The sequence below is a fragment of the Pedobacter sp. KBW06 genome (assembly GCF_003852525.1).
In the GTDB taxonomy this organism is placed as follows: domain Bacteria; phylum Bacteroidota; class Bacteroidia; order Sphingobacteriales; family Sphingobacteriaceae; genus Pedobacter.
On the sequence record NZ_QAJL01000001.1, the window covers coordinates 2,402,207 to 2,459,877 of the forward strand.

52 protein-coding genes and 1 tRNA gene (2 of these 53 running past the window's edge) are annotated in these 57,671 nt (G+C 40.3%); 24 read left to right on the forward strand and 29 right to left on the reverse strand.

Annotation, left to right across the window (positions count from 1 at the left end; all coding sequences use genetic code 11):
• The 7 genes from DBR43_RS09860 to DBR43_RS09890 all read left to right on the forward strand — a co-directional run.
• A protein-coding gene (locus DBR43_RS09860) for a LytR/AlgR family response regulator transcription factor (RefSeq protein ID WP_124580216.1) crosses the window boundary here: on the forward strand, positions 1 to 192 show its 3' end. 567 nt of this gene lie to the left of the window's left edge; only the last 192 of its 759 coding nucleotides appear in the window; its start codon lies off the left edge, out of view; its stop codon occupies positions 190 to 192.
• Between the two features lie 38 nt (positions 193 to 230).
• Positions 231 to 836 (forward strand): GNAT family N-acetyltransferase, encoded by a 606-nt coding sequence (locus tag DBR43_RS09865; RefSeq protein WP_124580218.1) that lies wholly within the window; start codon positions 231 to 233, stop codon positions 834 to 836.
• 205 nt (positions 837 to 1,041) lie between these two features.
• Complete coding sequence (locus tag DBR43_RS09870) at positions 1,042 to 1,581, forward strand: class IV adenylate cyclase (protein WP_124580220.1); 540 nt, start codon at positions 1,042 to 1,044, stop codon at positions 1,579 to 1,581.
• Positions 1,562 to 2,818, forward strand: a complete 1,257-nt coding sequence (locus DBR43_RS09875; protein ID WP_124580222.1) for a DUF418 domain-containing protein — start codon at positions 1,562 to 1,564, stop codon at positions 2,816 to 2,818. The genes DBR43_RS09870 and DBR43_RS09875 overlap by 20 nt, the downstream gene beginning before the upstream one ends.
• A gap of 594 nt (positions 2,819 to 3,412) precedes the next feature.
• Positions 3,413 to 6,226 carry a M16 family metallopeptidase gene (locus DBR43_RS09880; protein ID WP_124580224.1) on the forward strand — a complete coding sequence of 938 codons (2,814 nt, stop codon included), beginning with the start codon at positions 3,413 to 3,415 and terminating at the stop codon, positions 6,224 to 6,226.
• Between the two features lie 228 nt (positions 6,227 to 6,454).
• Positions 6,455 to 6,955: a CHRD domain-containing protein gene (locus tag DBR43_RS09885; RefSeq protein WP_124580226.1), complete on the forward strand. Its 501-nt coding sequence runs from the start codon at positions 6,455 to 6,457 to the stop codon at positions 6,953 to 6,955.
• A 339-nt stretch (positions 6,956 to 7,294) separates the two neighbouring features.
• On the forward strand, positions 7,295 to 7,522 hold the full coding sequence (locus DBR43_RS09890) for a hypothetical protein (RefSeq protein WP_124580228.1): 228 nt from the start codon (positions 7,295 to 7,297) through the stop codon (positions 7,520 to 7,522).
• Between the two features lie 165 nt (positions 7,523 to 7,687).
• Here the strand turns inward: DBR43_RS09890 and mobC (DBR43_RS09895) are convergent, their stop codons facing one another.
• Genes mobC (DBR43_RS09895) through mobC (DBR43_RS09905) form a run of 3 tightly spaced genes read right to left on the reverse strand, consistent with a single transcriptional unit; the run spans position 7,688 to position 11,436 of the window.
• Positions 7,688 to 9,757, reverse strand: coding sequence for a conjugal transfer protein MobC (gene mobC, locus DBR43_RS09895; protein WP_124580229.1), 2,070 nt, complete (start codon positions 9,755 to 9,757; stop codon positions 7,688 to 7,690).
• Positions 9,758 to 9,766: 9 nt separating this feature from the next.
• Positions 9,767 to 11,044 (reverse strand): relaxase/mobilization nuclease domain-containing protein, encoded by a 1,278-nt coding sequence (locus DBR43_RS09900; protein WP_124580231.1) that lies wholly within the window; start codon positions 11,042 to 11,044, stop codon positions 9,767 to 9,769.
• On the reverse strand, positions 11,029 to 11,436 hold the full coding sequence (gene mobC, locus DBR43_RS09905) for a plasmid mobilization relaxosome protein MobC (RefSeq protein ID WP_124580233.1): 408 nt from the start codon (positions 11,434 to 11,436) through the stop codon (positions 11,029 to 11,031). Before mobC (DBR43_RS09905) ends, DBR43_RS09900 begins: the two co-directional genes overlap by 16 nt.
• A 508-nt stretch (positions 11,437 to 11,944) precedes the next feature.
• Here mobC (DBR43_RS09905) and DBR43_RS09910 point away from each other — a divergent pair.
• On the forward strand, positions 11,945 to 12,160 hold the full coding sequence (locus DBR43_RS09910) for a hypothetical protein (protein WP_124580235.1): 216 nt from the start codon (positions 11,945 to 11,947) through the stop codon (positions 12,158 to 12,160).
• A 46-nt stretch (positions 12,161 to 12,206) separates the two neighbouring features.
• Positions 12,207 to 13,751, forward strand: coding sequence for a recombinase family protein (locus DBR43_RS09915; RefSeq protein ID WP_124580238.1), 1,545 nt, complete (start codon positions 12,207 to 12,209; stop codon positions 13,749 to 13,751).
• Here DBR43_RS09915 and DBR43_RS09920 read toward each other — a convergent pair.
• The 3 genes from DBR43_RS09920 to DBR43_RS09930 all read right to left on the reverse strand — a co-directional run bounded on the left by DBR43_RS09920 (position 13,741) and on the right by DBR43_RS09930 (position 15,304).
• Positions 13,741 to 13,814, reverse strand: a tRNA-Arg gene (locus DBR43_RS09920). The genes DBR43_RS09915 and DBR43_RS09920 overlap by 11 nt on opposite strands.
• A 108-nt stretch (positions 13,815 to 13,922) precedes the next feature.
• Positions 13,923 to 14,387, reverse strand: a complete 465-nt coding sequence (locus DBR43_RS09925; protein ID WP_124580240.1) for a redoxin domain-containing protein — start codon at positions 14,385 to 14,387, stop codon at positions 13,923 to 13,925.
• An 11-nt stretch (positions 14,388 to 14,398) separates the two neighbouring features.
• Entirely contained in the window at positions 14,399 to 15,304 is a 906-nt protein-coding gene (locus tag DBR43_RS09930; protein ID WP_124580242.1) for an SDR family oxidoreductase, read from the reverse strand.
• 239 nt (positions 15,305 to 15,543) lie between these two features.
• Between DBR43_RS09930 and atpD the strand changes: the two genes are divergently transcribed.
• Together atpD and atpC are read left to right on the forward strand one after the other, a co-directional pair.
• Positions 15,544 to 17,049 (forward strand): F0F1 ATP synthase subunit beta, encoded by a 1,506-nt coding sequence (gene atpD, locus DBR43_RS09935; protein ID WP_124580244.1) that lies wholly within the window; start codon positions 15,544 to 15,546, stop codon positions 17,047 to 17,049.
• 22 nt (positions 17,050 to 17,071) lie between these two features.
• Positions 17,072 to 17,314: an ATP synthase F1 subunit epsilon gene (atpC, locus tag DBR43_RS09940; RefSeq protein WP_124580246.1), complete on the forward strand. Its 243-nt coding sequence runs from the start codon at positions 17,072 to 17,074 to the stop codon at positions 17,312 to 17,314.
• A gap of 63 nt (positions 17,315 to 17,377) precedes the next feature.
• Here the strand turns inward: atpC and DBR43_RS09945 are convergent, their stop codons facing one another.
• Positions 17,378 to 17,992, reverse strand: coding sequence for a hypothetical protein (locus DBR43_RS09945; RefSeq protein WP_124580248.1), 615 nt, complete (start codon positions 17,990 to 17,992; stop codon positions 17,378 to 17,380).
• Between the two features lie 68 nt (positions 17,993 to 18,060).
• Complete coding sequence (locus DBR43_RS09950) at positions 18,061 to 18,765, reverse strand: LytR/AlgR family response regulator transcription factor (protein ID WP_124580249.1); 705 nt, start codon at positions 18,763 to 18,765, stop codon at positions 18,061 to 18,063.
• 790 nt (positions 18,766 to 19,555) lie between these two features.
• On the opposite strand from DBR43_RS09950, the gene DBR43_RS09955 reads away from it, so the two are divergent.
• The 11 genes from DBR43_RS09955 to ilvA all read left to right on the forward strand — a co-directional run bounded on the left by DBR43_RS09955 (position 19,556) and on the right by ilvA (position 33,509).
• On the forward strand, positions 19,556 to 20,446 hold the full coding sequence (locus DBR43_RS09955) for a branched-chain amino acid transaminase (RefSeq protein ID WP_124580251.1): 891 nt from the start codon (positions 19,556 to 19,558) through the stop codon (positions 20,444 to 20,446).
• 1 nt (position 20,447) lies between these two features.
• Positions 20,448 to 22,145: a dihydroxy-acid dehydratase gene (gene ilvD, locus DBR43_RS09960; protein ID WP_124580253.1), complete on the forward strand. Its 1,698-nt coding sequence runs from the start codon at positions 20,448 to 20,450 to the stop codon at positions 22,143 to 22,145.
• A gap of 33 nt (positions 22,146 to 22,178) precedes the next feature.
• Positions 22,179 to 23,918 (forward strand): biosynthetic-type acetolactate synthase large subunit, encoded by a 1,740-nt coding sequence (gene ilvB / locus DBR43_RS09965; RefSeq protein ID WP_124580255.1) that lies wholly within the window; start codon positions 22,179 to 22,181, stop codon positions 23,916 to 23,918.
• Between the two features lie 10 nt (positions 23,919 to 23,928).
• Positions 23,929 to 24,540: an acetolactate synthase small subunit gene (gene ilvN, locus DBR43_RS09970; protein ID WP_124580257.1), complete on the forward strand. Its 612-nt coding sequence runs from the start codon at positions 23,929 to 23,931 to the stop codon at positions 24,538 to 24,540.
• A gap of 80 nt (positions 24,541 to 24,620) precedes the next feature.
• The gene (gene ilvC / locus DBR43_RS09975) at positions 24,621 to 26,102 is read left to right on the forward strand and encodes a ketol-acid reductoisomerase (RefSeq protein WP_124580259.1); all 1,482 of its coding nucleotides are present in this window, start codon (positions 24,621 to 24,623) and stop codon (positions 26,100 to 26,102) included.
• A 59-nt stretch (positions 26,103 to 26,161) separates the two neighbouring features.
• Positions 26,162 to 27,577, forward strand: a complete 1,416-nt coding sequence (gene leuC, locus DBR43_RS09980) for a 3-isopropylmalate dehydratase large subunit (RefSeq protein WP_124580261.1) — start codon at positions 26,162 to 26,164, stop codon at positions 27,575 to 27,577.
• Positions 27,578 to 27,589: 12 nt separating this feature from the next.
• Positions 27,590 to 28,174 carry a 3-isopropylmalate dehydratase small subunit gene (leuD, locus tag DBR43_RS09985; RefSeq protein ID WP_124580263.1) on the forward strand — a complete coding sequence of 195 codons (585 nt, stop codon included), beginning with the start codon at positions 27,590 to 27,592 and terminating at the stop codon, positions 28,172 to 28,174.
• Positions 28,174 to 29,643, forward strand: a complete 1,470-nt coding sequence (locus DBR43_RS09990) for an ATP-binding cassette domain-containing protein (protein ID WP_199756994.1) — start codon at positions 28,174 to 28,176, stop codon at positions 29,641 to 29,643. Before leuD ends, DBR43_RS09990 begins: the two co-directional genes overlap by 1 nt.
• Positions 29,644 to 29,647: 4 nt before the next feature.
• Positions 29,648 to 30,736, forward strand: coding sequence for a 3-isopropylmalate dehydrogenase (gene leuB / locus DBR43_RS09995; protein ID WP_124580266.1), 1,089 nt, complete (start codon positions 29,648 to 29,650; stop codon positions 30,734 to 30,736).
• A gap of 12 nt (positions 30,737 to 30,748) precedes the next feature.
• Positions 30,749 to 32,257 (forward strand): 2-isopropylmalate synthase, encoded by a 1,509-nt coding sequence (locus tag DBR43_RS10000; protein WP_124580268.1) that lies wholly within the window; start codon positions 30,749 to 30,751, stop codon positions 32,255 to 32,257.
• Between the two features lies 1 nt (position 32,258).
• Complete coding sequence (gene ilvA / locus DBR43_RS10005) at positions 32,259 to 33,509, forward strand: threonine ammonia-lyase IlvA (RefSeq protein WP_124580270.1); 1,251 nt, start codon at positions 32,259 to 32,261, stop codon at positions 33,507 to 33,509.
• 77 nt (positions 33,510 to 33,586) lie between these two features.
• Here the strand turns inward: ilvA and DBR43_RS10010 are convergent, their stop codons facing one another.
• Both DBR43_RS10010 and DBR43_RS10015 read right to left on the reverse strand, forming a co-directional pair.
• Positions 33,587 to 34,249: a porin family protein gene (locus DBR43_RS10010; RefSeq protein WP_124580272.1), complete on the reverse strand. Its 663-nt coding sequence runs from the start codon at positions 34,247 to 34,249 to the stop codon at positions 33,587 to 33,589.
• A 410-nt stretch (positions 34,250 to 34,659) separates the two neighbouring features.
• Complete coding sequence (locus DBR43_RS10015; protein WP_124580273.1) at positions 34,660 to 35,823, reverse strand: DUF4848 domain-containing protein; 1,164 nt, start codon at positions 35,821 to 35,823, stop codon at positions 34,660 to 34,662.
• 334 nt (positions 35,824 to 36,157) lie between these two features.
• On the opposite strand from DBR43_RS10015, the gene DBR43_RS10020 reads away from it, so the two are divergent.
• The gene (locus DBR43_RS10020) at positions 36,158 to 36,649 is read left to right on the forward strand and encodes a YdeI/OmpD-associated family protein (protein WP_124580275.1); all 492 of its coding nucleotides are present in this window, start codon (positions 36,158 to 36,160) and stop codon (positions 36,647 to 36,649) included.
• A gap of 229 nt (positions 36,650 to 36,878) precedes the next feature.
• Complete coding sequence (locus DBR43_RS10025; RefSeq protein ID WP_124580277.1) at positions 36,879 to 37,295, forward strand: hypothetical protein; 417 nt, start codon at positions 36,879 to 36,881, stop codon at positions 37,293 to 37,295.
• Between the two features lie 16 nt (positions 37,296 to 37,311).
• On the opposite strand, the gene DBR43_RS10030 is transcribed toward DBR43_RS10025, so the two are convergent.
• From DBR43_RS10030 to hemC, 19 genes are all read right to left on the reverse strand, one after another.
• The gene (locus tag DBR43_RS10030; protein WP_124580279.1) at positions 37,312 to 38,304 is read right to left on the reverse strand and encodes an ABC transporter ATP-binding protein; all 993 of its coding nucleotides are present in this window, start codon (positions 38,302 to 38,304) and stop codon (positions 37,312 to 37,314) included.
• Positions 38,305 to 38,347: 43 nt separating this feature from the next.
• On the reverse strand, positions 38,348 to 39,520 hold the full coding sequence (locus DBR43_RS10035; protein ID WP_158622473.1) for a TlpA family protein disulfide reductase: 1,173 nt from the start codon (positions 39,518 to 39,520) through the stop codon (positions 38,348 to 38,350).
• A gap of 1 nt (position 39,521) precedes the next feature.
• Positions 39,522 to 40,928, reverse strand: a complete 1,407-nt coding sequence (locus DBR43_RS10040; protein ID WP_124580283.1) for a PKD-like family lipoprotein — start codon at positions 40,926 to 40,928, stop codon at positions 39,522 to 39,524.
• Positions 40,929 to 40,942: 14 nt separating this feature from the next.
• A complete protein-coding gene (locus DBR43_RS10045) occupies positions 40,943 to 41,674 on the reverse strand; it encodes a DUF4843 domain-containing protein (protein WP_158622474.1) in 732 nt (243 codons plus the stop codon).
• Positions 41,655 to 43,088, reverse strand: a complete 1,434-nt coding sequence (locus tag DBR43_RS10050; RefSeq protein WP_124580286.1) for a RagB/SusD family nutrient uptake outer membrane protein — start codon at positions 43,086 to 43,088, stop codon at positions 41,655 to 41,657. Before DBR43_RS10050 ends, DBR43_RS10045 begins: the two co-directional genes overlap by 20 nt.
• 12 nt (positions 43,089 to 43,100) lie before the next feature.
• On the reverse strand, positions 43,101 to 46,400 hold the full coding sequence (locus tag DBR43_RS10055) for a SusC/RagA family TonB-linked outer membrane protein (RefSeq protein ID WP_158622475.1): 3,300 nt from the start codon (positions 46,398 to 46,400) through the stop codon (positions 43,101 to 43,103).
• A gap of 273 nt (positions 46,401 to 46,673) precedes the next feature.
• Entirely contained in the window at positions 46,674 to 47,840 is a 1,167-nt protein-coding gene (locus DBR43_RS10060) for a FecR family protein (protein WP_124580290.1), read from the reverse strand.
• Between the two features lie 76 nt (positions 47,841 to 47,916).
• Positions 47,917 to 48,513: an RNA polymerase sigma-70 factor gene (locus DBR43_RS10065; protein WP_124580292.1), complete on the reverse strand. Its 597-nt coding sequence runs from the start codon at positions 48,511 to 48,513 to the stop codon at positions 47,917 to 47,919.
• A 103-nt stretch (positions 48,514 to 48,616) separates the two neighbouring features.
• The gene (locus DBR43_RS10070) at positions 48,617 to 49,423 is read right to left on the reverse strand and encodes an outer membrane beta-barrel protein (protein ID WP_124580294.1); all 807 of its coding nucleotides are present in this window, start codon (positions 49,421 to 49,423) and stop codon (positions 48,617 to 48,619) included.
• Positions 49,424 to 49,447: 24 nt separating this feature from the next.
• Positions 49,448 to 50,176: a hypothetical protein gene (locus DBR43_RS10075; RefSeq protein WP_124580296.1), complete on the reverse strand. Its 729-nt coding sequence runs from the start codon at positions 50,174 to 50,176 to the stop codon at positions 49,448 to 49,450.
• Complete coding sequence (locus tag DBR43_RS10080) at positions 50,157 to 50,723, reverse strand: RNA polymerase sigma factor (protein WP_199756995.1); 567 nt, start codon at positions 50,721 to 50,723, stop codon at positions 50,157 to 50,159. The genes DBR43_RS10075 and DBR43_RS10080 overlap by 20 nt, the downstream gene beginning before the upstream one ends.
• 84 nt (positions 50,724 to 50,807) lie before the next feature.
• Positions 50,808 to 51,353: a CopD family protein gene (locus tag DBR43_RS10085; RefSeq protein ID WP_124580298.1), complete on the reverse strand. Its 546-nt coding sequence runs from the start codon at positions 51,351 to 51,353 to the stop codon at positions 50,808 to 50,810.
• A 67-nt stretch (positions 51,354 to 51,420) separates the two neighbouring features.
• Positions 51,421 to 52,443: a uroporphyrinogen decarboxylase gene (gene hemE / locus DBR43_RS10090; protein WP_124580300.1), complete on the reverse strand. Its 1,023-nt coding sequence runs from the start codon at positions 52,441 to 52,443 to the stop codon at positions 51,421 to 51,423.
• A 15-nt stretch (positions 52,444 to 52,458) separates the two neighbouring features.
• Positions 52,459 to 52,974 (reverse strand): hypothetical protein, encoded by a 516-nt coding sequence (locus DBR43_RS10095; protein ID WP_124580302.1) that lies wholly within the window; start codon positions 52,972 to 52,974, stop codon positions 52,459 to 52,461.
• The gene (locus DBR43_RS10100; protein ID WP_015809248.1) at positions 52,974 to 53,678 is read right to left on the reverse strand and encodes a response regulator transcription factor; all 705 of its coding nucleotides are present in this window, start codon (positions 53,676 to 53,678) and stop codon (positions 52,974 to 52,976) included. The genes DBR43_RS10095 and DBR43_RS10100 overlap by 1 nt, the downstream gene beginning before the upstream one ends.
• Positions 53,679 to 53,683: 5 nt before the next feature.
• Positions 53,684 to 54,520, reverse strand: coding sequence for a sensor histidine kinase (locus DBR43_RS10105; RefSeq protein WP_124580304.1), 837 nt, complete (start codon positions 54,518 to 54,520; stop codon positions 53,684 to 53,686).
• A gap of 68 nt (positions 54,521 to 54,588) precedes the next feature.
• Positions 54,589 to 55,962: a glutamate-1-semialdehyde 2,1-aminomutase gene (hemL, locus tag DBR43_RS10110; protein WP_124580306.1), complete on the reverse strand. Its 1,374-nt coding sequence runs from the start codon at positions 55,960 to 55,962 to the stop codon at positions 54,589 to 54,591.
• Positions 55,963 to 55,974: 12 nt separating this feature from the next.
• Positions 55,975 to 56,943, reverse strand: coding sequence for a porphobilinogen synthase (gene hemB / locus DBR43_RS10115; protein ID WP_124580308.1), 969 nt, complete (start codon positions 56,941 to 56,943; stop codon positions 55,975 to 55,977).
• Between the two features lie 12 nt (positions 56,944 to 56,955).
• A protein-coding gene (gene hemC, locus DBR43_RS10120; RefSeq protein WP_199756997.1) for a hydroxymethylbilane synthase crosses the window boundary here: on the reverse strand, positions 56,956 to 57,671 show its 3' end. The gene runs 865 nt beyond the window's last position; only the last 716 of its 1,581 coding nucleotides appear in the window; the start codon falls outside the window, past its right edge; it ends in the stop codon at positions 56,956 to 56,958.

The following is a 57,671-nucleotide window of genomic DNA, read 5'->3' on the forward strand; positions in this document are numbered from 1 at the left end:
CTTGAAGAACAACTGGATCCGGATATTTTTTTCAGAGTCACCCGCCAGTATTTGCTAAATAGCAGTGGTATTGTGAAGATTGTAAACTATTTCAATGGAAAACTCCAGATTCTCACTAATCCGGAGACCCAGGAAAAAATTGTTATGAGTCGTGACAGGTCCAAAATTTTCAAAAAATGGTTAGACCGATAAACTTAATGAGAATTAAAATCTAAAAATCACCGACAGGAATGAAAACCGAACGATTCGTTAGGCCCGAACATATTGAAACAGCAGTAAAAATTTATGTAGAGGCATTTCAAAATAAATTCATATACCTACTAGGAGACAAGCAGTCTATTGTCCGGCTAATTCAACGAGGGATGAATCCAGGTTGGGCAATAACTGCTATCTCTAATGAAGGAGAACTCATGGGCCTTGCAGGTTTTCATCAGGACAACCATTGTTTTGTTGATTTGAAAATATCTTGTTTCTGGAAAGAATTTGGATGGTTCAAAGGGACTTATAGAGCGCTGATGATGAAGATCTTTTTTAATAGAACACCTAAACCAGGGCAACTATTAATGGATGGTATTGTCGTCGCTCCTACATTTCGTGGCATGGGCGTAGGCAAATTATTGTTTTCCGAATTGGAAGTAATCGCTCAAGAACAGAAACTTGAATACATCAGACTTGACGTAATCAAAGAAAATACAAGAGCAAAAAAACTCTATAAAAAATTAGGATTTCAGGTCACCGGATACCAATTGATGAGTCCCTTTATTACAAAAATTATTGGTACATCAGGAGTATATAATATGATGAAAAAAGTAAAATACATTTTGAAAAGCCCTTAAGCAGAAATCCCAGGCGGTTTAACGCCGATTAAATCTAGTTAATACATCAATACAATAAATTATGGTTTAGAGTTAATTCTCCTATTCAACCATGAAAGGGATCTCTATTGCCTTTTTTCTAAGATATTATTTCTCTAAGAGGGCCAATGGCAGCATCCAATCGATGTCAAAAGACATTGAAAAATAAAAACAAAACTATTGACATATGAATACTAAAATTTTTGAATTTAGAATCCAGGTAAAGAATCTGGATCCCCATGAAGCAAAATTATTAACACTTTCCCCCTACTTTGTAGGAGCTGAGCATCAGACCGACACCTATTTTAATGTACCATTTGGGCAACTAAAATTAAGAGACACCAATTGTACAAGTGAGCTGATTCAGTATAAAAAAGATCGCGTCAAACACATAAAAGAGTCGAGCATTGTTGTTCCTACCTATAAGCCAAGTTTGGCACTAAAAGAAATATTACAATCTCAATTTGGAGTGAAGTCTGTGGTCAAGAAAATGCGAAGAGTATACCTTAAAGACAACGTTATTTTTCATTTTGATGCTGTGGAAGAGTTGGGGAAATTTATAAAAGTAGAAGCCACAGGTATAAACGATAAATACACTCATGAAGATTTAAAACAGCATTGTGAAAAATATCTAACCTTTTTCGGCTTTCATAAAGTCAATTCAGATGGGCTGAACTTAATTGAGAAGTCATACAGCGAACTAATAGATGAGAAACAGAGAAAATAACAATGCCCAGGCAGTTATCATGAAAATGAAATCTACTCAAAAAGTCCCGGAATTACCAAAAAGAATATCTGAACTGGATATTATACGCGGAATAGCCCTTATGGGCATATTGATTGTTAATATGGGCTTGTATTCTTTTCCGGCCCTATATCTGGACCAGTTCTCCAGCTGGAACGGCAATGTAAACAAATTCATTGTTGCCATAATTAGCTTAACTGCAGAAGGAAAATTTATCTCAATATTCTCATTTTTGTTTGGGTTGGGCTTCTATATTTTCATTCAGAATGCTTTCCAAAAGACTAAACGACCAGCCATGCTTTTTTTTCGTCGTTTAATTGTCCTGCTGGGGATCGGTCTTATTCACGCTTATTTAATTTGGTTTGGCGATGTCTTATGTATCTACAGCATTGCCGGAGTTTTTTTGCTTTTCTTTCGACATATGAGTTATAGAAGCGTACTGATATGGGCACTTTCTCTATTACTCATCCCTGTAATTTCATTTGTACTAGGAGCAATAGCGAACGGGTCTGCGTTTTATTCTGACCCCAATGTAAACGGTCCAGATATAGTTTCAATGGGAAAACAAGCTACACATATTTATCAAACGGGCTCCTACATCCAGATTCTGAAACAAAACATGACAGATCTGGTGATTGCCAAAATCTCTTATTTGATTATCCTTCCTCAAATCTTTGCGATGTTTTTATTAGGAGTCTATGCTGGAAAACGTCATATCTTTCAACGAATACCAGAGCACTTATCTTTTATCCGCAACATTCAATTGGGTTCATTTCTAATTGGTTTTCCAGCAGCAACCCAAGCTGTCATTTATATGGATGCCAGTCCGCAAAGTCTCGGCTACAACATTACTCAGTTTATCAGTAGCTACATCGCTGGTCCAGCTTTGGGTATTTTCTACATCTCAACATTACTTTTACTCTTACAAAGTGTACGCTGGCAAAACAGACTAAAACCATTCGCAGCGGTAGGTCGAATGGCTGCCACAAATTATATTCTCCAATCCGTCATCTGTACAAGCTCACTCTACGGGCTGAGCATTTATGGAAAGGTAGCACCAGGCTATGGCCTAATTCTTTCGTTGAGTATATTCCTTTGTCAAATTTGCTACAGCAACCTATGGATGAGCAAGTTCCAGTATGGCCCATTGGAATGGCTGTGGAGAACACTTACCTATGGAAAGCGTATCCCGATACAAAAAAAATCTAATCATGAATAATAGTCTTAGAAGAAAGCAAAGCATACAAATCGCTTAATAACAATACCAGAAGGATAATCTGACTAATCTCAAAAATTTTAGACAGAACATTCCAATAATAAACTGCAATTGAAAGTAAAGAATAAAATGGATCAAGTGTTCCTTTCAAAACCAAAGCTTTAACATTAAAAAAACAAGATATTCCATCAAGTATATTATAGAATATCGCATCATAATAGTCAATTATAAATTCGTAAATAAAAAAGAGCTGAGAATTCAGTTTATATATCCAATCCACAATAAAAAAGGATATAGTGATAAACAAGTTCAATACATTGTCTAACGTAAACGGAAAATTCAGCGTTTGTTCCCGCCAGACGGTTCTTTACAACGTTAAACGCCGCATCAAACCTGACTTATGCCAGTTCTCTAGTTGAGGGTGGGGAGCCCATAGTCAGGCTAAGCGGCGATTATAGACGAATAACATAACGTGTTGAAGTTATTCTTTGGGGCGATAAACGCCAAAATTTATCAAATACTCCAAAGCGACGATTATTTCATCAACAGCGTCGTTTTACCCAGTATTTAAATTTACTCACCTTAAGTAAAACTTTTATGAAAAATAACCCAGTCATTGCCATGTTAGTGACGGTAAGTCTAATAATGACAAAAAATGTATCCTTTAGTCAGAAGGCTAATCAAATCATTCCTTTTGATACAGGGACGAGAATGGGGAAATTGGCCAATGGTTTTACCTATTACATACGAAGAAACCTAACACCCGAAAAAAAGGCAGTATTTTATCTAATAAATAAGGTTGGTTCTGTTCTGGAAACTGAGAAACAACAGGGATTAGCACACCTTTTAGAACATATGGCATTTAACGGCACGGTTCATTTCCCTAAAACGGAAATAATTAACTACCTGCAAAATAAGGGTGTACGTATTGGTGCAGATGTAAATGCGTATACTGATTTCAATGAAACTGTATTTCAATTACCCATCCCCATAAATGACAAAAAGTTATTCAAAAATGCATTCTATATCATACGTGATTGGGCTCAGGGTATCACTCTTGAAGATGAGGAAATAAATAAGGAAAAAGGCGTCATTCTTGCTGAGATGCGCCAGCATTCAGGGGCCGCACAGCGAATTAAGGCAAAAACCAAGCCTTATCTATTTAACCGATCGATATATGCACAAAGACCCCCTTTAGGAAAACAGGAAGTTATAAAATCATTTAAAAATGAAGATTTAAGAAGCTTTTACCAGGACTGGTATCGCCCTGATCTACAAGCGATAGTAATTGCTGGCGACATTAATATCAACGAAGTTGAGGACATGATAGTAGCTATATTTAGTAATCTTAAAAATCCCTCTGAAAGAAAAATAAGACCACAATTCACTATCCCCCTTGATGGGAAAAATCAATTCGTTACAGTAACTGACCCCGAGGTACCGACTACCCAGGTGGAAATTACAATAAAACACCCCCGCAATGAACTCAAAACGCGCGACGATTTTCGTCGAAATTTGCTTCGCAAGCTTTTTAATACAATGGCAACTAACAGGATAAATGAATTATTGGCACAAGATAAAGTGCCTTTTCTAGCTGCCAATGTAAATATTGGAAAGTTTGTCGCCAATCTGGATGCCTTTGTAAGTCGGATGAATTGCGATGGAGAAAGGCTGGAAAATGCTTTAAAAGCATATTGGATTGAGCTCATGAAAATAAAAAAATACGGCTTTACCAGATATGAATTACAAAAAGCTAAAACCGCCCTTCTGAGCGGAATTGAACTAAATTATAAAGAACGAGACAAAAGACCTTCTGAAAACTATGCAAAAGAGTGCCTAGCGCACTTCTTAGAGGGAATAGCCACTCCTGGTCAAGGTTATGAGATGCAGATGTATAAAACAATGATCCCTGAAATTACAGCAGAAGAGATACAGCTAGAAATTGTTAATAAATACCTTACGCAACAGAATAGGGATATCATTATTGTTTGCAATACCTCTCAAAAACACACTCTACCCAACGAACAGCAGTTCTTAAATTGGCTCAAACAGATTGAGCAAAAGCCACTTGACAAATATTTGGGAACAAAACCTGTTCGTTTAGTATTGATGAATAATCTTCCCCCACCCGGAAGAATAATTGCAGAGCAGTCACTTGAAGATATTGGAATAAGGGAACTAATATTAGCTAACGGGATAAAGATTCTACTGAAGCCAACAAACTTTAAAGAGGATCAAATTGTTTTTAGGGGATTCAGTCTTGGCGGGCTATCCATAGTAAATGATCTCGATTTTTATGAAGGCAGACTTGCTGCAGATCTGGTTAATATGAGCGGAGTTGCGAACCACTCCCCATTGGAATTAGAAAATATACTTGTTGGAAAAAACTTGAATGTGACACCCTATATCGAGGACATATCCCAAGGTATCGAGGGAACCTCAACAAAAAAAGACCTGGAAACAGCACTTCAATTAGTCTATCTTTATTTAACTAGTCCCAGAAAAGATTCAACTACATTCACTCATTTAAAAAATCAGATTAAGTTGACAAATCATTTTTCCAAGACTATTCCTACCCAAATTTTCCAGGATACGATTCAGGCGGTCATGGGAAATTATCACTTTCGAAAAATGAAAATGCCAGAATCCAGAATTGACGCACTAAACCTCGATAAGATTCTTAAAATTTATAAGGATCGTTTTGCTGATGTCTCTGGCATGAACTTTATCCTTACAGGAAGCTTTAACGTAGATTCTGTAAAACCGTTACTGATCAAATACCTAGGAGCTATCCCGGCTTTACACCGTCATGAAACCATTAGGAATCTTAGACACAAGTATCCTTCTGGCAGAATCTCAAAAAAAATAGCAAAGGGAAATGAACCAAAAGCTATAGTATTTCTATCATATAGCGGGTCATTTGACTACCATATTAAGAACATCCTGCAAATGAGGGCATTGTCAAACATTTTAAAAACACGTTTGATAACAAAGTTGAGAGAAGATCAAGGTGGAATATACACTGCAGACGTCTCACTCATTGCAAACAAACTTCCAAGTGGTCAATATAACTACGCTATAAATTTCGTCTGTGCCCCTAAAAACACTGAAGCACTAATTCTCCTTGTTAATGCTGAAATTATAAACCTCAAAGAGCATGGTCCTAGCATTGACGAAATCAATAAATATATTTCAACTGAGAAGGGCATATGGTCAAGTCTCCTTATAAGCAACGACTTCTGGAGAGATTACATCACAGGAAAATTGATGTACGGAGAAAAATTAAAGTTCCCAGAAGTGGGTCGAATTGAGAAAGAACTTTCTATTGAGAGTCAAAAAGACACTGCTATCCGATTCTTTTCCAATCAAAACTATGTCAAATTGGTTCTTGTACCTGAGTCAGGAAAGTAAACAGAATAATGTAAACTAGACCTAATGGAACAATCAATTTAGCTTCAAGAACTGACTAAGTTGATTTTCTTTTTTCATTCAGTATAAATGGAAAATCAGTTCAAGAAAGGGAAATATCGGTTCGCGTATTATTTTGGAAACTTGAGTCAGTTTACAACAAAAAGTGCACACACAGACATCTACATTTGACTCATTACTAATTATTTAAAATAAAAAACATCAACATTTATGTTAACAAAGAGATTAACCCAATTAAAAGGAATTTCCTTAAAAAGGTCGGTGCTTCTGCTAAGTACGGCTTTCTGTATGTTTGTAATATTCAGCTCGTGTAAGAAAAAGAGTAATCCACCCATCCCTGTAAAAGTACCGACAGAATATACTTTTACCGGCCCAATCAATGCTATTCTAGCTCAAACAGGTTCTTCAGCTATTGGCATATTTTCAGCGACATACATTACTGCAACCAAAACATTAAATTACAATATCTTCTTTAACGGACTGGATCCAGAAAATATTAACCTACATCAAGGTAATTCCTCAATTCCAGGTAGTTTAATTGCTAATTTAAAAAAGACTGGTACTGCATATGTAAGTCCTCTGCTGGGATCTGTAGTACTAAATGATCAGTCAGAGAAAGAATTGCTAAACGGAAACCTATATGTTAACATGACATCAGTGAAGTTTCCTGCCGGAGAAATTAGAGGAAAAATATTTTTGATCAAAAATTAAAAAAATCGGCTATTAAAAATAGAACATCTGATGAATGAATTCGACAAAAGGATAAATATCGTGGCCGGAATCAGAAGAGCTCCTAAACGGTTTTCCTAGTTGGAATTCTACTGTGATTTGCGTGCCGAACAATTATAAATTGTATAACCATTTAGACTAGCGGGTCTGATTTATTTATTAGCCATTGTAACTACTATTTGCCTTCAAACTTTTAACACAGTAGAAGCGAAGCCTTTTTGAAGCATTTAAATGTGAATAACTAAAGATATAAAACCGAATTCAGTAATTCGCAGATCTATTTACAAAACAATCCAATAAACAACTATAAATTAAACAATTATGAAAAACATGTTAAACTTCAGTTTCATTTCAAGAGGATCAATTTTATCCCTCGCCATCTGTGCTTTAATGTCATTTGGAACGGGTGCAATGGCACAAACTCATCCTAAACATCCTAAAAAGGATACTGTTAAACAAACAAAACCGCTAAAAAAAGACGAGAAAGATCAAAAACCTGCTAGTCCGACTCCTACAAAACCTATAAAAAAAACAAGAAAGAGCTTATAAGCAAGCAAATCCTAACTTACCCCTAATTTAAAGGCCTGATGGTATAAACTCACCCTCAGGCCTTGTCAATGCCCATAGCGGACAATATCACAAGGCAGTTCGACTAATCTTGAAGGCCAATCTGCCCAAATTTAAAGTTGCCAATCCTAATACTTTTTTTAGCCTTTACAAAGACATTGCTTTTTTTCCACCATCATTTTTTTTATTCTTTTGGGTAGGTGTCAAAGATTTACGGATTGTCTGCTTTTTATCCGTCGTTCGAGTCGGTTTATGTTTGCCTTTATATTGTTCGTTTTCTTTCAGCTTCAACAATTCTGCATGGACCAAATTAGAAACTTCCCATTTGATCTTCTGATAATTATCTTCAACATCTTCGGCAGTTACATCTGATATCTCTGGAAGATCCTGATATTCTCTTTCTTCTTTTGCAATTGCCTGATGATCGTTTTGTATTTCACCATGAAACATCTTTAGGCTTATCTTGCAATCCGGACTGTCGGCAACAATTCCTACAAATTCACCCGAGGAAAGCGCAGCAATTTTAGAAGCTGGAATGGCGTAATCCATCTGTGTAGATTTAGAAATAGAGGTGTCAGCACTATTGATACTTAAACTTTGTCTATCCTGCATGATCTTACCAAAATTTTCAGATAATTTTTTGGCGCTCTCTCCAGACACCTGACCACTGATGACGTTGGCACATATTCCGGCAATAATTTCCGCCTGTTCAGTACCATACTCCTTTTTGACCTGTTCGATTGATTGAATCCCCAGCGTGCATGAAATTAAATTCGATCGGCCTGTGCTGATGGTAGTGATTAAATTAGCCACCAAAGTTGGGTATTCGTCGAAGATCAAACTGGATTTCAGTTTTCCTTTTTTATTAATCAGCTTCAGCATTCTATTGACATACAAAGAAAGCACCGCACCATAGGTCTCGATTTTTTGCGGATTGTTTCCCATACATACAATTTTCGGTGCCTGTGGATTGTTGATGTCTAACGTAAAGTCATTACCAGAGAGCACATAGTACAACTCTTTAGAGGCCAACCGGGCCAGTCCAATCTTAGCAGAGGCAATTTGTCCTTCTAGCTGTGCCTGTGCATTGTTTCTCAGGGCAGAAATAAATGGATTGATCAGTACCTTAATTTCTTCCTGAGTCTGCAACACTACAAAAAGCGGATCATAATCTGTTTGCATCAACTCAATCACATGAGGTAAGGTACAATACTTACCGTTTTCATACCTGCGTAAGTACCAGATTACAGCGGTCAAAAAATTGATGGGTGATTCTACAAAGAAATCTCCCTGTTTCTTCAACCAATCCCGGTTTAACCCCATCATGATGGTACGACTGGCTTCGATTGCGTCTGTAATGTCCACCATTGTATTAGGATCAAGAGGATTACATCGATGCGTACGGCTGAGATCTTCGAAGTTGATCACATAAAACAATGGCTTTACTGCATAATTTTTATAATACTTTAATAGCTTATTGTAAGCCATCTTTGTCAAATCATCGAATTTGAAGTCATAAAGAAACAAGCAAAAACCTTTTTTGATCTGCTGATCCAGGATGTGCCGGATCACAAAATATGTTTTACCTGCTCCACCAGATCCCGCTACAAGAACACTTCTGAATGGGTTCACACAGTTAATCCAACCATTACGGATCTTTCCTTTCAACCTGTATTTTGTGGGTAGATTAAATGAGAACTCATTTTCTAGCAGCCGTTCTTGTTGAGGAAAGGTTTCATTCTCAGAATTGAAAATGTCAGTGGATAGTTTGCCTTTAATTAAACGGCTCAGCCAGGTTCCTCCAGAGAGTATCAGTAAATATCCTACTGCAGAAAACGAGATATACAGACCAGCGATCAGACTTAGCTGACCATGCAAATAGAAAACCAGCGGACTAATCAGGTAGGCCAATAAACCACTCAATATAAAAGCGACAATGCTGTTTTTTTGAATCTTCTCCTGTTTTTTTCCCTTGACACCTATTAACGATACCGCTAAAAAAAGCAAAGCGGCTAATTTGGGTTTGAATATACCGGTAAACCAGCCCGTCTTTGCGATAAGACCAATGATTCGATCTGTAATCATAGCCGACCAGCCCCAAGACTCAAAAGCCTTGTAGCAACTGATGTAAAAATGAACACAAAGTATAAACAGGCTAATCAGTCTGCTGAAGTCAATAATCTTACGTAATCCTTTCGAATCCTCTCCTGTATCCATAATTGTAGCTTACAATGTTAATTCCTGATCAGCACTCTGACCTCTTTTTTTACGTCTCTTACGTTTTTTAGCCACACCTATTTCAAGATCCTGTCTTGTGCTAGTCAATAATGGCGTTAAAAAATTGAGCGGTTCTGGTGCCTTTAGATAGCTTGCGACCACCGGTTCACTTTGTAGCTGCTTTGATTTTGGCGTTTGTAAAACCAGGTCTTTCTCTTGAGGCAACTTGTTCGGGGTGTTAAAACTTTCTGTCAAAACTTTTGCACTGTACCCTTTACCCAGATCGCTGCCATTAAAAACCACTTTGTTGATGTGATCTATAAAAGTGGTCCCGAAAATAAAGCCCTGCTGGTTTTGCCTGATTAGAACATCGATTCCTTGCTTCTTCATTTCAGATTCAAACCTTAATCTGGTCATACCTTTTTTTATTGAAAGCAGCAGATCAATGCGTTTTTTTATGTCTGCTTTAAAGGGCAAGCGCTTTTTTCTGTCAGATTCAAATTTCTTTTCCAGGTTTTTAAGCGTGGGTTTAGTATAGAAGCTGCTTGCTTTTATTGGAACTCCTACTGGCAAGCCTTTCTCGTCCAGCAAGGAGTACATTAAGCCCTTATTCTGAAACATAGGGGTATTTTCCGCTCCTGTAAGCGCCGTTACATTAAAACACCGTAATATGGCATTCATTTCAGTCAGGGACTGAAAATTATAATTCCTTACAACTGGTATAATCACGTTATTGATAGCAGCTTTAGTTGGAAGTCTGCCGTACTTGGCTTTTTCAGCATCAGCCCTTTTAATACCTGCTTCTTGTTTAAATAATTTAGATTCTGCCTTAATCAAGTTAAAATCCCCTTCGATTATCTTTCTAGCGGGTTCAGAAAGCTTTTGACCGATATTATGCAGATCAATCCGCCGCCCTTCACGCGTAATATTAGTGGTTACAATGTGCATATGCATGTGTGCAGCGTCATCATGACGGTAAACCAGAAAAGGCTGATCTCCAAAACCAATTTTCTCCATATAACTGTTTGCAATTTGTTGTAAGATCTCATCAGACAGTTGCTCAGTGGAATGAAAATTTAAGGAGATATGGAGTGCATTGGTTTTAACACCGGGCCTTAAAGAAATCAGATGGTCAAACCGTTTTAGTTTGTTATTAAAATTCATTCCTTCGATATCTCCAGCAAAACCACTGGACATAATTAGCGTAGCTTCCCCGCTATCCACTTTGTTTTCATTATAGTGAAGCATTCCCCGAATGCTTTTCCCGATACTTATTTTTGCAACCATTTCCCGGCGAGGTTAGAGATTATAGTTAAGAGCGTTTCTACTTTTTGATCCACCTTTTTGTACAAACTGGCAACTTTCAGCACATAAAATGCCCGATGTGTTGCTACTTTATCCTGATTGAAAGTCCGGGTAATCTGATTGATATTGATCCCAATAGATCTTAGCTCCTTTCGGATCAATGCCAGTTCTTCCATAGTCGCATTAAGGGTGATGTCTTTGTGAAACAGGGTGATCTTTTCTTTGCTCAATATTTTTCTGGCAACCGTTCCGATTGAATGGCAATCACTTTTCTGGCGGATGTTCTCCAGTCTATTGAAAACAGTCTGAGTAACCCTGGTTCTAATAAAATGGGATAACAACTGCTCAGGCCTGGACGTTTTTTTTCTGGGCATAGTGATGTGCATATAGAAGTCAAAGAAGGCAAGTTCCGCAGCCAATAACAGGCCAACCGAAAAGGTTTTCGTGGACGAAAATACATCTTTGCTTAGACCACGCGGGCTACAACAAGGCGCCTTCCAAAACTGCTTTTGAACTCAGGTTAATTTGTTAAATAGAAAATAGCGATGCAACTGCAGCTACAATCAGCTAGTTTTTTGTTGTTGCTTAAATCGTTCCAGTGGAATAAAATCTCTCAAGGCCCGTCTGATTTTTTGACGCGGAAATTGTTTCACCTTTTTAAGCTTTAGATGAGGACTACCATTAAATTTTCGTCCTCTGACATTTGGATTCTGGTTATAACGCATGGCTTTTATTTTATTAGCCAAAAATGTAAAGCACCAAAACCAATTTATCACTAGTAAGGAAATTTTGTCTTGAGTGGACATTCTCAGAAAATTTATTTCACTCTAGTAGTGTAATATGTACCGATCATCTTTTCATCCTTGTAAATCAATTCAAATCATGAAAGGTTTCAAACTAAAAGAGGATAGAACAATAGTACCCGAGCAGGTGATTGAAATACTAAGCAAGCACAGAACAAATGTCAATATAACTGAAGCTCAACTTATTTTGGACTTCATGTACAAATTTGCTAAATTATCAGTCAAACAAGCACTTACAAAGGATTCCAGCGAAGCATTACCAGATGCAGGGAATCAGAGTAAGTCTTATAGATAAAATAATTTAAACAACAAATTAGCATGAAAAAGAAAGGAGAAATTAGATGAAAAGAGCATGTTTATACATCAGGGTAAGTACTGATGAACAGGCAGACAAAGGCTTTTCTCAACGAGATCAGGCAGAAAGGCTACAGGTCTATTGTGAAAAGAATGACATTGAGGTTGGTAAGGTAATTTTCGAGGATCACTCCGCAAAAACGTTCTTCCGGCCCGAATGGATTAAGTTATTAGCAGAACTAAAAAAAACCAAGGGTAAAAATTTCAATTACGTGATGTTTACCAAGTGGGATCGCTTTAGCCGAAATACCGCTGATGCCTATCAAATGATTCGCATATTAACAGATTACGCAATTGACCCGGTCGCGATTGAACAGCCCCTGGATCTGTCCGTTCCGGAAAGTAAAACCATTTTGGCAGTTTATCTGTCCATGCCTGAGGTTGAAAATGATCGCAGAGCATTGAATGTTACTTATGGGATGAGAAGAGCAAAAAAAGAAGGTCGATGGATGGGAGTCGCTCCACCTGGCTATAAGAATAAGATTACCGAGGACGGTAAAAAGTATATTGGAATCCAGAATCCCGAGGCTACTCATATGAAATGGGCATTTGAAAAACTAGCCGAGGGAATCTACGCGACCGAACATGTTTGGATGCTGGCAAAGGAAAGAGGGTTAAAATGCAGTAACAGCAGCTTTTGGATCCACATTAAAAATCCTGTTTACTGTGGTAAAATTACCATACATAAGTTCAAGGACGAAGAAATGTACCTTGTCGATGGTACCCACGAACCATTAATTACCGAAAGTTTGTTTTATAAGGTTCAGGACGTAATAAATAGCAGAAAGAGAAAAATCGGAGTTAATGGCGCTAAAGTTGTTTCTCCCCGTTCCCTCCCTCTGAGAGGCTTTTTATCTTGTCCCCATTGTAGTCGAACCATTTGCGGCAGCGCTTCAAAAGGGCGCAAGCATTATTACTACTACTATCACTGTATCACAGCATGTAAGGTTCGTTACAGAGCTGACATGGTTAATACCTTATTTGAGCGTTTACTGAAGCGATTTATTCCAAGGCCTGGCATGGACGAACTCTTTAAAATGGTGGTACGGGATTCCTATAATGATGACTCAAAATTCTACATTTCTGAGCGCAGAAGAATAGCGGAACTAATAAGTCAGCAGAATGTTCGTATCAACAAATCAAGGGAACTTTTGTTAACTGAGGACATTAACAGTACCGAGTACCATTCGCTAAAAAAAGAAAGTATGGATAAGATTGTGCGGTATGAAGCTGAGCTAAAAGACCTTACAGAGAGGGTATCTCATGGTTTAGATATAGAAGATATGTTGGAAGAAGCCGTTTCAAACCTAAAAAACCTACTTAAACTATATCTAGAGGCAGAAATTGAAGACAAAAGGTATATTATTGGTTCGATCTTTACAGAAAAATGGGTCTTTGATGGCGAAAAACATCGAACCGGAAACATCAACGAAGCGGCGCTGCTTATCTATCACATTAACAATAAGTTACGTCATAAAAAAACCGGAGTTAAACTTCTTGAAAGTTTTTACTCCGGCCTTGTGCACTTGTAGGGATTCGAACCCCAAACCTTCTCATCCGTAGTGAGATGCTCTATCCAATTGAGCTACAAATGCATTTCCGTTTTCGTTGTTTCGTTAACGGACTGCAAAAGTAGTGTTTGAAATTGATTTTACAAATTTTATTTAAAAAAAATCAACATTTTCAATCGGACAAACCCGCGCTTATGCTTCTATTGAGCGTTTAATCGCATCAAAATCAGGCATATTACCTGCATCTTCCAATACTTCTGAATGAATAATTTTTCCTTCTTCATCAATCACAAAAGCCGATCTTTTAGAGATTCCTTTCATATTGAAAGCAAATTCTTCGTACAAAGCACCAAATGCTTTAGAGGTTTCTTTGTTAAAATCAGACAATAAAGGGAACTGGTAACTTTGTTCTTCTTTAAATTTAGCCAAAGTGAAGGGAGAATCTACGGAGATACCCACTACATCGGCATTCATTCCTTCATAATAGCCAAAGCTATCTCTCATTGTACACAACTGTGCAGTACATACGCCTGTAAAAGCCAGTGGGAAGAAATGAACAACCAGTTTTCTACCTTTATAATCAGATAGCGCTACTTCTTTCAGGTCTGAGCTGAATAATTTAAAATCCGGGGCTTGATCGCCAACTTGTAATGCCATAATATTTATATTTATTTATCCTTTAACTGCTCATCTAATATCGCTAATCCTTCCTGGAAACTCCTTGGCTGATAATCAAGATCACGAATTGTTTTATCCAGGATGAATCCTGTTCTCACCGGACGCTTAGCGGTTTGGTTTAAAGTTTCTGCGCTGATCTCTTTGATCAGGCTTTTATCCAGGTTCCAGAAATCGGCTACCTTTCCAACCAGCTCAGAGATGCTCATCATGTCTTTTCCGGAAGCATTATAAACGCCCTGTGCATTTTTAACTACTGCAAGTAAGCAGCAGTCTGCAAGATCTTCTGCCAGGGTTGGCATGCGCCACTGGTCATTTACCACATTAATGGGCTCTCCTTTTTCCAAAGCACCTTTTGCCCATAGTACAATATTGCTACGGCTCATGTCACTGACAATACCATATACAATGATGGTTCTAAGGATTGCCCATTTTCCAGCTGCAGCGATGATCGCTTCTTCGGCTTCTAATTTCGTTTGTCCGTAATAACTTAAAGGGCATGCCGGAGCAAGCTCATCATAAGGTCCGTTGGCCCCATCAAAAATAAAGTCTGTAGACAAATGAACCAGCTGTATATCGAACTCCTTACAAACCTGAATTAAGGTTTCCACAGCGCCGACATTTAGTTCACGTGCCAGCTCTTTTTGCGACTCACAGGTATCCACATTCGTCATTGCTGCAGTGTGAATGATCGCATCCGGTTTGTATTTCGCTACGACTTCTGCCACATTTGCCGGATTCAGGATGTCCATTTCCGCGTAAATATATCCTTCTTTAACAGGGAAACGATTCTCCCCTTTCGACGTTGCAATGAGGTTAAAATCTTTTGTCGCCAGTACCCGTTCTGTGATCTTCTGCCCTGTAAGGCCGTTACTTCCTGTTACTAATATAGTTTTCATCAATATTTTTTTCTTTTTAACAACGAATGTATCCTTCAAAAAAACCGCTTTTTACCCTCAAAAAGCCGCTGTCTGAACCCCGTTTTATACCTGCTAAATTATTCATTTAAAAACTGTGGAAAAACTTTTTATTTATATATGTAATTTATGTTGGAAAATCTTAACTTTGCAAACCGAATTGTGGGCTTATAAAACAGCCTTTAACAAATTGATATTTATAATTTTACCCAAAACAATATATGCCTAACATTGGAAAAATAGCGCAGATTATAGGACCGGTAGTTGACGTGAGTTTTGCTGACGATGCTCATTTACCTCAAATTTTCTCTGCATTAGAGATTGAAAAAGAAAACGGACAGAAGATCGTTTTAGAAGTTCAACAACATCTTGGTGAAGACCGCGTACGTGCAATTGCAATGGACTCGACCGATGGTTTAGTTCGTGGCATGAAAGCATTAGATACTGGTGCGCCTATCAAAATGCCTGTTGGTGATCAGATTAAAGGTCGTCTATTCAATGTTGTAGGTGAGGCTATCGACGGGATCAACACGATTGATAAAACCGGCGGAAGACCAATCCACAATGCTCCTCCTAAGTTCGATGAGCTATCAACTGAATCAGAGGTACTATTTACAGGTATCAAAGTAATCGACTTATTAGAGCCTTATGCAAAAGGTGGTAAAATCGGTTTGTTCGGTGGTGCGGGTGTAGGTAAAACAGTATTGATCATGGAATTGGTAAACAACATCGCGAAAGCGTATGCTGGTTTATCTGTATTTGCCGGTGTAGGTGAGCGTACACGTGAAGGTAATGACCTTTTACGTGAGTTTATCGAATCTGGTGTAATCAACTATGGTGATGAGTTCCTTCATTCAATGGAAAAAGGTGGATGGGATTTAAGCAAGGTTGATACAGAAAAATTAAAAGATTCTAAAGCAACATTGGTATTCGGTCAGATGAATGAGCCTCCTGGAGCACGTGCTCGTGTGGCTTTATCAGGACTAACCGTTGCTGAATACTTCCGTGATGGTGATGGCGAAGGCGCTGGAAAAGACATCCTTTTCTTCGTTGATAACATCTTCCGTTTCACTCAGGCAGGTTCTGAAGTATCTGCACTTTTAGGTCGTATGCCTTCTGCGGTAGGTTACCAACCAACTTTGGCAACAGAGATGGGTTTAATGCAGGAACGTATTACTTCCACTAAACGTGGATCAATTACATCTGTTCAGGCGGTTTATGTACCTGCGGATGATTTAACGGATCCGGCTCCGGCTACAACGTTTGCCCACTTAGATGCTACAACTGTATTGTCCCGTAAAATTTCTGAGCTAGGTATTTATCCTGCGGTGGATCCACTGGATTCAACTTCAAGGATCTTATCTCCGGCGATCTTAGGTGATGAGCACTATAACACTGCTCAACGCGTAAAAGAAATCTTACAACGTTATAAAGAACTTCAGGATATCATCGCGATTCTTGGTATGGACGAGTTATCTGAAGAAGATAAATTAATCGTTCACCGTGCGCGTCGTGTTCAACGTTTCTTATCTCAACCATTCCACGTAGCTGAGCAGTTTACAGGCTTAAAAGGTGTACTTGTTGACATTAAAGATACCATCAAAGCATTTAACATGATTATGGATGGTGAAGTTGATGAATATCCAGAGGCTGCATTTAACTTGGTAGGTGGTATCGAAGATGCAATCGAAAAAGGTAAGAAACTATTAGCTGAAGCAAACGCTTAATTAAAGCGCTTATACTTTGAATATGACACTAGAAATATTAACACCAGATAAAAAAGTCTTTGAAGGCGAAGTAACCGCGGTTACGGTACCGGGTACTATGGGTTCTTTTCAAATTTTGAAAGACCATGCGCCTATTATCTCCACCCTAGAAGATGGACCAGTAATTATTAAAAGCAAAACCGGTGAAGAGACCTTTGTAATTAAAGGTGGTGTGGTTGAGGTTTTGAAAAATAAGATTATTGTCCTGGCCGAAGGGGTAGCTTAATATTTAAAGCATAATATATAAAAAGGATGTCTGCAGAGACATCCTTTTTTTTGTCTTGTAAAATCACTTCTTCATTAAAGACCGCTGAATCCCGAACTCCCAGCGGTTGATCTTGCCATTCTTCCCATCAGCGATATTCTCGAAACGTTCAATTCCTTTATTCATCCGAATGTACAATCGGGTAGAGCCACTTACTTTGACTTCCGCATCGAGCGCCAATGACATGAAATTCTTAAATGCCTGCTGATTTTCATCTATCCTGTATTTATACCGGTTGGTATGGAAATTCCATTGCGGTCCTGCACCTATACGCAGAAAAGGTAAAGGGTTAACCTGGAACAGAACAGGTACAGACCAATAGCCCATTCCTTTCATACCAGTCTTCAGCCCATCGAAAGCCACTATATTTTGTACCCGGGTCCGGTTATACAAGACCTCAGTTTGCAGACTCAGGAAGGGTAATGGATCAAGATTCAGGTACAGACCGAGCTGATAGCTAATGCGGTTCTTATCTGAAAAATTAGGATTGCCCCTGACATTTGTAGAAACGCCACCAAGTTTATAGCCGATATCTACCTGGGCGATAGCAGAAGAATTACAAATGATTACAATTGCCAATATTGCCGGCTTCTTTTTCAACAGGTCTAAGACCTTCTTTAGTTTAATGTTTACTTTCAATGTATATAATTATGGTTACACCTATATCTTATATACAATTGAAAACGAAGCAGGGACTAGTGGTCCGGCTATTTTATTCTATCCATGAAAGCATTTTTGTAAGTAATGCCAATTGGAATCGCACCATTTACATTCTTCAGACGGACCACATTTCCTTCTATCATCTGGATTCTGGAAATACGGATGATATAAGAATTATGTACGCGGACAAACTGAGCCATAGGTAGCAGCGATTCCAGGTCCTTCATATTCATTAAGGCCTGTACCAGTTCCCCGTTTTTATAGATTCCCACATAATTACGCATGCCCTCTACATAGTCTATCTCATCAAAGTTGATTTTGATCAGTTTTCCTTTTTGTTCGGTCTTCACGAAGAAATAATCCTTCCGCTCCTCCTCCCCTTTCGGCTTGTCTAACCCAGACATCAATGTCATGGCCTTTTGAGCACTTTTTAGGAATCGGGGAAAGATGATGGGTTTGAGCAGAAAATCAAGTACATCATGTTCAAAACCTTCCATTGCAAATTTACTATATGCGGTGGTAAAGACGACATGATGCTTTCCACGCAGCGCCTTTGTGAATTCCAGGCCAGATAACTCAGGCATTTCAATATCAGAAAAGATCAGGTCTACATCGGCGGTATTCAAAAATGCCAGCGCCTCCAGGGGATCTGTTGAACTGTAAGCCAGTTCCAAAAATGGAACGCGTTTAATGTAAGACACAAGGAGGTCTACAGCATGCTGTTCATCGTCTAACACTAAACATCTAATCATACACAAGAAGGTTACTTATTTCCCAGGCAAGCTCCATCCCCTATTGAATGTACTTAATCCGGCTCCACTATAAACATTAGTCGTATTATTTTTCGTTTTGTTACGCCAAAAGGGCAATAATTCTTAAATAACATCAAATCGATACCGGGAATCATCAAATCGATGTAGAAAATATTTGCACGATAACCGATTCCCATAAATTTACTTTAAGACTAACCATCAGTAATAAAGTTAATTCAGAAAAAAGATCCCCCTTAATAATTTCCCAATAGCCCTGCTTCAGCGAATACCCCCAGCTGATAACAGGGCTTTTTTTATGTCCCGAATTCTTACAAAATTTACCAAATTTTTCGGGGTTTTCCACATTTCAGGAAGAAAATCGACAAAATTACAATGCTTGCATAAGACCCATACCGAATACCGATTTCATATTTGGTATAGTAGCGACCAATTAAAGATATTAAAAACACAATAAATCAAGAATAATATTTGTATATTACAAAAAATATAAGAATAATATTTTTTTTCAATTATTTTTAACTGGCTATTGGAAGTGTAGAAGCCAAAGCCTAAATTGGATTTATAAAGCAACAACAAATAAAGAACAAAATGAACCTTATTAGCACCGCCTTAATTATTGTCATTATTAATGTGATTCTTCTGCTGATTATTCAGAGGGATAAGGCGCTGTAAATGAATATTTAATAAAAAAATATACGCAAGCGCCCCCCACAAGTGGCGCTTTTTTAATGAACCAATAAAAAGAACAAAACATCAATCTACAACCAAAATGAAATACCACAATTCAAATACAGTGTTATACTTAGACGGCAAGTTCCAGAAAGCCGCCAACACAACCGCCGATATCTACGGGCAATCGCTCCATTATGGCTACGCTGTATTTGAAGGGATCAGGGCTTACCATACCCATAACGGAACCCGTGTATTTAAGATCAGAGAGCATTTTGAAAGGTTAAAAAAATCTGCTGAACTCGTAAATATGCCTTTTCCATGGGACATCAACAACCTGATCAAACAAACCTATAAACTACTGGAATTAAACAACTTAAAAGACGCATACATCCGCCCGTTGGTATATGCCGCACCAAATATGCAATTGGTTGCTGCTACAGATGTTTCGATCATGATCTGTGCCTGGGAATGGGGAGCTTACCTTGGAAATCAGCAATTAAAAGTTTGCATTTCCAGCTATGAGCGTCCAAATCCAAAATCTACACCTATAGAAGCTAAAGTGAGTGGTAACTATGTGAATTCCATCCTGGCTACCACCGAAGCAAAACGCAAAGGATTTGATGAGGCCTTGTTGTTAGATATGAACGGCAACATCGCGGAAGCTCCCGGAGCAAATATTTTTATTGAAAAAAACGGAAGGCTATACACCCCTCCTCTTGGCAATATTCTGGCCGGAATCACCCGTGCTACCGTCATAGAATTATGCCGTATACTGGACATCGAACTGGTAGAAAAACACCTGACGGTAAAAGACCTGAAACATGCAGACAGCGCTTTCTTCTGTGGAACAGCTACAGAAATTGCAGGTATTGCTTCGGTTGACGAATATCAGTTCCCAATCCGTTGGAACGACAGTGTTGGTGCCACGATACAACGCACTTATAAATGTTTGGTTTTAGAAAAGCAAAATTACGAAGTAATCATATAATATGTCACAATCACCAGAAATAAACCGCTACAGTAAAGTATTCACGCAGGACCCAACCCAGCCTGCAGCGCAAGCCATGCTATATGGAATTGGTCTGACCAAGGAAGATATGGACAAGGCACAGGTCGGTGTTGCCAGTATGGGATACGATGGAAATACCTGCAACATGCACCTCAATGATTTAGCAAAAATTGTTAAAGACGGGGTCTGGGATAACGGAATGGTCGGTTTAACCTTCAGCACCATCGGCGTAAGCGATGGCATGTCAAACGGAACAGATGGAATGCGTTATTCGCTGGTTTCCAGAGATGTAATTGCAGATTCTATTGAGACAATTTGCGGTGGACAATATTACGATGGCGTAATTGCTTTACCCGGTTGTGATAAAAATATGCCGGGTTCGATCATGGCAATGGGCCGCTTAAACCGCCCATCGATCATGGTATATGGTGGAAGTATCCACTCCGGAAAATATAAAGGAAAATCATTAAATATCGTATCTGCATTTGAAGCCCTTGGCGAGAAACTGGCAGGTACTTTAGATGAAGAAGATTATCAGGGCATTATTCGCAACACCTGTCCTGGAGCCGGTGCCTGTGGTGGAATGTATACCGCAAATACCATGGCTTCAGCAATCGAAGCATTGGGCATGAGTTTGCCATACAGTTCTTCTTATCCTGCATTGAGCGAGGAAAAGAGAAAAGAATGTTTAGATGCAGGTAAAGCCATCCGTGTTTTATTGGAAAGAAACATCCTGCCTTCAGACATCATGACCGAAAAAGCATTCCACAATGCGATTGTAACGGTAATGGTTTTAGGTGGTTCTACCAATGCGGTATTGCACTTAATTGCCATGGCAAAATCAGTAGGACTAAGCTTAAAATTAGCAGATTTCCAAGCCGTTAGTGATAACACTCCGGTATTGGCAGATTTGAAACCAAGCGGACAATACCTGATGGAAGATGTTCATGAAATCGGTGGTGTTCCTGCAGTATTAAAATACCTGTTGAAAGTAGGTTTAATTCATGGCGACTGCTTAACAGTAACCGGAAAAACGCTGGCTGAAAATGTAGCGGATGCTGCTGATCTGGATTTCGATCAACAAAAAGTAATCCTTCCGGTAACCAACCCGGTAAAAGCAACGGGTCACTTACAAATGTTATATGGCAATATCGCCGAAAAAGGCTCAGTAGCCAAAATCAGTGGTAAAGAAGGAGAAAGATTTGAAGGTCCGGCAAGGGTGTTCGAAGGAGAAAAATCATTGATCGCCGGAATCCAGAGCGGAAAGGTGAAAAAAGGTGACGTAGTGGTGATCAGACAGGTAGGTCCTAAAGGAGCACCGGGAATGCCGGAAATGCTAAAACCAACTTCGGCCATTATTGGTGCAGGATTGGGAAAATCGGTAGCCTTGATTACGGACGGACGTTTCTCCGGAGGTACACATGGTTTCGTAGTAGGACACATCACTCCGGAAGCATGGGACGGTGGAAATATTGCTTTTGTACATGACAACGATACGATCATCATTGATGCGGTAAACAACACTTTACACCTGGACATTACCGAAGAGGAAATGGAAAAACGTAAAGCCGTTTGGAAACAGTTGCCACCACCCGTCAAAGGCGGCGTCCTTTACAAGTACCTGAAACAGGTAAGCGATGCCAGTGAGGGCTGCGTTACCGATGCCTACACTCACTAATTAACCGAAACCCCTATACCTAAAAATAAAACAATGAACACTGCACAAGAGGAAGCAACAACCTTAACGGAACCCAGGAAAACAGTAAATGTTTCCGGTTCTGTAGCTTTATTGGAAGGATTAATAGCTGAAGGCACGGATACCATTTTTGGTTATCCTGGAGGTGCCATCATGCCTATTTACGACGCGATATACGATTATAAAGACCAGTTAAAACATATTTTAGTACGCCATGAACAAGGCGGCACACATGCCGGACAAGGCTATGCACGTACTTCCGGAAAAGTCGGCGTCGTATTCGCTACGAGTGGTCCGGGAGCCACCAACCTGGTAACAGGTTTGGCCGATGCACAGATCGACAGTACGCCTATGGTTTGCATCACCGGACAGGTATATGCACACCTTTTAGGAACAGATGCTTTCCAGGAAACGGATGTAATTAACATTACGACTCCGGTAACGAAATGGAATTACCAGATCACTGATGCCACGGAAATCCCAAGTGTATTGGCGAAAGCTTTTTACATCGCCCGCAGCGGCAGACCAGGCCCGGTATTGATCGACATCACCAAAAATGCACAGTTGCAGATGTTTGATTATGAAGGTTACACACCTTGTGATCATGTTCGTAGCTACCGCCCGAGACCAAATATCCGTAAAGAATATATCGAACAGGCTGCTGCGCTGATCAATTCTGCAAAGAAACCTTTCATCCTTTTCGGACAAGGTGTTTCTTTAGGAAATGCAGAGCAGGAATTTAAAGCTTTTGTAGAAAAAACAGGAATTCCGGCAGCATGGACGATTATGGGTGCAGGTGCAATTCCTACAGATCATCCTTTAAATGTAGGGATGTTAGGGATGCATGGTAACTATGGTCCAAACGTGCAAACAAATGCATGTGATGTACTCATTGCAATAGGAATGCGCTTCGACGACCGTGTAACGGGACGTTTAGATAAATATGCCAAACAAGCCAAAGTAATCCACCTGGACATCGATCCTGCAGAGATCGATAAAAACGTAAAGGCGGAAGTTCCGGTATGGGGCGACTGTAAACAAACCCTTCCTCTTTTGACTGCTTTAGTGGATCAGAAAGAACATAAAGAATGGTTGGCAGAGTTCAGGGCTTATGATAAAACAGAGTTGGAAACCGTCATCCATAAGGAGTTGAACCCGGAAAGTGGCGAATTGACCATGGGTGAAGTGATCAACCAGCTAAATGTACTAACCAAAGGTGAAGCGATCATCGTAACCGATGTGGGTCAGCACCAAATGGTGGCTTGTCGTTATGCGAAGTTTAACCACACCAGAAGTAACATCACGAGTGGCGGCTTAGGCACAATGGGCTTCGGCTTACCTGCAGCGATCGGTGCTAAATTTGGCGCGCCGGACCGGACCGTAGTTGCCGTAATTGGTGATGGTGGTTTCCAGATGACGCTTCAGGAATTGGGTACGATCATGCAAAGTGGAATTGATGTGAAGATCATGATCCTGAACAACAGGTTCCTGGGTATGGTTCGCCAATGGCAGCAATTGTTCCATGAGAAACGCTACTCTTTCGTAGACATTACAAGTCCTGATTTCGTGAAACTTGCCGATTCGTATTATATCGCGGGTAAAAAGGTTTCTGAACGTGAAGATCTGGTGAGCTCTTTAGAAGAAATGTTAAACCACAAAGGTTCCTTCCTTTTAGAAGTAATGGTAGCCAAAGAACACAATGTATTCCCAATGGTTCCGCAAGGAAGCAGTGTAAGTGAAATCAGACTTAAATAATTAGCAGATCATGAGCAGTTCTCAAGAAATAAACGAAAAACAGGAATTTACGATCACGGTATACACGGAAAATCAAATCGGATTACTGAACCGTATTGCCATTATTTTTTCAAGAAGAAAAATCAATATAGATACTTTAAATACTTCTCCTTCGGAGATTGAGCACATTCACCGTTTCAATATCGTGATTCACGAAACTGAAGAAGTGGTGCGTAAACTGGCCCGTCAGATTGAAAAGCAGGTAGAGGTATTGAAAGTATATTTCAATACCAATGAAGACATCATCTGGCAGGAAATGGCCCTTTACAAAGTGCCTACCGACACCATCGCTGAGCTGGTATCTGTAGAACGTTTGTTGCGCGAAAATGGCGCAAGGGCGGTAGTGATCCGTAAAGATTACACCGTATTTGAAACGACCGGTCACCGCGAAGAAACCGACAAACTGATCGAAGTGCTGCAACCTTACGGACTGATCGAATTTGTCAGAAGTGCAAGGGTAGCGATCATCAAAGACAGTGAAGGCTTTAACCGCAAACTAAGAGAGTTTGAGCGCAGGGAACCAGGACAGGAAGTGATTGAAAACGAATTCCTTGATAAAGAGAAAAACGTATTCAGCATGTAATTTTCAAGGGCCGGATGTGCTCAGCAGAACAAATAAATATTAAACAAAAAATTAGAACCTATAAATAACCATTAAAAACGATGTCAAACTATTTTAACACACTACCTCTTAGAGAAAAATTAAACCAATTGGGTGTATGCGATTTCATGGACAGCTCTGAATTTCTAGACGGCGTAAATGCCCTGAAAGGAAAAAAGCTGGTGATCATCGGTTGCGGTGCACAAGGATTGAACCAGGGTTTAAATTTAAGAGATAGCGGTTTAGATGTTTCTTATACTTTACGTAAAGAAGCGATTGAAGGCAAAAGAGATTCCTGGAAAAATGCGACAGAGAATAACTTTACCGTAGGTACTTATGAAGAGTTGGTCCCTACAGCTGATGTATTGATTAACCTTACTCCTGATAAACAACACACTTCGGTAGTTAATGCAGTAATGCCTTTAATGAAACAAGGTGCTACCTTATCTTACTCACATGGTTTCAACATTGTGGAAGAAGGCATGCAGGTGCGTAAAGACATTACCGTAATTATGGTGGCACCAAAATGCCCTGGTAGTGAAGTAAGAGCAGAATATGTACGCGGTTTTGGTGTACCTACCCTAATTGCTGTTCACCCGGAGAATGATCCGGAAGGAAAAGGTTTAGATCAGGCTAAAGCCTATTGCGTAGGAACCGGCGGTCATAAAGCAGGTGTTTTAAAATCATCTTTTGTGGCAGAAGTAAAATCAGATTTGATGGGTGAGCAAACGATCCTTTGCGGATTATTGCAAACAGGCTCTATCCTTTCATTTGATAAAATGATTGAAAAAGGAATTGATGCAGGTTACGCTTCCAAATTGGTTCAGTATGGTGTAGAGGTGATCACTGAAGCCTTAAAACAAGGTGGTATCACTGCGATGATGGACAGATTGAGCAATGTAGCTAAGATCAAAGCATTTGAGGTTTCTGAAGAATTGAAAACGATCATGCGTCCATTATTCCAAAAGCATCAGGACGACATCATGAGCGGCGAGTTTAGCCGTGTAATGATGGAAGACTGGGCTGCCGGTGATAAAAACTTATTGGCATGGCGCGCCGCAACCGGCGAAACTGCTTTCGAAAAAACTCCTGCCGGAAATGTTAAAATTGGCGAACAGGAATATTTTGACAATGCATTGCTAATGGTTGCTTTTGTAAGAGCAGGTGTGGAACTGGCTTTCGAAACAATGGTAGAAGCTGGAATTAAACCAGAATCTGCTTACTACGAGTCATTACACGAAACTCCACTAATTGCAAACACCATTGCCCGTAAAAAATTATTCGAAATGAACAGGGTGATTTCAGATACTGCAGAATATGGTTGTTACTTATTTGACCATGCTTGTAAACCACTTCTGGCAGATTTCATGACTAAAGTTGATACTGACCTGATCGGTAAAAACTTCAACGAAGGTAAAGATGGCGCTGTGGACAACAGAGCATTGATCTCCGTAAATGAAGTGATCCGTTCACATCAGGTGGAAGTTGTAGGTGCTGAATTAAGAAAGGCAATGACTGCAATGAAATCTATTAAAACTGCCTAATCATAAAATTAGAAGGACCCAGGTATTAAAGGCCTGAGTCCTTTACAAAGCAATAAAAAATGTCAAAAACATTAGTAGAAAAAATTTGGGATGCCCATGTGGTAAAGAGTGAAGTCGGATTTCCGGATATTTTATATATCGATACACACTTGATACACGAGGTGACTTCCCCTCAGGCTTTCGATGGTCTACGCAAAAGAGGCTTGCCTGTTTTCCGTCCGCAGCAAACTGTGGCTACGGCAGATCATAATGTGCCTACCTTAAACCAGCTGCAACCCATTAAAGAAGAACTTTCCCGTTATCAGGTAGACATGTTAACCAAAAACTGTGCAGAATTTGGCATTGAGCTTTATGGTTTAGGTCATCCTTTCCAGGGAATTGTACACGTAATTGGTCCGGAACTGGGCATTACCCTACCAGGAAAAACCATGGTTTGCGGAGATAGCCATACTTCTACACACGGTGCCTTTGGTGCCATTGCCTTCGGGATCGGTACTTCTCAGGTGGAACAGGTTTTTGCCACACAATGTTTGTTGCAGCAGAAACCGAAAACCATGAAAATTGAGGTGAACGGTGCCTTAGGACAAGGTGTTACGGCTAAAGACATTATTCTATACATCATCTCTAAAATATCTGCTGCCGGTGGTACAGGTTATTTTATCGAATATGCAGGTTCTACCATTGAGGCTTTAAGTATGGAAGCGAGAATGACGATCTGTAATATGAGCATTGAAATGGGTGCCAGAGGCGGTTTGATTGCTCCTGACCAAATCACTTTCGATTACATTAAAGGAAGAGAATTTGCACCTGCAGGCGAAGAGTGGGACAAATCACTGGCCTACTGGAAAACATTATACAGCGATGCGGATGCTCAGTTTGACAGCGTTTTAACCTTTGATGCCGCAGACATCAGCCCAATGATCACTTACGGAACAAATCCGGGAATGGGAATGGGAATCTCAGAACACATTCCTTCTACTGCGAGTCAGGTTTCTTCGGAGCAGGCATCTTTCCAGAAAGCTTTGGATTATATGGGCATTGAACAGGATACAGAATTGGTAGGTAAACCTATTGACTATGTATTTATCGGCAGTTGCACCAATTCCAGAATGGAAGATTTACGCGAAGTGGCGGAATTTGTAAAGGGTCGTCAGAAAGCAGAAAACGTGACCGTTTGGATCGTACCGGGTTCTAAACAAATCGAGCAGCAAGCAATTGCTGAAGGATTGGATAAAATCTTTGAAGCGGCAGGATTCCAGTTGCGCGAGCCTGGATGTAGTGCTTGTTTAGGCATGAATGAGGATAAAATCCCTGCAGGAAAATACTGTGTATCTACTTCCAACAGAAATTTTGAAGGAAGACAAGGACCAGATTCCCGCACATTTTTAGCCAGTCCGCTTACCGCAGCTGCTGCTGCCATTACCGGAAGGGTTACGGATGTAAGAACTTTATTGAACGAACCTGCACACGCTTAAATAAGAATCATTATGAAAAAATTTGAAAAGCTTACTTCGGCGATTGTGCCTTTAAATATAGAGAATATAGATACCGACCAGATCATTCCGGCCAGGTTTCTAAAGGCGACTACGCGTGAAGGTTTCGGTGAGAACTTATTCCGTGATTGGCGTTATAACGGTGACAATACCTTAAAAACGGATTTCGTGTTGAACAACCCGGCTTTTAAAGGCAGGATTTTGGTGGCAGGAAAGAACTTTGGTTGCGGTAGTAGTCGCGAGCATGCAGCCTGGGCCATTCAGGATGCAGGTTTTGATGTAGTGATCAGCAGTTTCTTTGCCGACATCTTTAAAGGAAATGCATTAAACAATGGTTTATTACCAATCCAGGTAAGCGATGAGTTCTTAGCAGAGATCTTCAGCACAGTAGGTCAGGATAGTACTGCCCAGCTTGATGTTGATTTGGAAGCACAAACGGTAACCAATGTAGTAACCGGATCTAAAACTGATTTCGAAATCAATCCCTATAAAAAATCCTGCTTAATCAATGGTTATGATGACATCGATTTCATCTTAAACCAAAAGCAATTGGTCGTAGAATTTGAACAAAACAGATAATGTCACAACCCGTCGTCCATATCGCCCACTTTAATCTAAAGTACCATCAAAAACCGGTGTTACAGGATTTGAGCTGGGTAATAAACCGCAATGACAACTGGTTGTTGTGTGGTTCTAGTGGAACCGGAAAAACATCATTGGCCAAAGCTATCGCCGGCTTAATTCCCGTTCATGAGGGAGAGGTTAACATCAACTTCCACCCGGAAAGTACCTTACCGGCAATGGTCCATTATGTGGCCAACTGGTATCAGTTTAAAGACCTTGAAGGCGCTTCAAACTTCTATTACCAGCAACGTTATAACAGTTCGGTTACCGTAACCACAGCTACTGTAATCGCTGAACTGGAAGTTTATGGTAAAGAATACGGACTTCCATCTGAAGAAATTGAGCACATTCTGGAAGCCTTAGGCTTTACTGCTTTAAAAAACTCTCCGCTGATCCAGTTATCCAGCGGAGAACATAAAAAATTGCAATTGGTAAAGGCCTTATGGTTAAAACCGCAATTGTTAATTCTGGACCAACCCTACAATGGATTGGATAGCCTTTCCCGTAAAAACTTAAATATTTTGCTGGAAGAAATCGCGGCAGCCGGAACACAGTTGATCTTAATCAGCAATGAAACGGAACTTCCTGCCGTAATCAATCGCTTTGCCGAGATCCGGAAAGGCGCATTGAAGGAGGTTTCCTTTGAAGAACGCGCCTTAGATCTTGTAGAAGAAATCACTAAACCTGTTCCTTCGTTTTTAAATAATGTCTCTGTTTCCTCCACTGCTGATCATGTCATCAAAATGATCGATGTGAACATCAGCTACAGCGGGAAACAGGTATTAAAGAACATCAACTGGGAAGTAAATTCAGGAGAAAAATGGCTTCTGCAAGGTTACAACGGCTCCGGAAAATCAACTTTATTGAGTTTAATTGCAGGTGACCATCCACAGGCTTATTCCAATAACTTTTACCTGTTCGGCAATAAAAGAGGAACAGGCGAGAGCATCTGGGAGATCAAAGAGCGCATTGGTTTGATATCTCCTGAATTGCATTGGTATTTTGACGCTTCTGCTACGGTATGGCAAAGCATCGCTTCCGGATTCTACGACAGCTCAGGCTTGTTCTGCAATCCAGGTGCAACCAAACATAAACAGGTAGACGAACTGATCAGTTATTTCGGATTAACGGAATATAAAAACAGGTTGATGAATGAGCTTCCCTTAGGCAAGCAAAGGTTAACCTTACTGGCCCGGACCATTATCAAAAATCCGGAGATCTTAATACTTGATGAGCCTTGTCAGGGTTTAGATCAACAACAAACACAACATTTTAACAAGCTGGTGGATGAGCTATGCAAAAATGGAACAACATTAATCTACGTTGGCCATTTTGAATCCCAGTTACCGAGCTGTTTAGAGAAAAGAATTTTATTAGAAAACGGAGAAGTAAAATCCGTAGAACCGATGTTACAAACTATCTAGAACGATGAAGAAAAATATATTAGTTATTCCCGGCGACGGAATCGGACCTGAAGTGACCACTTGGGGTAAAGCAGTATTGGAAGAAATTGCCAAAGGTTTCGGACATGATTTCAGTTATGACGAAGCACTGATGGGCCATGCAGCAATTGAAGCAACAGGCAATCCACTACCCGATGAAACGCTGGAAAAAGCTAAAAAAAGCGATGCCATTCTTTTTGGTGCGGTAGGTCATGCTAAGTATGACAATGATCCTTCTTTAAAAGTACGCCCTGAGCAGGGATTACTTAAAATCCGCAAGGAATTAGGTTTGTATGCCAACCTGCGCCCTATTTTACTGTTTGACGAATTGTTAAATGCTTCGAGCATTAAACCCAATATATTAAAGGGTACAGACATCCTGTTTTTCAGAGAGCTGACAGGTGATGTTTATTTCGGCGAGAAAACCCGCTCTGAAGATAACAATACCGCTTCTGATCTGATGATCTACCACCGTTATGAGGTAGAAAGAATTGCCCGTAAAGCATTCGAAGCAGCCATGCAACGTAGAAAAAGATTGTGTTCTGTAGATAAAGCAAACGTATTGGAAAGCTCCAGATTATGGAGAGAAACCGTACAGCAGATTGCAAAGGAATATCCGGAAGTACAAACCGATCATATGTTCATTGACAACGCAGCAATGCAGTTGATCAAAGATCCGAAACAGTTTGACGTGGTACTAACGGCCAATCTTTTTGGAGATATCCTTACGGATGAAGCTTCACAAATTGCAGGATCGATGGGGATGCTGGCTTCCGCTTCTGTAGGCGAAAGCACTGGTTTCTTTGAACCAATCCATGGCTCGGCACATGACATCACCGGAAAGAACCTGGCTAACCCACTGGCTTCTATCCTATCGGTATCCCTGATGCTGGAAATTGGCTTCGGACTGAAAGATGAAGCAAAAGTGATCATCGATGCCGTAGATCAGGTGCTGAAAGAAGGTTTCAGAACAAACGACATTGCTGACGATACGACCAACCCATATAAAGTTCTTGGAACCAAAGAAATGGGACAATTGGTCTTGAAATATATTACACAGAAAACTAATCCCTAAACTCCAAGAATTATGTTACACGATCCTAATAGAGTCTATGTGTTTGACACCACCTTACGTGATGGTGAGCAAGTACCGGGTTGCCAGTTGGCCACTCCTGAAAAAATTGAAATTGCAAAAGCACTGGAAGCACTTGGAGTGGATGTAATTGAAGCTGGCTTTCCTATTTCCAGCCCTGGTGATTTTCAAAGTGTAGTAGAACTGTCTAAAGCAGTACGCGAACCGATTATCTGTGCCTTAACCCGCGCCAACAGAAAAGATATCGATTCGGCTGTTGCCGCTTTACAATATGCAAAAAGACCAAGAATCCATACCGGAATTGGTTCTTCAGACATGCACATCAAATATAAATTCAACAGCACCCGGGAAGACATTCTTCAAAGAGCAGTTGAAGCGGTAAAATATGCGAAACAGTTTGTAGAGGACATTGAGTTTTTCGCAGAAGATGCAGGGCGCGCAGACAATGTATTCTTAGCGCAAATGATCGAAGCAGTAATTGCTGCCGGAGCAACGGTAGTAAACATCCCGGATACGAATGGTTATTGCCTTCCGGATCAGTATGGCTCGAAGATCCTTTATTTGAAAGAAAACGTTAAAAATATAGATCAGGCGATTATCTCTGTACACTGCCATAATGATTTAGGCCTGGCGACGGCAAATAGCCTTGCAGGATTGATCAACGGTGCCCGTCAGGTAGAATGTACCATCAATGGAATCGGAGAGCGTGCAGGGAACACAGCGCTGGAAGAAGTGACCATGGTTTTAAAGACACACCATGCACTGAACTTAAAAACGAACATCAACAGCAAGCATTTCACAGAGATCAGTTCTATGGTGAGCCGCATGATGCACATGCCGGTACAACCGAACAAAGCGATTATCGGTCAGAATGCTTTTGCACATAGTTCCGGGATCCATCAGGACGGGTTTTTGAAACATAGAGAAAACTATGAGATCATCAATCCGGAAGATGTAGGTTTAAATTCAGCAGACATCATTTTGACAGCACGTAGTGGCCGTCATGCCTTAAAGCATCATTTAGAGCGCTTAGGTTATGAGATCGACCGTCTAAACCTGGATCAGGTATATGAGCGCTTCCTGATCATGGCTGATGAGAAGAAAACGATCGGTGACGATGATATTCTTTATCTAATGAGCGACACGGAAGAAGGCGCCGTAAAAAACGGATACAAACTGAACTTGTTACAAGTGCTTTGTGGTGATCCGCTGAGCCCTACGGCGAGCATCAGACTGGAATATGATGGTGTGGAGCAAGAAGCAATGGCTACCGGAAACGGACCTGTAAATGCAACGATCAAAGCGATTCAGACGATTGTCGGAAAAGACATCACACTGAAGGAATTTACCATTCAGGCCATGCATGGCGGAAGTGATGATGTAAGTAAAGTAAACATGAAGGTTGCCTACGAAGGAAAATCTTATGTAGGCTATGGTTTTAGTACAGATATCGTAAAGGCCTCGGCCAATGCCTATCTGGATGCAATGAATAAATTTATATAAGATGAGTGTAGAAAAAGAAGTTGTACTGGATTTTCTGGCGGCAGCAGAACGATTGAAAGGTACGGTAAAACGTACCCCTTTGGAATATAATGCAGGACTTTCTAAAACATACCAGGCGAATATTTATCTGAAAAGAGAAGATTTGCAATTGGTACGCTCCTATAAATTAAGAGGTGCTTACAACATGATCAGCACGCTGGAGCCAGAACAAATGGCACAGGGTGTGGTCTGTGCAAGTGCAGGAAATCATGCACAGGGTGTCGCACACTCCTGTAAAAAACTGAACATCAAAGGGGTTATTTTTATGCCGGAAATTACCCCGAGGCAAAAGGTGAAACAAACAGAAATGTTTGGTGGTGAACATATTGAAATCATCCTTGTAGGTGATACTTTTGACGATTGCTTAAAAGAAGCATTGGAATATACCGCAGCCAATGGAATGACTTTCATCCCTCCTTTCGATAATACGAAGGTGATCGAAGGTCAGGGAACCGTTGGTGTGGAAATCTTTGAAGACCTTCCGGAACTGGACATCGTGATCATGCCTATCGGTGGTGGCGGACTTGCTTCAGGTGTAGGTAGTTATCTGAGAAATCTAAAACCTGGGATTCAACTGATCGGTGTGGAACCTGAAGGCGCACCTTCTATGAAACATGCCTTAAATACCGGTGCTCCGGTTTTACTGGGCGACATTGATCGTTTTGTAGATGGTGCCGCAGTGAAAAGAGTAGGAAACCTGACTTTTGAATATTGCAGGGAACTCCTGAATCAAATGTTACTGATCCCTGAAGGAAAAATCTGCACAACGATCCTTAAATTATACAATGAGGATGCTATTGTGGTAGAGCCAGCAGGTGCATTGGCCGTAGCTTCCTTAGATCAGATCAAAACTCAGATCATAGGTAAAACAGTCGTATGTATCGTAAGTGGGGGTAACAATGACATTGAAAGGATGCAGGAGATCAAAGAGAAATCCTTACTCTTTGAAGGATTAAAGCATTATTTCATCGTTCGCTTTCCGCAGAGACCAGGAGCATTGAAACTATTTGTAAATAATGTGCTGGGCCCTCATGATGACATCACCCGTTTTGAATTTATCAAAAAAACCAATCGGGAAAATGGTCCTGCACTGGTAGGTATCGAGCTTGCAAAACCAACGGATTACGATGCATTGCTGCAAAGAATGAAGGAATTTAAATTTGAGATCATTGAATTGAACAATGATCAGACACTTTTCGAATATCTGGTATAACAACAATAGATATAATCACCCGAAGGCTGTATCATAGATCTATGATACAGCCTTTTTTTTATAATCCTTAACTCTGATTAGAAAGAATAACCTAATCCAACAGAAAGCACTCTGTTTTTAGCTTTTCCTTCACCACCAGCGTTGATCACATTGCTTAATCCAAGGCCATATCCTGCGTGGATATTAAAGCCATTATTTAACTGATAACCGGTTAATAGATTAATACCAAAATCGCCGCGTTTGAATGCTTTGTCATCGCCATATTCAATATCTTCCTTCACTTCTACTGAATTAGAACCAGACATTGCTTTAACTTTAACCTTTCCGGCTATACCAATTGCATAATAAGGACCAGCTCCAACAAAGAACTTACCACTACCTGATTGAAAGTTAGCTACGATATTTACCGGAATTTCCAAATAATGCGGGTTTAGTGTTGCTTCTGCCTTACCTGAACCTCCTTCACCGAACTCAGAAAAATCACCTGTATCTTTCGTGCCTTTTCCAATGTACAAAAGACCTGGCTGCACAGAGAACATTTCACTTACCGGGATATCGACAGTACCGCCAAAATAAAATGAAGTATTTAATTTGCCTGTCTCGTTAACTCCGGAACCGGAGAATGACATATTCGAGAATGATGCGCCAGCTTTAACCCCAAATTTAATAGGACTTGTTTGTGCCGAAGCAGTTAAACCCAAACCGGTTAAGATTGTTAATGATAGTAATAATTTTTTCACGCTTTTTTAAAAATTTATTCGTTAATATTCTATTGATTAACGATAAGACGTCAAAAAAAAACGATAGTTACAATCAATTTGCATTTATAAGCGAAATCAGGATATTATTTCTGGCACTAATCTGCTGGTTAACTACTTTCATCTCAAAAACATGTAATATTCTATCCCTAATTGCGCGTTAAGAAGAGAAATTCAGGAACAACACGTTTAATTAACCCTGAGAGATCTGAGCACGAGAATTCAACTGTCAGGTGTAAAATCTGGATCTGCACCTTCTATGAAACATGCCTTGTAAAGAATGAAGGAGTTTAAATTTGAGATTATTGAATTGAATATCTGGTATAAAACAATAGATAGGATCATCCGGCCCGACTCAATAGAATTGAATCGGGTCGGGTGATCTGAAAAATTTATTGATTTTGCACTAAAGACCTTCCATCTATACTAAAGACATCAAAAATTACCGCTGGATTTCCAACGATTGGGAGACCAACTTGTATCATTATACCAAACTGTAGACGCCCCATATAGACACTCTTCCAATACACATCCGATGCTCCAAAATATCCTGCATCAACAGCGTAATTCAAAATCTGAGTACCAGAAGCACCAACAGCGGCGAGAGCAGCTCCAGGATTTCCTTCCAGCCCTTTTGTAATGCAGATAACCCTATCGAAATGCTCAACATTTGCGAGACCATCAGAGAAATTCGGGTTTATATCAATTGAATTAGTGTACATGACTCCATCTCTGTTACCAGGGATTATAGTATTTGATAAATTTTGATAATCTATCGACACTCCTGTACGTCCAGCTGGTCTTTCAAATACATTAACTGCCATTCCAACACCTCTCCATGTACCAAAAATATTCTTATGCTCTGCTCTTCCTTCCAATGCAGCAAAACTTTGGTAATTTAGTGCGTCAGAATGCAAATTGTAGGCCTTGCTACGAAAAAGAACCCGTCCTCGTTCTTTATTAATAATATGCCAGTTTCCTAGTGCTGAAGTAAAACTATTTCTTTGTGGCACCGTAAGCTCCAGACTTTCTGTAGAGACCAGATTTGATTCACTTAGCTGCTGTGCTTTTTGAAACGAAACCTTTCTATATGTTGTTACTCCTTTTTCTTTAAAATGTAAATAGTCCTCTCCGACTTTAACAAAACCATTTTTATTTGTCAATATAGCTTCACTAATACCAGAATTGTTTATCCTATAGCTATCCTCGGTAAATAAAAGACTCTCCTTATATTTCATCTTAAGGTTCGAAAACCCTCTGAAATAATTTTCTTTCGATCCCTTTTCAAACTCGTTAAGTTCTTCATTAAAGCGCTCATATACAGTTTGCATAGAGGTAAAATTCAGAGACTTTTCCCACTGTTGTCTCTGACTTTTATTCATACTACTAACAACTTTGTAATAATCAACAAAGGCTGAGTAGTCTTTGAAAGCTAAGTGATCGCCTTCTAGCTCAACATCTCGTTTAATTTCATCTTTGATTGAGGAATCTTTCTTTTTACAAGAAGAGACCACTATTGCAAATACAATAAGGAACAGTTTAAAATTGTTTTTCATATTAATTTTTCTTAAAAGGCATAATAACAATATTATTTTTATTTTATAAATTATAAAATTTAATAAAATTGATCAAAAATACATTTTATATTTAAAAACCACGATTAAAGAAATAAAATTCTTTTAATTATTTTAAATTCACAAAAAAAACACCAAAAAAGCACTTAAATCCATAATTAAGACTTATTTTTTTTTGATATGAAACAAACACATACAGTTACTTCAACAGAATTAAATTCATAAAGTATTTCTAAATCATAGATATCACAACAAAAAAAGTTTTTCTAATTTTATCCTTCATTGGCGCTTTAACAAGAAAAGCATTAAAAATCACATGGAGCAGCAGCAACTAATAAATGAGAACATACTTCTGGAGAAATTTCCTGGTAAGGGAGGCTGGACTTTTGCACGCCTTCCAGGCATATCAAAAGATAAGCACAGGCCTTTCGGGACTAGAAAAGTAAGGGGTTTTATTGACAGCTATGAAGTAAAAGATACTGCGCTGATGCCAATGAAAGAAATGTTGTTTATTACCGTAAGGGCAGAAATACGCAAACAGATCGGCAAGCAGGCGGGCGATTATGTAAGAATTGTATTATACGATGATAGCGAACCGGTTTCCGAAATTATTCCTGAAGACTTTATTGAGTGTTTGAAGGATGAACCAGCAGCCTGGGCTTCGTTTCAGAAGTTAAGCAAAGCAAAACAAGAAGAATGTTTTCAATGGCTGATGGAATCCGAAATCGTTCAAACCAGGATTCAGCGTATGGCTGATGCCATTACCAATTTAGCATCCGGGTTTCCCTTTCATGCTACAAAAAGATAAGCATAGATTCTTTAAAAAAGATCAGATTCTTATAGATATCTACTGATTAGAACCTACTACAATCAAAATTATCCTCTGGAAACAATCACACTCTCAATCAATAAATCCCCATTAAACAGATTATTCGCAATATTATTCCATATAACATTTTAATTACAGTATAAGTAAAAGCAAAATTGTAATTTTATGGCAACAGATTTGCTATACGAAGATCAAACACACAAATCATATGAAAAGAATTTTATTACTATTAATCTGCACGGCTACACTAGGTCTGGTTTCGTGCAAGAAGGAGACAATCGTTCAGGAGACTTCCAATAAAACAATCATCTTTGACATTAACCCAAGCCAATGGAAACTATCCAATGATGGATTAAGCTATGATGTTAGTTTTAATGATATTCCTGAATTAGATGATTACGGTATAAAGTATGAGGGCACAATCTTATCGGTATCTTTTCCAAATTACACTATTTATAAGCCTCTACCTTATGTTTTTGATGTAAGTTCATATCATTACAGCGTTTATCAAGGTGGAATTACAATTAGTATTGAAAGTTCGGACCTACAGGCTACACGCCCAGTTCAACCTACCCAATCTATGAAATTTAAATTAGTCATTGTAGCCTCTAATAACGTAAGTTAATTGGCAATTTAAAGTATTATAACTGTAAAAAACGACCAATGTTCGCTTGAACATGGTCGTTTTTTTTATGCTCTCCTCTATTCAACTGAATTGCTCTTATCGTTACCCCATTTCTTTCCAGTAACAGTTCTTCGTAAAAACCTTTATAATAAACATCTTTCACCTCAAAACGCCTGCTGTTCCAGGAATTGGTCAGTTCTACCCATTCCGGATAAAATACCGCATTGCCTTCCGTAATTTCAAGACCAAGCTTTTTCGCTTCATCTGTATTAAGTACCACTGCATTTCCCAGCATCCGGGCAGTATAAATATGATTTGGGTGGTTATAAATCTCCGCTGGCTTTCCCCGCTGCATCAGATGCCCATCTTTCAGGATCAACAGTTCATCAGCCAGGAATAATCCATCGGCAGGATCATGAGAAACCATAATCACTGTTACCCCCGTCTCCGCAGCAATTCGTTTAATATCTGCCCTCAATTGATTTTTCAATAAAGCATCTACCTGACTAAAAGGTTCATCAAGTAACAGTACCGAAGTATTGGTTACCAATGCTTTTGCGATGGCCACCCTTTGTTGTTCCCCTCCACTCAACTGCGTAATCTTTTTATCTTTCAGGTGATCAATGTGCAGGTGAAGCATCATTTCCATCGTCTTCTCATGCTTATAATGCACATCTGTATTGGCCATCATGGAAGCGATGTTATCATATACTTTCGCATAGATGTTCAGGGAAAAATCCTGAGTCACCATTTTCATCTCCTTATGACCGGGGATCAATTGCTCATGCGGGCCAAAGATCCGTTCTCCTTTAAAAGTTACTTCTCCTTCATCAACACTCAGCAATCCATAAATACATTTCAGCAGGGTCGATTTCCCACTTCCACTTTCACCAATAATGGCGATGATCTCCCCCTTATTAATATCAAAGCTGATATTCTGTACTCCTGAAGCCTGTTCCTGCTGGTATTGTTTGCTGATGTTTTTAACGCTGATGATTTGTTCCTTCACCCTGTAAAGATAAAATATTTAATACAGTGGAATGTCACACGAATTAAAAATGTCCGGTTTTACTATACCTTTCCAACGCCAGGTCCAGATCATTGGTCGCATTGGCAGTCACACGTAAAACTACTTTCCCGTCTTTATCCAATAGGATTTTGGTAGGAAATCCCGTGATTTGATATGCCTTTACCACATCAATATCTGTATCATCCTTATTCAACAGATTGATCCAGTCTATACCATCTTTGAGCATTGCTGTTGCTGATGCAGCCCTCCGCTCTTCTATAGTTTTAGGGTGTTCCGTGCTGATTCCGATTATTTCGAAACCCATTTCTTTATACTTAGCATTAAGCAGCTTTAAATGAGGGTTTCCAGCCCTGCAGGGAATACACCAGCTGCCCCAAAAATCGAGCAGAATCACTTTACCTCTTTTAGCAGATAAATCAAATGGCAAACCGTTCTGATCGCTGCCTTTAAAGTTCAACGCCACTGTTCCCGCAGCTGTTGACTTAAGTGACTCCACTTTCTGGCGTACTTTAGCTGCAATCCCGGTCTGCTTATAGGTATCCGACAATTTAGAATATGCCGAAATATATTGATCTGCGGTATAAAAATTAGGCATTCTTCCCAACAGGTAACAGCTGAGCAATGCGTCCGGATAATCAGAAATGTATGCCTTCTGCTTAGCGATAATTTTCATGGAAACAGCCTGTCCTTTCCGAATCAATTCTCTTAGCAACAAGCTATCGGCTTTAGAAACCGACATCATCTGTCCCCTCAGCATCAGGTCTTCCGCAAGCAGGTTCTGAGCAGATTTCTTATAAGCCATAAACCCTTCATTCTCCACATCACCCTCTATAACAATCCGGTCAAAATCCTTCAAAGTACCCGAAACCTGCAGATCCGATCTGAACACAAAAAGATCTGTTCCTGACGCAATTGTTTCATTTGATCTTTTATCGACCCGTTTTTCGTCTTTAATGGGTGTCAATTGCAACCAGGCAAGAACCGGTTCCTTCTGCCGCTTCAGCTTAAAGCTGAATTTCCCGGCAAGGAGTTCCTGCGTATGAGTTTCCTTTTTACCTTCTCCGGATTGGAAAGAGAGGGTCAGCCTATGACTGCCCTCTCCTTTCAATTTACCTTTTATCACGATACTGTCCTGTTGTGCCAACGACTGCAACGCAAATAACAGCAAGATAAAACCAAGATTAATGCGCTTCATATTATTGCGGTTTGTAAACCAGATCGATGATCTTTCCCAATCCTGAAATTTTCTTAGTGTTGGAGGCGATGTTACCAGTTGGGGCAAGCTCAAAATAATACAATTTCCCTTCCTCCCCTTCATTAACACCGGCTACCAATGCGCCGTTAAGCATTCTTAATGCCATAATATTGGCAGATGCAAACGGAATCTCAAAGACTTTGCGCGCAGCATTCATTTCTACATCATACACATAGATCTTTTGACCCACTGCGTAATAGATCAGCGGTAAGGTAGAAGAGATCGCAAAAGTACTTGCCCTGCCGATATCAGGGACATTTGCCATTTGCTGATATTTTACTGCAGGATTTGTCCCATTTGAGTTAATCGCATAAAAATGAAAACTCTGGCTACGCGGATCTTTAAACAGCGCATAAAAGTGATCCAGTACCGGCGCTGGCTGCATAAAAACCATCGTTTTATTGATCTTGTTCATATCAAATGCAGCGCCCTCTACAACGGGTAGACCGACTAATTCCGACTTATTCGCAGGAAGCACCAGAAAACCGCCGTTTTTCTCATCGTAAATAATTCCCGGGTATTTTGAACCTACAGCCATAAAGCCTGCGGCCTTATAATCACCTGGAATCTTTGCTCCAAAGCGTGTGGGAGGAGGTACACTCGTAGCCATTACATACAATGATCCATCATTAATGATGAACTCCCTGTCCCCACTCTTCTTTAAAAAATACAATTCAGGCCTGGCGGGAGCAGGTTGCTCATAGAACAAAGAATTATAGTTCTGAATCTGTATAAAATCATTTCCCTTCAATTGAAGAATATCTGAAGCAGTCTGTACAAATACCTTCTGTTCCTGTTGTCCGTAATAGGTATAAATCCTGCTCGCTCCACCCGGAATTGCCTTTCCATTACTGAGTTTAAAAATATCAGAGAATATTTTCCCTGCTGGATTTACCATATCTATATCCACATCATTCCCCTTACGGTTCAACACCATCCATCCTTCGGAAAAAGGTGTTACCACTTTTACGCTGAAACTCCTGAATTCACTGATTCCGGTTGACGGATCCGTCGCCTTAAACACCAGTTCATAGGCATCCGTGATTGGCTCTTCGGCAATGATCACCGCAAGGTTCTTTTCTTTAGACAGCACTTTTGTTTTCCCTGTCTTCGGAGAATAAATTTTCCATTCATAGCTCAATACCTGGCTGCTTTCAGATTGCCTGATTCCTGCTGAAATCTTCAAAGAATCAAATTTCATCAAACTGAAATTCGGAATGGAATCTATTTTTACTTCATTTAGCTTTTTATACTCATAATTACCACGGTCCTTGGCACAACCGCTCAGGATCAGCAACACCGCAAAACAGGAATAGATATAGCCAGTATATTTTTTTATCGTCTTCATAATTTTAAACCATTTTAATTGGGAAAGGTTACCCTGTTCCCGAATTCATCCATCATCAGGCCATTGATTTTCTCCTCTTCGGCAAGCGCATTTTTCAACTTTATCTTCAGATAAGTCATCTGGCTATAGGGAACCTGCTCGGGATAAGCAAAGGTCGACATGCCCAGGGTTTTAAAAATAAAGGCAAATTTCACTTCACTAAAAACTCCGAAAAATACCGCAAGCCGCTGATCCCAGTTATCGGGCTTGGAAAAGAAATCATTGATCTTAATCTTGTAGCTTAGTTGTTTGCTGATGCCAGGCATAAAATCTTTCGACTGCAGTACATTTAGTTCCAGAAACACTTCTTTTTTCAGTAAATCCGGACTCCGCATTACAATAACCGGCAAACTCATTTTAAAAGAATCAGCAGGCATTGTATATGGAAGTAGTCTGTAGTGCTTTCCGGCAATAGCCGTACTGTTTTCGGAGGGCCCAAGGAGGATTTCACGGGGAGATTTTGCTGCTTTTCCCATGATGCGGACCTTTACATAAACCGTATCCTGCAGAACCTCCGCTTTTCTCACCGCAAAAGAATAGGAGGTACTATCCTTACTCACATCAGCAGCTATTTTTTCAATATACAGATGCGCCTCATCATTATACATAATGAGTTTATCTTTAACACAGGAACTGAGCATCAGCGCTCCTATAACCAGACACATGGTGCCTGCGATCTTCATCGCTTTATTTATTTCTAAACTCATATTCATTATCAGGAACAGGTAAAACATATACTTTATCATTGGCTATAACTGTAGAGCCGGGAACCTTGGGATAACTAAATCTTTTATAGTAATAAAAGAGTTGTCCTTCGCTGAAAAACTCCTTTTTATACTCTTTCAGAATTTCTTCTTTTACACCATCCAGATTGAAAGTTGTTGACAATGCTGAAATTCCCCGGTTCAGGCGGATTTCGTTCAGATAGCCGATAGCAGTAACCGGATTGGTCTCACATTCTGCCAGGATATAAAACATCTCTGAAATTCTGATCAGCGGCATCAGTTTAACATACATGCCTCCATTGACAGTCGCCTCTGAATATTCCTGCCAGAATTTTGAATGGTATTTTACAGATTGATCGATCTCCCACAAATAGGCGTAACGAAAATCTGTAGAACCACCGGAAGCCACTTCAAACACCGTTTTAATATTACTTTCCGAATGGTTAAGTTCCGTAGCGTCAATCCCTGCAACCCGGAATTTGAAATATTCTGAAGCCGGCTCGTTCAATTTAGAGATGTATAAGGAAAAGATATGCTCTGTGGAAAAGGTCCGGTCCTTTCTTGTTCCGGTAAGGTTTGCACTGGTAATGAACGTATATTTTTTAGCATCAACTACCTGTTTTGCACATAAAGCCGCATTGATTTTGTCACCTTTGTACAAATAAACACGCGCCAGAATTGCCTTGACGGCAAAATAGTTCATCCGGTTTGTTCTGAACTTAGAAAGGTCATCCCCATTTAAAGGCGCTCCGTTAAGCGGATCTGTTTTTTCTAATAGGGCTTCTGCTTCTTTAAGGTCGGCAATGATGTAAGCAAGTGTCTCATCAATCGTGGAAAGCGGACTTGTAGTGGTGCTCAACCGGTTCACATAAGGAATCCCGGCAACATTACCGCCTTTGCTATAGGCCGGGGCAAAAAGACGCAGCAGGTCGAAATGCATAAAAGCACGGAGTGCGAGGGTCTCTCCTTTAATCAGGTTGAAGTTACTTCCGGTGAAAACACCTTTCTTCTCTTCGATATGCCCGAGAATGTTATTGGCATTTGCGATGGTGTTGTACATCTCATTCCAGATCGCATCAATCCTTGGTCTGATTTTGATGTTCAGGTAATCATATCGCTGTGCATAATATAACTTATGCCCTGTATTGTTAACTGCATAACGTTGTGCCAATACGTCAAGGAAGCCCATGGTCAGGTTATCTGCATACAAGTCCGGGCTGGACATTTTGGAATATACACCCAATAGCGCATCCTTAAATCCAAGTTCATTTTCAAACAATTCTGCCTCTTTGATCTGAGAAGAAGGGCGAACATCCAGCCATTTTTTACAGCTCCCCAGACTTCCGGCAAAGAAAATAAGGAGTATCCCTGTGATCAGTATTTTAAAATCTTTCATATTTTTTGAAGTTTATAGCGTGGTTCTAAGGGAGAAAGAAACAGAACGGGCAAAAGGATAATTCAATCCTCTTTCCTGTTTTACAGTTGATATTCTGAAAATATCATTCATATAAAATGATAAGCGAAGGTTCTGAAGCCTGATTTTTTGGAGAAATTTCTGTTCAAAATCATAAGATAAAGAAGCAGATTGCAAGGCAAAGACACTTTCATTCTGAATGAACCTCGATGAGGTTTTTGTGATCGTTTTATCCTTTACATCTTTATAAAAAGTAAGGTCACCCGGAGATTTCCACCTTTGTTCATATACCCTTCTATCGGTATTAAATGCAGGATCAACATTTTCGACACGTTGAATCAAGGTAGAATTGTAGACCTGATTGCCAAATTTATAGGAAAAAATCACATTGAGATTAAACCCTTTATATCCCGCAAACGTACCAAAACGACCTTCCAGATCCGGTTCTAGATTACCCATGGCCTGTTTATCTGCAGGGTCCCAGATATTGGTCAGACTCCCATCTTTCTTTACAAAAACTTCCTTACCATTACTCGGATCAATCCCTTTCGAAGGAACCGCCCAAATGGTATTCACAGAATAGCCTTCTTCCAAACGCACTTTTGGTGCGGTCTGATCACCTTTATCCTGATCAGCATTCAGCTTCTTGAAAATGGCCCCCACATTCTGGATCTTATTTCTGTTCTGAACCCCTGATGCACTGATGCCGAGGTAGAAGTCTCTCGCTGTATTTTGTTTCAGGATCACAAATCTGGAAGTGATTTCAAAACCATTGTTTACCAGTTCTCCAAAGTTCGCCTTGTAACTACCGAACCCCACTGATGGTGGCGTAGTAATATCTGCGAGGGCATTCTGAGTCAAGTCATGATAATAATTTACAGAAATATCCAGCCGTTCATTGAACAGGAGAAAATCAGCACCTGCATTGGTGGATAGTTTATTCTGCCATTTTAAATTCTCATCTCCGAGGGCCAGCAAAAAGGCACCTACGCCAACGCGGTAATTTAAATTGGTAAAATAGCTATAGGTGGTCATGGCCTGATACGCCGGTACATTTAACCCTCCCTGTGAACCATAGCTGGCGCGAATTTTCAGTTTGTTCACAAACTTTAGCCCGCTCATAAAAGCTTCTTTGTGCATATTCCAGCCAGTTCCGACCGACCAGAATTTACCGAAACGGTTCTTTGCACCAAACTGAGAAGAGCCATCCATCCTGAAGGAAGCATCAAGAAGGTATTTCTCCATATAAGCATAGTTTGCATTGGAGAAAAAGCCAATCCGCCTGCTTACTTCCTCCAAACCCGATGGCTTGCCATTGAGTTCATATTGCTTGGCAAAAGTAATATCAGCGAGTCTGTCGTTGGGAAAACCTTCGGCCGTAAACTGATTGAAATCCGTTGAATTATCTGCGATATTGACACCACCAGCAGCGTAAAGCGTGTGCTTGCCAAAGGATTTTCCGAAATTAAAGGCCAGATTACCTTCATAATTGAGCATCTTTCCATTTCTAATCGTATAAGAGCCTCTTCTGAAGAAATCTGATTCCGGATACTTTGCAAATTTGCTGTGTTGCGCAGAATAAAACTCATCTGAATTCGTACTCTGCTTGGTTAAACTCAAATTGGCCACAAAACGTAAGGCTCTGCTCACAAACCACTCCGCAGAAAAATTATTGACAAATTCCTGATAAGATGTAAAATCTTTAGACCTTAAAGTGGTATTATAAATCGGGTTAGCGAACATCGAAGGCCTGCGGTACTTGTCAAAATACCCCTCATCGAGATTTGTCTTTATCCGGCCTTCATCATCATAAATACTCCAGTAAGGATTTAACAAGGTATACTGCGCAAAATTACCATAAGGGGAATTGTTTGCCTTATTGGTATTTACTGTCAGGGAATTTCTAAATTTAAATTGCTCAAACTGGTAGGAAATGGAGAACTCCCCGGAGTAATTGGTCCGGTCTGAGCCCTTCATCACACCCCGCTCAGTACCTTTTGTGAATTGCAATCCATAACGTACAAAATCATCTCCGCCTTCAGCATACAGCGTGTTTCTATCTGAATATCCGGTCCGGACAGGTTGCGCGAGCCAATCGGTATTTACCCCTCTCGTTACCGCTTTCAGGCGGATATTGTATTGCTCATCGTATACCTGAGTATAATCATCTCCTTCTGCACCAAACAATCCGGCGCTTTTTTCCAATGCCAGTTTATCTTTCGCATTTAAGAGGTTATAGTCAGATAAATCAGGCATAGACAACTTAAAATCATTGTTATAAGTAATGCTTAATTTCCCGCGTTTCGGTTTAATCGTTTCAATGACCATGACGCCATTTGCTCCTCTCGAGCCATAAATCGCAGTTGCCGCAGCATCCTTTAAAAGAGATACCGAAGCAATCCTGTTCATATCCAGATCGAAAACCCTTTGCAAAGGCACTTCAAATCCGTCCATAATAAACAATGGCTGATTTGGCTTTCCGGTATAACTTCCTTTGATGTCCGGAAAGCCGGAACCTCCCCTGATCTGTATATCCGGTAGCGCATTTATATTCGAACCAATGGTATTATTTTCAATAATGCGAAAGGAAGGATCCATTGCAGATACTGCCGACAATACATTTTGAGCGCTAACCTTTTTAAGGTCTGCCGCAGAAAGCGTAGTAATCGCGCCGGTATAAATTTCCTTTGGACGCTCAGAAATCCCGTTGATCACCACTTCTGTCAGTGATTTCTTTTCCGGCTCCAGGCGTACCACAAAATCTTTTTTGCCCCCAATTTCCACTTCTTTGTTCTGGTAACCTACATAACGAAAAACCAATACCCTCGCATCTTCAGGAACGTTAAAGCTAAACTCGCCTTTCTCATTGCTTTTAAAAACCTCCGTTTTCCCCTTGATCAGGATACTGGCATTTGGCAATGGGATTCCCATTTCATCCAGCACCTTCCCTTTTACAGGCGGATCTGCTGAAACGCGGCTTCTTTGGGAAAGATTTTCATCCCTTCGGATGATGACCGTTTTATCTTTAATGATATAAACCAGGCCATGCCCGGCAAGAACCGACTTCAGTGCAGTTTCTAATGGCTGATTATGAAGGTCTATATCAACTGTTTTTAAGGCATTCAGCTGATCTGGCTGCCATAGAAAATCATACCCTGTTTGTTTCCGAAATTCGATAAATACCTCTTCCAGTGCCATATTCTTTTTATGGAGCAGCACACGCTGAGCAAAGCCGGCGGCCCCCACATGTGCCATTCCGGCAATCAGTAGTGCGGTAACTAAATTTATTCGCATCAGTATTTTCTTTTTATCTGTCCTCAGCAGAAATTTCATCGCGCAGGCGGGAAGCCTGCACCCCTTGTGTGTAGAATTTTTATACATTTGATCTGTTTAGGTTTCTATTTGTAATAGAATGGGTTAGTAACGCTATTTTTTGCAATGAACCTGAATGTGTATCCAATGTCCGATGGCCGTCGGGCATTGGTTTTTCCAGATTTTAATCGTTACCTAAGGACATCGGGAAGGTGTTTTTTTCATTTGTTGGTTGGTTTAGTTGATTTATAAAATTTAATGTAATTCGACTTTGACTTGCTTACCCTTTATGGTAAACTTTACCGGACCGGTTAATTCCAGTTTTTCCAGCAACTCGGAGATGTTCTTAAAGCGGGAAACAGTACCGCTAAAAACCTGTTGTCTGGCAGCCTCATTTTCATAACTGACATCTACATCATACCAGCGACTGATCTTGCGCATAATGCTTTCCAGGCTTTCCTTGTTAAACACGAAATACCCATTGATCCAGTCGACCGTATTCCCGGCATTTACTTTCTCTACTTTGATCTCTTTTCCTGCAATTAAAGACTGCTCTCCCGGTTTCAGAATGACACTTTCCTTCGCCTGTTGTGACGCATCTTTTTCCATAAGGCTAACCTGTACACGCCCCTCAAGCAAAGTAGTACGGATATAAGGTTCTTCGATATAACTGTTGATGTTAAAGTGCGTTCCCAAGACTTTTAACTCCTGCACTCTGGTCTGGACAATAAAAGGGCGTTGGTCATTTCTGGCGACTTCAAAATAGGCTTCTCCGGTTAACTGTACTTTACGTTCCTGCTGCGTATTCAATAAGATGGAATACACCAGCTTCGAGGAAGAATTGAGCCAAACCCTCGTTCCATCAGGTAAATGTACCTGATACTGACCTCCTCTTGGCGTTTCAATGGTATTGACGGCTGTACTTTCGACATCCTTAGCGCAGGAAGTACAGGCGGTATAGACCAGTTGCCCATCTGCAGTCTTACTGATTTTTATCCCTGCCTGATTTGTCAATGCACCATTATCCGCATCCGTCAGACTGATCTTTTCGCCATTGGCCAGGGTCAGAAAGGCTTTATTACCCCCAGGCTGAATCGCTGTGATATCAGGTACTGCCAGCGGCTTATTCCTAAGATTAAAGAAATAGGTCCCCACACTCAACAGGAGCAGCAATACGGCAGCAATCCTGACCAGTTTCTGATACCTGAAGCCAGCCTTTACATTTGCTTTGTTACTTTGAATATTGGCAAACAGCCGGCCCCGCAGCTCGCTTTCAGTGCTGTCCGGACCATCCCATAAAACGGGTTCCTCACCGTTCAGGTCATACCAGCTGTCCAGCAGTTCGCGTTCTTCAGACGTAATGGTTCCCTTTAACCATTTATCAGCCAGTTCTTTTAACCGGGCCTTATCAGGTTCTCTCATTCAGGTTGCTTTTCTTATATAGTGTATAAGATTTAGGCCCTACCCTTAGTTGGGTATCAAAAAAATAAACAATTGGCTATGAACGACTGAAAACCAGTCGGTTAAAATCAGGAAGCAAAGCAAAAAACCGACGAATAGATTTCCGGAGAGACCTGAGGGCTTTACTGATGTGGGCTTCTACCGTTTTCTTTGACAAGTCCAGCGACTCGGCTATTTGCTGATCACTGAGGCCATCTTCCCGGCTCATACGAAATACCAGCTGACATTTTTCAGGCAAAGCCTGAACTGCTGCTTCAATCTCCAGCTGCAGGTCGGAGAAATTCAGCCATTCCTGTGTGGAGTTATCTGCCACCATCATTTGATCGATGTCATGCACCCCCTGGTGGCCAAGCTTTTTATTACTGGCCATTCTGGCCATCACCTTGTATTTGACAACAGCCGCAATATAAGTAGGAAAACTATGTTGGATTTGGATTCTGTGCCTGCTGTTCCAGAGGTCTATAAAAGCATCCTGAACCACTTCTTCGGCATCGGTATGGGATTCCAGTTTCAGCATGCTTTTATAGATAAGCCGCTTCCAATACCGTTGATACAATAAAGTAAATGCGTCTTCATTGTCATGAGCTAACAGGCCGTACAATTCCCTATCACTTAGCTTATTATATTCATACATAATTATTGATCCCCGGACGAATGTAGCAAATTAACGGGATTCCATAAAAAAATCCTGTAACCAAAGGCTACAGGACCGATTATATTTGTGTGCGTGTGTTCTTTTACAATCCTAAGGTGATACCGAAGGACATATTTCTCAGCCCTTTTTGAGCAGTAGTGGTAAACATATCATTGAAATAGTATTTAGTAAAGAGACCAATTGCCCCATAACCAATACGAACGGTTCCACCATAACGGAAAGGTTCAAAATTATAGTCGTCTTTAAACTTCTCTTTTCCTCTTTCTTTACTGATCTGTTTTACTTTAGCATTTAACAGGAAAGCCACTTCAGGACCTAAGACAAAGTAAAAACGTTTTCCACTGGCATTCTCTTTTGTACGAAATTCAAAGTTCAGCGGAATGTGTACATAGCTGCTGGACAACCTGTTTTTTGAGAAGTTAATATCTTCTTCAGTATAAGCCATTGTCGGGCTGTTTTTGAGTAGCGTGATGTTCTTTTTCAAACGGATCATGGTCCAGTCAAAACCTCCTGCCACATAAACCTTAAAATTTGGATTGAAGCGATAGCCAAACTGCAATACATCAAAGGAGAAAGTACTTGATTTGCCGCCGGTATAATCCAGGAATTCGTTGTCTTTGGATAAAGAAAAGCTACCGTTATCTACCAGCCTGGTGAAACCCCAGTCTAAGCGGGTAAAAGTAATTCCTCCGATAAAACGACCTTCCGAAGCTTTTGCCTTTTTTACGCTGTCACTCTCCACCTTGCGCATAGAGATCCCGGTTTCACTACCTACAGAGATGGTTAATCTACGTTTTGTACGGGTACTATCCTGTTGTGCGAATACGCTTTGAGTCATAACACCGGCAAGTCCGCTTACCAAAAGTGTTGTCAGTAATAATCGTTTCATATGGTTGGTTTGTTCTTTCTTATCTTATTTGTTCTTTCTCGAATTGAATTTCAAAATGCCAATGTTGACCGCTATTAAAGAAGAGTTGTCGTCATCATCTGTCTTGAATTGTATAATTTTATTTTCTCTTTTATCTAATTTATCCACCACAAAGTTGATCACGTCTCCTACATTCCGGATGCCTTTTCTTTCCCTGACTTCTGTCTCTGCGATTTGATTGTTCTGCTCATGTACCACCGGCGGGTCTATCTTTGCAATCATGATCTCTTTTTCCATCGTAAGCACAGGTTTGATTTCTTCTTTCGGCTCAGGAACAACATCCGCAACTTTAACCTGTTGACGCTTAACCTCCTCGTTTGGTTGCAAGGCCATCTGGCTATTTTTGCGGACCAGGTTCTCCAGCTTCACTTTCGGAGCCAATACCAATGGTGTACTCTCAGGACGCAGATCAGCAGGTTCCTCAACTGAAGCGTTTTGCTTAGGTACTGCTACAGGCACATTTTCTACCTGTGCGGTAGTTTCAGCAGTATTTCCCTGCAATTTTAAAGGCTCAGTTCTCTGAGAAAGCAAACCAATTGTCGTCGCAATGACCACTACTGCCGCTGCCGCCCAATATACCGGGAATGCCTTTTTTTTCTTTGGTGCCAGTTCCTGTTCAATATTGCCCCATAAGTTGGAAGAAGGCTGAATTTCGGCCTCCTCAAACCTGTCTTTAAACAACTGATCAAAATCTTTATCCTGCATAGCTTGCATAATCTATACCCTCCATTTTTATAATCTCCTCTTTTAAGATCGCCCTTGCTCTGGACAATTGCGATTTACTTGCCCCTTCAGAAATGCCAAGTGTTGCAGCAATCTCTTTATGGGAATATCCTTCGATGGCATACATATTAAATACCATCCTGTATCCGTCTGAAAGCTTTTGTATCACTTTCAATAAATCCTGCATTCCCAGGCGGCTAAAATCAAAGCCTGCCGAAGGTTGCTCATAAGCATCTTCAATCGGCACCACATTTAAGGTCCTCAGATTTTTGCGGTAACTTTCAATCGCAGTGTTGACCATTACCCTTCTCATCCAGCCTTCAAAAGAACCATCCCCTCTATATTCTGCAACCTTCTGAAAGATCTTGATATAACCCAGCTGCAATACATCTTCGGCTTCCATTCTGTCTTTTGCATAGCGCATACAAACCGCCAGCATTTTCGACGCAGTTTGCTGATAAAGCGCTTCCTGCATCTTTCGCTTACCGGCTTTACAGCCTTCCATGAGTTCCTCTATCTTATACTGCGTCAAAATCATTGTCTGTTTGGTATATAGAAGATGTGCATAACAACAGAAAGGTTGCATGCAAAGGAAAATAAAATGAAAAGAATAAGAAAGGAGTTAGCAGTCGTGCTTTTTCCTGTAGTGTTTGTACCATTTTACAGCAAGCATAATGACCACAGCAAATATAACCAGACCTATAAGTCCGTAAACCCAATTTACGGCGCTTTTAAGGACCACTGTAAAGACAATAGCTACCAGGAGGATAGTAGCGACTTCATTCCATAAACGAAGCTTAAATGAGCTTGTTTTGCATTTGCCCAGCTTGAGCTGATACATGATGTTCTGACAAATGAAATGATAGATAAGCAACAATGCGACAAAGACCAGTTTTACATGAAACCATGGAGTTTGCAGCAACACAGGGCTCAGACAAACCATGCTGACTCCGGCAACAACCGTGAGCACCATCGCAGGGGTAGTAATGATATGCCAGAGTTTAGCTTCTATGCGTTCATATTCCCTTTGCAGGATATTCCGCTCTATTTCAGGCTTATCCTCTGCTTCGACATGATAGATGAACAGGCGAACACTATAAAACAATCCCGCCATCCAGCTTACCATAAAGATGATGTGAACAGAGAGTATGTAGCGATAGTATTCCATTTTTTGTTTTGTTTGTTTTAACTTAAAAAGAGGCCATTTGATGTTCAAATAGCCTCTTTATTATATTTTAGTATCTGAATTCTTTAACCACTTCAATCGCATATTTCACGTTATCAAACGGAATATCCGGCATGATACCATGGCCAAGGTTAAAGATAAATCCATTCTCCCCGCGCATACGCTCAAACAATTGAAGGATGTGTTTTTTGATCACCGGTTTATCCGCATATAAAATATGTGGATCCAGGTTACCCTGAACTGCAATACCTGCAGGAAGTGCTTGTTTAATATTTAAAAGATCCGCATTCCAGTCTACCGAGATCACATCCGGTTTAGCCTCAGCCATGATCGGAGCAAATACGGAACTTCCTTTACAGAAGGAAATGACAGGAATATCTTTTCTGTTTAAGTTGGCAATGATTTCCTGAATATAACGGTGAGAAAACTCCTGATAATCGTTCCATGATAAAGCCAGTGCCCAACTATCAAAAATCTGGATGGCATTTACCCCTGCAGCAATCTGAAGGTTCAGGTAATCTGCAGTAACTTTCGCAATTTTCGCCAGTAAGCGATGTGCCAGTTCCGGATGATTGTGCATCAACAGTTTCGTCAGTTTGAAATCTTTTGAAGAACCACCTTCTACCAGGTAGCTCATTACGGTGAATGGTGCACCGGCAAAACCAATCAAAGGAATACTGCCGTTTAAACGTTGCTGAATCACTTTAATCGCATCAGCTACATATTCCAGTTTGTCCAGTACATCCACATTCAGGTTATCGATATCCTGTGCATTACGTACCGGATTGGCGAATTTAGGACCAACACCCTGAGTAAAGCTCAAATCTCCACCCATTGCTTCTCCGGTGACTAATATATCACAGAAAAGAATAGCGGCATCGATTCCCAACAAATCAACAGGTAACATCGTTACATCGGCAGCAATTTCAGGCGTTTTGCACATCTCCAGGAAAGAGTATTTGTTTTTGATTTCCCAGTACTCAGGCATAAAACGACCTGCCTGGCGCATCATCCATACCGGTGGACGTTCTGTTTGCTTTGAAAGTGCGGCATCTAAAAATAACGTATTCATGTGTAATTTGTTTGTTTATAAGCGGTTTGCTTCTTGCTCTATTTTATTAATTATCTCTTGTGCCTTTGGGGTCACTGCCAGCTCTTTAGCCTTTTCGATATATGCTTTTGTCCGTACTGCATCCTTTTTTCTAAGGGCCAGATTGGCCAGGTGGATCAATACAAAGGCCTTATCGTTCTTTCCTCCCAGGGGAAAGCGGCTGGCAATTTGAAAATGATGTTCTGCCACATCATATTCTTCTCTTTTCAGCGCGATATTGGCACGCATAAATTCATAATACCCTCTCCTGTTCCGGGCTAACCGGTCGGGATTAGGTACTTCTGCCAATATCTTTTCTGTTTTTTCGTAATCTCCGTTCTTAAAATGTTTGGAGGCCAGTAAAATGGAGCTGTGTTTGAAATGGCTCCAGATCACAAAGGCAAAGAAAAAACCGGCCAAAACAGCCAGTTGAATCTGATCGTAAAAAAGGCATACTCCTGCCGCAATCACGAAGAGTGCCATCAGGGCATACCTGCCTTTTGCGTTATACATTAATGAATATCCGTGAATTTATAACCTACACCTCTGATGGAATGGAAATACACCGGGTTTTTCTGATCTGGTTCGAAATACTTACGGAAAGTAAGGATAAAATTATCGATCGTACGGGTAGATGGATATACATCATAGTTCCATACCGTTTCCAGGATCTGCTCACGTGACACTGCCTCGTTCTTACGTTCGATCAGCAATTTCAGCAACATCGTCTCTTTCTTCGTCAGGGGAACAATTACACCATCGTCCTGTTTCAATTCAAAAGAGTTGAAATAGATCGTTTTATCTCCGATTTTGTAAGAATTGATTTCTTTAAGGTCATCCGCTTTCATGCTGCGTTTTACCAGAATTCCAACCCTTAAGATCAGTTCTTCCAGGTTAAACGGTTTTACCAGATAATCATCAGCTCCTTTTTTCAATCCCATTACACGGTCTTCACTTGTGTTTTTGGCCGTTAAGAAAAGAATTGGAACTTCTGTGTTCTCCAGTCTGATGGTTTCACACACCTGGAATCCATCCATTTCAGGAAGCATAACATCCAGAATGATCAGGTTAAAACGTTCTTCTTTAAAAACTTTTAAAGCAGTTTTTCCGTCTTTTACTGCATGAACTTTGTATCCTTCAAGTTCAAGGTTTAATTTTATAGCATCTAATAAGTGGTCTTCATCTTCAACCAGTAGTATTCTTAATTTCTGTTGCATAATTATCAACTAAATGTGATTTCAAAAATAGCACCTTGCGGTACGTTATCTCTAACGCTAATATCAGCGTCGTGCATTTGTAATACTTCCTTAACAATAAACAGGCCCAATCCTGTGCCTTTTGATTTTCTTACATTCTCATTACCTACGCGATAGAATTTATCAAAAATCAACATTTTTTCTGCATCAGGAATACCCGGGCCCTTATCTGAAACCCTTAAAAACGCATGACCATCTTTTTCCGCCAATTCGACATCTATATGCATACAGGGACCTGAATATTTGACAGCATTTTCGACCAGGTTCGTCACCACTGAAGACAAAGAAAGCTGATCTCCAACTACCTTTATGCCAGGCTTTACCGATAAGGTAATCACCTGCTCGCATCCACAGGAGTGGATTTGTAAACGGTCCGTAATTTTAGTCACCATCTCAGAAAAGTCAAACTCTTCTTTAAAGAAAGAATAAGAACCATTTTCCATTTTTGTGGCCAGCAACATATTTTCCACCAAATCATCCAGACGTTCAATGTCCTTTAAGGAATTGTTAAGCAGAGATGTTTGTCTGGCTTTATCCAGATCGCGCTTGATAATCGTTTGTATAGATAATTTTATAGCAGCCAGGGGCGATTTAAGCTCATGCGTTACAGAAAGTAAAAAATTCTGCTGCTGTTCTCTTAAACGGTCCTCTTTTTTGATCGACTGATGCAAAAAGTAGGCACCCACACATAACAGGAATAAGAATACAGATCCCTCTCCCATTACCATCGCCATCCTTGCAGGCTCCAGTTTTACGACAAGCGTTCCCCAGGAGATCAACTGTACCAAAGAGTACAGTAACATGAAATAAAATATAACGATTGATTTCTTCAAGGTGCCCCGCTTTATATACTATAAATATACTTTTTAATTTACTTATTTCTGAAAACCACGTCAAGACTCTCCAGGATCGCTCTTTTCGCTTTCTCCAGTTCGATCTTTGTATGTGCTGCAGAAACAAAACCTACTTCATATCCCGACGGGCCGATATAGATTCCCCTGTTCAGCAATTCCCTGTGCAGTACTTTAAATTTCTCCATGCTTGCCGGATCAATATCATCCGCCGACTGGATCTTGTCTTTGTCTGTAAATGCCATCCAGAAAATAGAACCTACATGGAATACTTTCAGTTTGTAATTCCTTGCCGTAGCAAAACGCTGAATGCTTTCCGCAAACTCAGACGCTTTGTTGTTCAATTCTTTATAGAATCCAGAACGCAGCAATTCAGTTAACTGAGCGATACCTGCAGCCATTGCTACCGGGTTGCCCGACAATGTTCCTGCCTGGTAAACGCCTCCATCAGGAGAAATATGTCCCATGATTTCGGCCGAAGCGCCATACATTCCTACAGGCAATCCACCACCGATGATTTTACCATAAGTTACGATATCAGGTTTAACGCCATAATGTGCCGCAGCACCTTCAAAGCCTAATCTGAACCCGGTGATTACTTCATCAAAAATCAATAAAGCTTTATTTTCTTTACAGATGTTCTCTAAGTATTTGATGTATTCCACATCCTGCATCAACAATCCGTTGTTTGCCGGAATACCTTCAATGATCACTGCTGCGACTTCATCTTTAAATTGCTCAAAAGCTGCTTTTATGGCATCTTTATCATTCAAAGGAATCACAATTGTTTCCTGAGCGAAAGATTTAGGAACACCCGCCGAAGAAGTTTCTCCGAAAGTAACCAGGCCTGAACCTGCTTTTACCAATAAAGAATCGGTATGTCCATGGTAACAACCTTCAAACTTGATGATCTTATCTTTACCTGTATATCCACGTGCCAGTCTGATTGCCGACATTACGGCCTCTGTACCTGAACTCGTGAAACGGATTTTTTCTACAAATTTGTTGTTTTTGATGATCAGTTCTGCCAGCTCATTTTCTAAAGCTGTAGGTGCGCCAAAGCTCATCCCGTTCTGCATTACTTCTGTCACCTTATCCCTAACCTTTGGATGGTTATGGCCCAGGATTAACGGACCCCAGCTACCGCAAAAATCTATAAATTGATTTCCATCGGCATCCCATACAAAACAGCCATCTCCCTTTTGAATAAACAAAGGAGTGCCATATACTGATTTAAAAGCCCTTACCGGAGAGTTTACTCCTCCCGGAAAATAGTTTTTAGCTTTTTCATACAGTTCTGCCGACTTTTCCCTTGAAATATCAGGTTTACTGCCCGTACTTACCGGCATGTCGCCTTCATTTCCTGAAAACATTTTTTTTAAAGATTCTAACATATTTTTATTTCCTTACAACCAATTCTTTTCAACCATATCCCTGATGTGATAAGTCGTAATGATACTTGCTCCTGCACGCGCAAAGGCATGCATCGTTTCCATTACTACTTTCTGCTCATCAATCCATCCTCTTTGCGCAGCCGCTTTAACCATAGAATATTCGCCGGAAACATTGTAACATGCGATCGGCAAATCTGTATGTTGTTTCAGGTTATGCATCACATCGAGGTAAGCCAAAGCAGGTTTCACCATCAATACATCTGCACCTTCACTTTCATCCAGCAAAGCTTCTCTCAAAGCTTCATTTCCATTTCTGAAATCCATCTGGTAAGCTTTCCTATCGCCCTTACTGGGTGCACAATCTGCTGCCTCACGGAAAGGACCGTAATAAGCAGAAGCAAATTTCGTAGCATGCGACATGATCGCTGTGTTTACAAAACCCTGTCCATCCAGTAAATGTCTCATTGCAGCAATTCTTCCATCCATCATATCCGATGGGGCAAGCATATCGGCACCTGCCTGCGCATGTGTCAGTCCCATTTTAGCAATTACCTCTACCGTGGGGTCATTCTGAACGTAATCGTCTTTTAAAATTCCGCAATGTCCATGAGTTGTGTAAGAACAAACGCAAACATCGGTCACAATGTATAAGTCGTCCCCAAAATTTTTCTTTAACAGACGAACTGCCGAAGGAACCAGGGAATGATCATGATAAGCAGAAGCCGCATCCTCGGACTTCTCATCACCTACACCAAAAAGCATGATCTTGTTTACACCAAGCTTCAAACCTTTCTCCACATCGCTCAATAAAGTATCCTCAGAAAAATGGCTGATTCCCGGCATCGCTTCTAAAGGATGAATTACATTCTTACCCGGTACGATGAAGTACGGATAAATAAACATGTCTTTAGATAACCTCGTTTCAGCTACCATTTCCCTCACTACAGGATTTTTTCTCAATCTACGCGGACGGTGCACCATATCAATTATTTATTATTTTATATCTATTCCGTAAACAGCTTCCGCCAATCCGATCTCATCAGGAGAATAAGGCTGAATGTATTTTACACCCATCTCATCAAATTTCTTTCCTGTAGAGTTTCCGATCGCAATCACCTGTTGTCCGGGTTCTAATAAGTTTTCTACAAAATAAGCGTCAACATTGGAAGGGCTGGTAAAGATCAGTACTTCCGCATAAGTCTGGTCTACATCCTCTTCAATCACAGTCTCATAAATAGGCAGGTCCACTACCTTCGTATCTGGCTTTAATGCCTTCTGGATGCTCAGTAAAGAGTCCTGTGCCCTTGGGAACAACACTGTTTTTCCAGCTACCAGCTCTGCAAAAAGATCAGCTACCTCATCAATATCACCACCTTCGCCAACGTAATCAGCAAGGTGTCCTGCTTTTCTCAAAGAATCTTCAGACCCTCTTCCTGCTACCCCAAACTTTACATGTTTAGGCAACAATGGCTTCAGGTTGAAGAAATACTCCACACTGTTGCGGCTGCTGAAGAAGATCCAGTCTATATGTTTCAGGTAGAAAGGGTCCAATACATTCACAATCGGGAACGTACGGATCAGCGATCTGCCTTCAATTTCTATCTTATGCTTTTCTAATGCTTTTCTAAAATAGCTATGTTCACCAATTTCTCTGGAGATAAATACTTTGGAAGGTAATTTTCTATCCGGGTTAAATTTGGCTACAATCT

Coding starts and splice junctions, on each gene's coding strand:
- DBR43_RS09865 (WP_124580218.1), top strand. CDS start 231: ATGAAAACCGAACGATTCGTTAGGCCCGAACATATTGAAACAGCAGTA.
- DBR43_RS09870 (WP_124580220.1), top strand. CDS start 1,042: ATGAATACTAAAATTTTTGAATTTAGAATCCAGGTAAAGAATCTGGAT.
- DBR43_RS09875 (WP_124580222.1), top strand. CDS start 1,562: ATGAGAAACAGAGAAAATAACAATGCCCAGGCAGTTATCATGAAAATG.
- DBR43_RS09880 (WP_124580224.1), top strand. CDS start 3,413: ATGAAAAATAACCCAGTCATTGCCATGTTAGTGACGGTAAGTCTAATA.
- DBR43_RS09885 (WP_124580226.1), top strand. CDS start 6,455: ATGTTAACAAAGAGATTAACCCAATTAAAAGGAATTTCCTTAAAAAGG.
- DBR43_RS09890 (WP_124580228.1), top strand. CDS start 7,295: ATGAAAAACATGTTAAACTTCAGTTTCATTTCAAGAGGATCAATTTTA.
- mobC (WP_124580229.1), bottom strand. CDS start 9,757: ATGGATACAGGAGAGGATTCGAAAGGATTACGTAAGATTATTGACTTC.
- DBR43_RS09900 (WP_124580231.1), bottom strand. CDS start 11,044: ATGGTTGCAAAAATAAGTATCGGGAAAAGCATTCGGGGAATGCTTCAC.
- mobC (WP_124580233.1), bottom strand. CDS start 11,436: ATGCCCAGAAAAAAAACGTCCAGGCCTGAGCAGTTGTTATCCCATTTT.
- DBR43_RS09910 (WP_124580235.1), top strand. CDS start 11,945: ATGAAAGGTTTCAAACTAAAAGAGGATAGAACAATAGTACCCGAGCAG.
- DBR43_RS09915 (WP_124580238.1), top strand. CDS start 12,207: ATGAAAAGAGCATGTTTATACATCAGGGTAAGTACTGATGAACAGGCA.
- DBR43_RS09925 (WP_124580240.1), bottom strand. CDS start 14,387: ATGGCATTACAAGTTGGCGATCAAGCCCCGGATTTTAAATTATTCAGC.
- DBR43_RS09930 (WP_124580242.1), bottom strand. CDS start 15,304: ATGAAAACTATATTAGTAACAGGAAGTAACGGCCTTACAGGGCAGAAG.
- atpD (WP_124580244.1), top strand. CDS start 15,544: ATGCCTAACATTGGAAAAATAGCGCAGATTATAGGACCGGTAGTTGAC.
- atpC (WP_124580246.1), top strand. CDS start 17,072: ATGACACTAGAAATATTAACACCAGATAAAAAAGTCTTTGAAGGCGAA.
- DBR43_RS09950 (WP_124580249.1), bottom strand. CDS start 18,765: ATGATTAGATGTTTAGTGTTAGACGATGAACAGCATGCTGTAGACCTC.
- DBR43_RS09955 (WP_124580251.1), top strand. CDS start 19,556: ATGAAATACCACAATTCAAATACAGTGTTATACTTAGACGGCAAGTTC.
- ilvD (WP_124580253.1), top strand. CDS start 20,448: ATGTCACAATCACCAGAAATAAACCGCTACAGTAAAGTATTCACGCAG.
- ilvB (WP_124580255.1), top strand. CDS start 22,179: ATGAACACTGCACAAGAGGAAGCAACAACCTTAACGGAACCCAGGAAA.
- ilvN (WP_124580257.1), top strand. CDS start 23,929: ATGAGCAGTTCTCAAGAAATAAACGAAAAACAGGAATTTACGATCACG.
- ilvC (WP_124580259.1), top strand. CDS start 24,621: ATGTCAAACTATTTTAACACACTACCTCTTAGAGAAAAATTAAACCAA.
- leuC (WP_124580261.1), top strand. CDS start 26,162: ATGTCAAAAACATTAGTAGAAAAAATTTGGGATGCCCATGTGGTAAAG.
- leuD (WP_124580263.1), top strand. CDS start 27,590: ATGAAAAAATTTGAAAAGCTTACTTCGGCGATTGTGCCTTTAAATATA.
- DBR43_RS09990 (WP_199756994.1), top strand. CDS start 28,174: ATGTCACAACCCGTCGTCCATATCGCCCACTTTAATCTAAAGTACCAT.
- leuB (WP_124580266.1), top strand. CDS start 29,648: ATGAAGAAAAATATATTAGTTATTCCCGGCGACGGAATCGGACCTGAA.
- DBR43_RS10000 (WP_124580268.1), top strand. CDS start 30,749: ATGTTACACGATCCTAATAGAGTCTATGTGTTTGACACCACCTTACGT.
- ilvA (WP_124580270.1), top strand. CDS start 32,259: ATGAGTGTAGAAAAAGAAGTTGTACTGGATTTTCTGGCGGCAGCAGAA.
- DBR43_RS10015 (WP_124580273.1), bottom strand. CDS start 35,823: ATGAAAAACAATTTTAAACTGTTCCTTATTGTATTTGCAATAGTGGTC.
- DBR43_RS10020 (WP_124580275.1), top strand. CDS start 36,158: ATGGAGCAGCAGCAACTAATAAATGAGAACATACTTCTGGAGAAATTT.
- DBR43_RS10025 (WP_124580277.1), top strand. CDS start 36,879: ATGAAAAGAATTTTATTACTATTAATCTGCACGGCTACACTAGGTCTG.
- DBR43_RS10035 (WP_158622473.1), bottom strand. CDS start 39,520: ATGAAGCGCATTAATCTTGGTTTTATCTTGCTGTTATTTGCGTTGCAG.
- DBR43_RS10040 (WP_124580283.1), bottom strand. CDS start 40,928: ATGAAGACGATAAAAAAATATACTGGCTATATCTATTCCTGTTTTGCG.
- DBR43_RS10045 (WP_158622474.1), bottom strand. CDS start 41,674: ATGAGTTTAGAAATAAATAAAGCGATGAAGATCGCAGGCACCATGTGT.
- DBR43_RS10050 (WP_124580286.1), bottom strand. CDS start 43,088: ATGAAAGATTTTAAAATACTGATCACAGGGATACTCCTTATTTTCTTT.
- DBR43_RS10055 (WP_158622475.1), bottom strand. CDS start 46,400: ATGCGAATAAATTTAGTTACCGCACTACTGATTGCCGGAATGGCACAT.
- DBR43_RS10060 (WP_124580290.1), bottom strand. CDS start 47,840: ATGAGAGAACCTGATAAGGCCCGGTTAAAAGAACTGGCTGATAAATGG.
- DBR43_RS10065 (WP_124580292.1), bottom strand. CDS start 48,513: ATGTATGAATATAATAAGCTAAGTGATAGGGAATTGTACGGCCTGTTA.
- DBR43_RS10070 (WP_124580294.1), bottom strand. CDS start 49,423: ATGAAACGATTATTACTGACAACACTTTTGGTAAGCGGACTTGCCGGT.
- DBR43_RS10075 (WP_124580296.1), bottom strand. CDS start 50,176: ATGCAAGCTATGCAGGATAAAGATTTTGATCAGTTGTTTAAAGACAGG.
- DBR43_RS10080 (WP_199756995.1), bottom strand. CDS start 50,723: ATGATTTTGACGCAGTATAAGATAGAGGAACTCATGGAAGGCTGTAAA.
- DBR43_RS10085 (WP_124580298.1), bottom strand. CDS start 51,353: ATGGAATACTATCGCTACATACTCTCTGTTCACATCATCTTTATGGTA.
- hemE (WP_124580300.1), bottom strand. CDS start 52,443: ATGAATACGTTATTTTTAGATGCCGCACTTTCAAAGCAAACAGAACGT.
- DBR43_RS10095 (WP_124580302.1), bottom strand. CDS start 52,974: ATGTATAACGCAAAAGGCAGGTATGCCCTGATGGCACTCTTCGTGATT.
- DBR43_RS10100 (WP_015809248.1), bottom strand. CDS start 53,678: ATGCAACAGAAATTAAGAATACTACTGGTTGAAGATGAAGACCACTTA.
- DBR43_RS10105 (WP_124580304.1), bottom strand. CDS start 54,520: ATGTTACTGTACTCTTTGGTACAGTTGATCTCCTGGGGAACGCTTGTC.
- hemL (WP_124580306.1), bottom strand. CDS start 55,962: ATGTTAGAATCTTTAAAAAAAATGTTTTCAGGAAATGAAGGCGACATG.
- hemB (WP_124580308.1), bottom strand. CDS start 56,943: ATGGTGCACCGTCCGCGTAGATTGAGAAAAAATCCTGTAGTGAGGGAA.